Below are 57671 nucleotides of genomic sequence, written 5' to 3'. Positions count from 1 at the left end.
TCCTGCCAGCAGCAGCATCAAGCCACCGAGCAGGAACGGTGTGGTTCCTGCTCCGGTGCTGGCCAGACCATCACCACCGGGGTTGGCAGCGGCGGAGGTGCTGCCAGCAGCCTTGGTGGTCGGTGCGGTGCTTGCGGCTGCAGCCACGGTCAGCTTGATGCTGACTTCGGCGGCTTCACCGTTGACACCGGTACCTGTAATGATCACGCTGTGGACGCCAGCGGGAACTGTTGCCGGCAACGTGGCCGTCAGTGAAACAGTTCCGTTGGCTGCCACCACTGCCGTGCCCAGGACAACGGGGTCCGAGTGCAGCGTAAAGGTGGCCGTGGTGCCGGGTTTGAAGTTGCTGCCCGTCACGGTCAGCTTCCCGCCTGCGGCCACGGATGCGTTGCTCAGGGATACTGAGGGTTCGCCGGCGGCCGGAGTTGTCGGCGCCGTTGTGGGGGCAACCGTCGGAGCAACGGTGGGTGCAACGGTCGGCGCCGTTGTGGGGGCAACTGTGGGAGCTACAGTGGGTGCAACTGTGGGCGCCACGGTGGGTGCAACGGTCGGTGCAACCGTGGGTGCCACGGTCGGTGCCACGGTCGGTGCAACTGTGGGAGCTACAGTGGGCGCCACGGTGGGTGCCACGGTGGGTGCAACGGTCGGTGCCACGGTGGGTGCAACTGTGGGAGCTACAGTGGGCGCAACGGTCGGTGCAACCGTGGGTTCAACGATTCCGGGAACTTTGCCGCCAATGTTGACCTCGGCGCCACCGGCAAAGGCGTTGCCTGCGATGGAGTTCAAGGCAACCAGCTTGACGTACCGGCCAGCCTTTCCGCCTGCAATACCAATCACCTGGGGGCGGCTCAGGTCCAGGAATGAACCTGAGGCAACCTTGGTGCCGAACTCGGTGGGGCTGTCGGAGACAAAGAGCTCGTAGTCCTTGATCTTGCCGTTGGAGTTGGACTGGCGCTGCGTGTATTCAAACGATGTGACGTTGTAGCTCTTGCCGAGATTGAACACCACCGAATGCGGGAAGTTGTCTGTTCCGCCGGAGTACTTGGTATGCCAGAACGAATCCAGCTTGCCATCCAGAAGAGCCGTTGCAGGTCCACTGGGAGCAGTCTCGCTGACAGTTTCCTGCGATGTTACAGACTGAATGCTGATCCCGGCTTGCGGGATCTTGTTTTCCATGGGAACCACCATTGAATTGACGGTGATGCTGTCAGTTGCCGTCCGAGCACCCTGGGTTGCCGTGAGCGTGAAAGTTCCGCTGTAGACGCTAGGGTACACAGGCAACTGGAAGGTCAGCTTGCCTGTTGAGTCAGGCAAAACTGAGCCCACACGACCGCCGTCGAGCGTCAAAACCACGTACTTGCCGGGCTCAAAGCCTGTCAGCGTGGTCTGCGCGCGGTAGCCGGCCTTGACGGGTGTGTCGACGGTGCTCAAAGTGGGGGTCTGTGAGGAGTCCCACACTGCGGGCCCGGCCGGATCAGCCGTACCAGCGGCAACTGCCACTGTGAACTTGGCGGTGCTGCCGTTGGAAGCCGTCAAGGTTCCCGTGTAGGTGCCAGCTGTTGCGTAGTTATGCGTGCCCTTCAGGGTGTAGATGCTTCCTGCAGCGAGTGAGTGGCGTGCCTCCTTGGCCACAAACGCGGCAGGGGTGGTGGCGCTGCCGTCGCCCCAGTTAACCGTGACGCCAAGGTTGCCGATGATGCTCGAGGCGCTGACGCCGTCGGCGTCGTCAACAATGTCCACGGAAATGGTGGAACCATCGGCCGAGGCCTTGGTGCCGGGGGCTGCAAACTGCCCAACGTTGAGGTTCAGGCTCTTGCCCGGTGCAACAGCAATGGGCAAACCGGCGATGGAGGAACGCCACTTGGCTTCATTGCCGTCATAGAAGTTGGTGCCAGTGGCTAGCAGGCGCTGGCCCATGGAGGACATGCGCACCTTGAAATCAGTCACATTTCGCTTGGCCTGCGGTGTCCAGCCAATCTCAGCAAAGGATACGACGCGCGGGAAGGCCAGGAATTCTGCCTGCTTGCCGCCGCGGATGGTCTCGGCCCACTGGGCTGCTTCCACACCGAGAATGCTGGAATCAGGGAGGTTGTTGGCCCCATCCTTGATGGTGGCCGCCGGATCCCAGTTGTAGTACTTCGGGAAATCGCCGGTGCCGGCCCAGGTCAACCCGATGGGTGTCCTGGAGTTGTACTTCATGTCGATGTAGGAGGTGGAGCCGTTGGACACCATCAACTTGGCACCCTTGTTCTTGATGGCGTCAAGCGTGTCGGCGGTGCCGCCGGTCCAGTACTGGATGCCGTCTCCTGGCTGGAGCCCACCAATGGCCGACTCGTTCCAGCCGATCGGCTTCTTGCCCAGATCGTGGATGATCTTAATCGTCTTGGTGATGAACTCAACGTAGTTGTCGTGGCCTGTCACGTGGGATTCGTCGCCACCGATGTGGACGTAGTCGCTGGTGGTGGTCATGCCGGCGATCTGGCCGAACACGTGTTCAAGGAACGTCCAGGTCACGGGTGAGGCGACGTCGAGGGTGGAGCCGCCCACATTGCCTGTGCCGTCGGCGGGCACAACGCCCCACTCGTCAACCCCGGGCTTGGTGCCGGCGGTGTTCAGCTGCGGGATGGCGTGCAGGATGGCCGAGGTGTGGCCCGGGACATCGATTTCCGGGATGATCTCAATATGGCGGGAGGCCGCGTAGGCCACGAGGTCCTTGTACTCATCCTGGGTGTAGAAGCCGGTGTGACCCAGTTCGTCCTGGAAGCTGAGGTTCTTGGTCACGGCCGTCTTGCCGGAGATGTCAGTCAGTAGACCGTAGTCAATCGTGTCGCCGGCCTTCTTGCCGTCGTTGGTGATCTGGATGCGCCAGCCCTGATCGTCTGCCAGGTGCATGTGCAAGGTGGAGATCTTGTAGGCAGCCAGGGAATCGATGATGTTCTTGACCTCATCGGGGCGCTTGAAGTCGCGGGCGACGTCGAGCATCATGCCACGCTTGTCGAAACGAGGCGCGTCGGATATTTCCACGGCCGGTGCGTTCCAGTCGGCGAAGACCTTCTGCTTGGATTCGATAAAAGCCGGGAACAGCTGGCGCAGGGTTTGGACACCGTTGAAAACACCGTCGCTGGTGGGGGACGTGACCTTTGCGCCCGTTAGCGCGTCAACACTGAGGGTGTAGGCCTCGGCCTGCATCTGAGTTTCCAGGTTGGGGATTACCCCGGGGGTCTGGACCAACACAATGTCGTCGGCGTCGCCCGTGCTGCCATCGGCTACCGGCAAGGCCAGGCCGGTAGAGGTGCGGAAGATATCTGCCAGGTAGTTGGCCGTCTTTTTGGTCTCAGCGTTGTTGGCCACAATTCGTGAGCCAGCGGCAAGCTTAAAGGGAGCCTCTGTGGGGGCCTCCATATTGACGGGAAGGGGGATCAAATTGATGCCCTCGGCGGGAGCTGCCGTGACCGCTTCCTCGCCGTCCCAAACCTGGAATTCCCACATGGACATGCCGTACTTGGTGCCACCGATGGGCGTGCGCTCAATGCCCTGCATGCGTACATACTGGTACGGTGTTGCGGCCACTGCTGCCTTGAGCTTTTGGGTGTCGCGCGTGGCGCAGGTGGGGGTGATGACGTCGGTGGCGTCGGTAAAGGCGATGCCGTCCGTGGATACCTGCAGCTTGTACGTCTTGGCGCAGGCGGCCTCCCACACGATGCTGACGTGGTCAATAACCGTCGGCGCTGCCAGCTTTACCGTGATCTGGGCATTATCGGCGGTGTTGGAGGACCAGCGGGACTGCTGTGCATTGGGCTTGGATGCGTCGGTGTCGCCGTCGATGACCAGTGCGGGGCCCCACTGGTTGGCAACTTCTTGCCCCGATGCGGTCACGGTGGCGCCGGCGGATGCCAAGGCTACGTTTTTCCCTGCTGCTGCCGGGATGCCCCAAACTTCCATTTCGAAGAGGGAGATGCCCCACTTGGTGCCGCCGATGGGTGTGCGTTCCACGCCCTGCATGCGAACGTACTGGTACTTGGTGGTGGCCAGGGCAGTCTTGACCGTCTGAGTGTCTAGAGTTGCCGGATCACAATTTGCGCGGGAAATGACGTCCGTGGCGTCAATGAAGGTGACACCGTCATTGGAGACCTGCAGCTTGTACTTGGCGGCACAAGCCGCTTCCCACTTAATGACTACTTTTTCAATGAGAGTGGGCTTTGCCAGCTTGACCGTCAACTGCGCATTGTCGGCGTGATTGGACGACCAGCGGGTGCTGGCGCTGCCGTCGGTGGCGAAGTCGGTGCCGTTGCTGCTGGCCGACTCGTCGCCGGACGAGGTTACAGTGCCGCCGGCAGAGGCCAGGGCTAGGTTCGCCGAAACGGGGTCACCAGGGGCTGCAACCACCGGCGGGGCCGCCATCGTTAGCAGCATCGCAGGGGTCACCACCGCCATTGCTAATGTCTTTTTCCACATGGAATGCACGTGTTCATCCTTTGCTGAAATGAGAGATACAGGTCACACAAACTTCATGTTATCCATATCAAAATTCCTTGGGAAGAGTGTTAATTCCAGGTTGGGGTCGCGGCCCGGCAGGCGGGATGCCGGTTCCGCACGCGTTTGGGGTGCCAAGGAGTGGCGAAGCTTGAAAAAGCGCTAGATGGTTCTTGCTCGTATTTGTTGCCCGTCCCGCAGTTCCGGGCTGGTGCACCAAAAAACGCGCTGTCACCCGTAAAAAACGAGGACAGCGCGCTAGTGGGTAATTTAGTTCAAAATTGTCCCGAAAGACTGAAAGAAATTTTTACAAGGTTACGGTGGCGAGGTCAAAATCCAGGCGGTGGAGGCGATCGCGATCGACGTCACCGCTGGGCTTGCCCATGTTGACCACCATGAAGGACTTGAAGTTCGAGTCACCGTTGAATTCGGCATCCACACCGGAGGGGTTGAAGCCTGTCATGGGGCCAACAGCCAAACCTGCAGCGCGGGCTGCAAGGATGAAATAGCCAGCCTGGACATGCGCGTTGTTGTTGCCTGCGGCAATGCGGGATTCAACATTGGCCTCGAACATTGGCATCAGCATGTCAGCCATGTGCGGTGCCGTTGTAGGCATGAGGGCGTGCCATTCCTGCGAGAAGCTCAGCACGGCCACCATGGGTGCCGTGAGGGTCTTGGCTTTGTTGCCGTCCATCATGTGCTCAACCAAACGCTCACGGGCCTCGGATGAACGGACCCAAGTAATGCGCAGAGGCTGGCCGTTGAAGGCGGTGGGTCCCATCTTGGTCAGTGCGTAGATGGCCTGAAGAGTTTCGTCGCTGACTTTTTCATCTGACCAGCTATTGGCTGTGCGGGCCTCCATGAAGAGTGCTGCTGCCGCGTCCGCGTCAAGGATGAGTTGGTTGTTCAGGTCCGGTTCTGATGCGATGTCGATGCTCATGGGGTCCAGCTTTCTTAGCGGTGAGGAATGTTCTCTGGGGTCTACAGCGCCGGAGAGGCCAGGATTGTTTCCAACGTGCCTGTGACTTTAGATACGCTGACGGTTTCCGTGCGGACCAAGCACTGTGCCATGATGGCGGCATTGGCTAACGCAAAGGAGCGGCAGTTACATGACGGCATGGACTATTCGTGATTTTCATTCACAAGATGTTGAAGGCATTCTTCAGTTGTGGCAGTCGCTGCGCGAGAACGGTGTGGACCCCGTCTACGACCTTTCAGAGGTGTTGGCATCCTGTGAAAAGGACCATGCAGTGGTGGCCGTCCAGGGTGAGCAAATTATTGGTGCGGCCGTGGGGCGGGCCGCCCACGATCAGGGCTGGATAGTTTTCCTGGCCACGTTGCCTGTTTTTCGTGGCCGCGGCATTGGCACCTTGCTGCTGGCTGCGGTTGAGAATCGCATGACCGCCCATGGCTTGAACAAGCTCTCAGCCCTCATGCCTGAAACGGAAACCCGGGTGGAAGCCTTTAGTAACAGGGGATTCGTGGTGAAAAAGAACCTGCGCTATTTTGAACGGCGCATCCCCGTCCAACGGGCCGAGCGTGGCGCCTTGGAGGAATTGGGTGGCAGGCTGTTGCCCCGTGACCTCTGGGACCGTGTAGCCGGCATGGTGGATGAAAAGGAGCTGCTGGAACGCCGCCTGGTGCTTCCGCTAGCGGAGTCGGAGCTGGCTGAGGAGTTTGGTGTGGTGCCGCCGCGGGCTGTGGTGCTTTTTGGTCCTCCCGGAACAGGTAAAACCACTTTCGCCAAGGCCATCGCCTCACGCCTGGAATGGCCCTTTGTGGAAGTCTTCCCATCCCGGCTAGCAGGTTCCCCGGACGGTTTGGCCGGTGCCTTGCGCCAGACGTTCTTGGAGATCGCCGAGTTGGAGCATGCCGTGGTCTTCATTGACGAGGTCGAGGAGATTGCCTCGCAGCGTTCGGGGGAGCCGCCGTCGCCCATGCAGGGTGTCACCAACGAGCTGCTGAAGATCATCCCAGCGTTCCGGGACCAGCCAGGCCGGTTGCTGGTGTGCGCCACGAACTTCATCCGCTCCCTGGATTCGGCATTTCTACGCCACGGACGCTTTGACTACGTCATCCCCATTGGGCTGCCCGACGCCCAAGCCCGAGCAGCCATGTGGAACCGTTTCATTCCCGGGCACCTGGTGGAACACATTGATGTGGCCGCTTTGGTAAGCGCCAGCGTTGGCTTCTCACCGGCGGATATTGAGTTTGCCGCCCGCAGCGCGTCGCAGCGTGCCTTGGAAAAGGCCGTGTTCGACGGCGTTGCGCCCGCCGAGCGCCGTGGTCCCGTGACAGCCGACTACCTGGACACCATTGCCGAGACCAAAGCCACCGTCAGTGATGCTGTGGCGGCCGATTTCCTGGAGGACATCGCCGCGCTGGCCCGCACCTAGTCCGCTGAGGTCAGAGCTAGAGCCAGGTCTTCTTCTTGAAGATGACGTACATGGTTAGGCCTACCAGAAGCATCAAGGCCAAGGCGAAGGGGTACCCCCATGCCCAATGGAGTTCGGGCATCACAGCAAAGTTCATGCCGTAAATGCCTGCCACAAAGGACGGAGCGAACAAGATCGCTGCCCAGGATGAAATTTTCTTGATTTCCTCATTTTGGGCGGCGCTGGCCTCGTTTTGGCGGTTGGTGGTCAGGGTGCCATCAACTGTCAGCGCGTTTTGCAGCAGCTGGCGGAAGGAATCAGCTTTCGCCGTGACTGATTCCACGTGGTCCTCCACATCGCGAAGGTACCGTTGCAGCTCAACGTTGATGTGGTACTTTTCAAAGCCGCCCTTGAGCCGGGTAAGCATGTCGCTCAAGGGGTGGATGGCCCGCTGGAATTGGATGACTTCACGGGAGAGCTGATAAATGCGTCGGGACACGGCTGGGTCGCCGGCAAACAACTGGTCCTCGATCTCATCAATGTCATTCTCCAAACCATTGATGACCGGCTGGTAGTCGTCAACCACCTGGTCCATGATGGCGTACAGCACAGCTTCCGGACCTAACGCCAGCAACTCGGGATCGGCCTCCAGCCGGGTGCGGGTGGAAGAAAGCCCTGGCGTCTCGGCATGGCGAATGGTCACCACAAAGTCTTTGCCAGTAAAGATGTGCAGTTCGCCAAACTCAACAGCTTCAGTTTCATCAATGTATTTGGCGGGTCGAAGCACGGTGAACAGGACGTCGTCGTACCTCTCCAGCTTGGGCCGCTGGTGGGCCATGATGGTGTCCTCAACGGCGAGTTCGTGAAGCGAAAACTCTGTGGCGAGGGATCTCATCTCCTCGGCATCGGGACGGTACATGCCAATCCATGCCATCCCATGGCAGGAGTCCATGAGCTCATACGTCTGATCAAGGCTGGTGGGGGCCGCGTAGCGCCGGCCGTTGACGTACACGGCGTTGTCAATGATGGTCACAAGCCCATTATGGGGGCGGATGGGGCAAAAGATTTGCAGCCGCCCCGGCAGGGCCTGGAATCCGGGGCGGAATGCTCAAACCACGACTAGTCCAGCGGACCCGTATGGCCTGGAATGTGCTTGAACACCAGGGTAGTTTCGGTGTGGCCCACCACAGGATCCGTGGTCAGGTTGTCCAGCACCCAGTCGCGCAGCGCGTCGGTGTCCCGCACAGCAATATGGAGCAGATAGTCAACGGAACCGGAGGTGTGGAACGTGGAAAGCACTTCAGGGAGCAGGGGGACCCTTGCCGTAAAGGTGTCAATCTCGTCCCTGTCGTGGGCGCGCAAGCGCACAGCGATGAGGGCTTGAACTGCGCGGCCAATGGAGGCCAGGTTCAGCTTGGCCTCGAAGCCTTCAATGGCGCCGCGTTCCATCAGGGCGCGGGTGCGCATCAACGCCGTTGACGGGGCAATCCCCACTGCGTCGGCCAGGTCCCTGTTGGTGATGCGGGCATCGGCCACCAGCGTGTCAATAATCTGACGGTCCACGGAGTCCAGCGGCTCGGCCCCGTAGTGCACCTGGGATTGATCTCGCCGAACGTTCTTCGGGACTGTTGCCATGGGGATTCTCCAAGAAGTTAGACAAGCACGGTGAAAAACTGCCGGGGTGCGGCGTTCGTTAGTTCGCTATTCTAACAAAATACCGAATAATTGATTCAATTCCCAGTAATTTCAAGAATTCAGTACGTAAACTGCCCGGGCTACAGTTCCGCCAGCAATGTCCTGACCACAGCGGCGGCCGGGCCTTCCTGCGCCGACTTCCAGCCCGTACCGGCCCACAGGTTCAGGGCTTGCGGGTCATTGGTGGCTGCTGCGCCCGCACGCAGCGAAGCTGTCAGGAAATGGACCTCGGGATAGGCGTTGGGCGCGGTCGCTGAATAGCTGCGAACAAAATCATTCACCAATGCACGTGCGGGCTTGCCGGTAAATGCGCGCGTTACTTCTGTGCTGGTGAAGCGCGGGTCAGCCAGTGCATCCTTGTGCACAGCCCTGGCGCCACTTTCATCAGTGCGCAATAAGGCCGTACCCACTGCAACAGCAACTGCCCCGGCGCGCAGAACTTCCTTTGCCGCCCGGGCATTGGAGATGCCCCCTGCGCCAACCAACGGCAGAGATACGGCAGCACGGACCTCAGTAATCAAATCAACAAGGGTGCCTTGGTAAACTTCCCCACCCGCCAAGAAGGCTGCTGTGTGACCGCCAGCATTTGCGTGTTGGACCACCAAGGCGTCCGCGCCGCTCTGCGCTGCAGCGAGCGCCTCGGCCACACTTGTCACTGAGGCAACCACCCTGGTACCAACATTGTGCAATGCGGACACCACGCGGGAGGGGGCCAAGCCAAAGGTAAAACTCACCACGGGTACGGGCTCAGCCAAGAGCAGAGCTACTTTCTCATCCCAATAATCCTGCCCCTGCGGGTTCGCCCAGGCGAGCGAAACCTCTGGAACCACTGCGCCGTAACGTTCTGCCGTTGGCCCCAGCATGGCCGCATAGCGTCTCAGTGCCGCCGCCTGTCCGCTTGCGAGTGCAGTGTTGCGCGGAACAAACAGATTGACGCCAAAATCAATGCCGGTGGCCCGCAACGGGGCTATCTGCGCGGCAAGCTGTTCCGCTGTTTTATAGCCACCGGCGGCGAACACAAATGCACCCGCACCTTGGGCGGCCAAGGCGAGCGACGTCGTCGTACTTCCACCGGCCATCGGGGCAGCTATCAGGGGCGAAGTGAACATGCCACTAGTCTAGGTGTGTGAATCACAACATACGGAACCTGAACAATGTCCCTGCCTGCCATGTGGGTCTGGACATTGGCGGCTCAAAGACCCGCGGCATCGCATGGATCGACGGCGAAGTTGTGGCTGATTTCAGTGTGGGTAGCACCAACGTCCAGAATGTGAGCCCCGAGACGGCCCGCGCCAACATGGCGGAGCTGTTTGGCCTGCTGGGCAGCATCGAGCCCACGGAAGTGCTGGCAGGTGCCGGGGGTGTTGACACGGACGACGACGCAGCAGCCCTTCGCGATCTGATCGCAGGATTTGTGCCGGGGGCGCAGGTGCGCGTTGTCCATGACACCCGCCTGTTGCTCGCCGCAGCCGGTGCAACCGAAGGGATCGCCGTCATTGCCGGGACAGGGTCGGCTGCCTGGGGGGTGAATGCGGCAGGGGAGCAGGCCCGCGCCGGTGGGTGGGGATACCTGCTGGGCGATGAGGGCAGCGGATATTGGTTGGGTCGCGAGGCCGTGCGCTACAGCCTGCACAGGATGGATTTGGGCGAGCCCGTGGACAGTTTGACAGCCGGTTTGCTGGATTACTGCAAGCTCACTGATCCGCAGGGCCTGATTGCCCATTTTCACCAGGGCACCACTCGTCGCTACTGGGCTGCAGCATCGCCGGTGATTTTTGCCGCGGCCGAACAGGGACATGCCCACGCACTGGGCCTGGTGGACCAGGTCGCCAAGGATTTGGCCGCCATGGCCAGCCAAGTTGCCCGGCAGCTATCGATTGCCGGTCCCATTGTACTTGGGAGCGGCTTGGGCACCAATGTCCCCGCCCTGCAAGTTGCGTTCAAGGCTCATTTGGCCGCGGCCGGACTGGACGACGTTGACGTCTTGGATCAGGACCCCATTTTTGGCATCCCGCTGCTGGTGGCAACCCGCACCTGAGGGCAGGCGCGGCTTTTCGAACCGCGAACGGGCAGTAGTTGTTGATGTTTTTCAGAAACATCAACAACTACTGCCCGTTCGGTCCATCGCTAATTGTCTGCGGGCGGGGGAGCGGTGCTGCCGCGAACAATAAGTGTTGGCGCCACCAGATCGGGAGTGTTCTCCAGGGCTGGGTTGGCAATTTGAGCCACCAGGCGCTGCACGGCACGGCGGCCGGTGTCCTCGAAGGACTGGCGGATGGTTGTGAGTGGCGGGTTGGAGAACGCGGCCAAATCGATGTCGTCAATGCCCACCACCGAGATATCTTCGGGGATGCGCCTGCCCAGTTCGGTGAGGGCTCGGATGACACCGAAGGCCATTTCATCACTGGCCACCAGAATGGCTGTGACCTCCGGCATGCGGCCCAAAATGAGCCCGTTGCGGTAACCGGATTCCGGGCTCCAGTCGCCGTGGAGTTCAGGGGGCACCTCGCAACCGGCTTCCTGCAGGGTCCGCCGCCAGCTGCCCAGGCGGCTCGCGGCATCAGACCACTCCACCGGTCCAGCAACATGCCACACGGTCTTGTGGCCAAGATCCAGCAGGTGCTTGGTGGCCAGAACGGCCGCAATGTCCTGGTCAACACCCACCATGCGATCTCCCATACTGGAGGACCCGTCAGTGTTGACGGTGGGAATGCGGGACGTAATTTTACTGACCTGCTCGGCCGCTTCCTGCAGAGGGGCGGCGATGATGATGCCGTCCACGCCTTGGTGCACCAACCTGCTCACAGCATCTGTGAGTGCCTGCGCGCTCAGGCTGGAGGTCACCGAGTTCACTGTGTACCCGGCCTCGCGTGCACCTAGTTCAACGCCCAACGCCAAGGAGGAGCGCGAGTAGTTGTTGGTGGCCAGAGTCAGCACACCAATGGTTTTGGACTGGCCTGTCACCAGCGCCCGGGCGGTGTTGTTCCGGCGGTATCCCAGCTCCTCCACCGCGGCCAAAACGCGTCGACGGGTGCTCTCCTGGACGTTTGGATGCTCATTGAGCACACGGGAGACGGTCTGTGCTGAAACGCCCGCTGCGGAGGCAACGTCGCGCATTGCTGGGCCACGGGTGAACTGGGGGGCCGTCATGAGGTTCCTTTGGCTGGTTCGGATTCATCCGTCAGGGCGGTGCATCCAAGATATGAGTCTGGGGCAAGTCTAATTTGTTTACTTGTAACACGCTGTGAATTCTTTCAATTCCGGCGGGTCATCAACATTTGACGGTATTGTTAGGGCAGCATTTGTTATCCATAACAGAATGTCCACGAGTGCGTCTGTGTGACTAGTACCAGGAGTTTAGTTGTCTACCATTGTGACCGCGTCGGGTGCCCCGGCCAGCAAATCGCTCGCGCCCGCCGAGCTGTCCGAAGAATTGGCGGTGGCCCCGGCCCTGAGCTACGAGGATCGTAAACTCTTCAAGAACGGCCAGCCGCACAGGATTATTGCCGGCGCCATCCACTACTTCCGGATTCATCCGGATCAGTGGCAGGACAGGATTGACCGTCTGGTCGCCATGGGCGTCAACACCCTTGATACCTACATTGCCTGGAATTTCCACCAGCCCAGAGCCGATGCTGCCCCGGATTTCACGGGTTGGAAGGACATTGCCCGGTTCGTCACCTTGGCTGGTGACGCCGGACTGGACGTCATTGTGCGCCCCGGGCCCTACATCTGTGCCGAGTGGGACAACGGCGGATTCCCGTCCTGGGCCATCTCCAACCCGGACATGGTGCTGCGTTCCTCCGACCCGCTCTTCACAGGTGTCGTGGAGGAATGGTTTGATGCGCTCCTGCCGGTAATTGCCCCGCTCCAGGCGTGCCATGGCGGCCCCGTGGTTGCCGTGCAGATCGAGAACGAATACGGCAGCTACGGCGACGACAAGGAATATCTGCGCTGGAACCGCAAGGCTTTGGTGGATCGCGGCATTACCGAGACTCTCTTTACGGCCGACGGCGGCACGGACTATTTCCTGGACGGCGGCGCCCTGCCGGATACTTGGGCGACGGCGACACTTGGCTCCCGCGGTGACGAGGCCGATGCGATCTGGGAACGCCGGCGCCCGGGCGAGCCGTTCTTCAATGTTGAGTTTTGGAATGGCTGGTTTGACCACTGGGGAGAACCCCACCACACGCGTGCCGCGGTTGACGCGGCGGACGAGGTCAAAAAGATTCTTGACCTTGACGGTTCCGTTTGCCTCTACATGGCCCACGGCGGCACCAATTTTGGTCTGAGTTCCGGGGCTAATCATGATGGAGCCATCCAGCCCACCATCACCAGCTACGACTCCGATGCCCCCATTGCCGAAGACGGGCGTCTCACCGAGAAATTCCACGCCATGCGCGAGGCGTTCTATGCATCCTCAGGCCGGGAACTGACACCCATCCCCGTCCACCTGAACACGCCCGCGGGCGTTGTTCCCGCCTGCACCTTCACTTTGACTCGCGGCACAGCATTGCTTGATTTTGTCAGGGCCATCAGGCCTGTTCACAGCATCAAGCCCCTGTCCTTTGAAAAGCTGGGACTTGACCGGGGGCTGGTTCACTACAGCGCCAAAGCTGTATTGCCCTCCGGCGAAGGCACCATCAAGGTCCGCGAACTCCATGACCGGGCGTACGTGTGGGTGGACGGCGCTTATGCGGGTGTCCTGACGGACGCCAACTGCGAGACCGGGCTCAAGGTCAACGGAGGCGGGGGGTTGGCTCAGTTGGAAATCCTGGTGGAGAACCAGGGACGTATCAACTACGGTCCGCGCTTTGGCGAGGGCAAGGGCATCTTGGACGGCGTCCTGATCAACCAGCGCTACGTTTTCCATTGGGAGCAGCGCCCCATCAACTTGGAGAAGCCGCTGGCTGAGCTCCTGCAGGTGGGCGTTGCCGAGGACTGCTCGGACAATCCTGAAAGCCCCACCTTTACCGGAGCTGCAGCGGCGCCTGCAGATGCGGAACTTGGTGCCGGTTACTTCCACGGTGAATTGCACATTGACGAACCAGCCGACACCTACTTGGCGCTGCCGGGCTTCGGCAAGGGCCTGGTCTGGATTAACGGCTTCCTGTTGGGCCGTTTCTGGGAAATTGGGCCGCAGGTAACCCTTTATGTGCCCGGCCCGCTGCTGAAAGCAGGAGTCAACAAGGTCACTGTGCTTGAACTGGAACACGGTGGAATACACGCCGAACTCCATGAGAATCCCATATTGGGTGCTGAGGGAGTAACGTATGTGGAAGATTTGAGCTAACTAGTAGAGATCGTTTTTAGGGGAGGGTATGGTGCTGCGTCAAGTTCTTTCTGGCGCATGCGCCGTGGCGTTGCTGTTGGGTGCGCTCACAGCATGTACGCCCGAACCCATTGTGGGCATACCCGCCGCCTCACCAGGGGCAGAGTCCCTGGTGGTGGGAACTCCCCAGGTGCCCGACGGCGTAAATCCGCTAGAAGGTGCCCTGCTGGCCAATGTATACGCCGCAGCCCTCAATGCCGCCGGGGTAAAGACAAGTGTTAAAACGGCGAACGAAACTCAAGGGTCCTTGGTATCCAATCTGCAACTGAGCAGCGTTGATATTGTCCCTGTCTACTCCCGCGTGGCCTTGGCTGACGTGGCGCCCGCTCTCACGGCTGAGGCCACCGCTGAAGTTTTGGAAGCCCTGAAAACTTCGCTCCCGGATGAGGTGGGCATCTTGGATGCTACCAAGGCCGAAGTCAGCGACGCCATGGTGGTCACAGCTGTTACTGCGCAGAAGCATCAACTTAAGAGCCTCAGTGATCTGGGAAAAATCTGCGACAAGCTGTCCATGGGCGGATCGGCAGCCTTCGAGAGCGCGGATCGCGGCTTGGCCGGCTTGGGCAGCGACTACAACTGTGTACCCAAGACGTACCTCCCCTTGGCCCCCAACGAGCAACCCAACAAGGACTCCGTGGTGTGGTCGCTTCTGCGTGACAGCATTCAAGTGGCCGAACTTCACCGCTCTTCCCCGGCCATTGAGGACAACTCACTGGTGGTGCTCACAGACCCCAAGCAACTGTTCCTCACCCAGAATGTTGTGCCGTTGGTAGCCTCAAAGAAGGTCCCTGCCGAGGTGCAAGAGGTCATGAACAAGGTCAGTGCTGCCCTCACATCCCAGGAATTGACCAACCTCAACCGCTTGTCGCAGGACACCCAATTTGGTGGTTTGGCCAACGTTGCCAAAGCCTGGCTTGTTCAGCAAGGACTCATCAAGGCCAGTTCTTAGCCATTGGCCTGTGCCGTTGGGCACGTCTTGGAAACAAACCCCGGGCCCCGTGTGCCATATTTGTCTCATGGCAGAATTTACGCAATCCACCAAGCTTCACAATGTGCTCTACGACATCCGCGGTCCGCTGCTGCAAAAGGCGCAGCAGATGGAGGCCGAAGGCCACCGCATCTTGAAGTTGAACATTGGTAATCCAGCTCCCTTCGGCTTCGAAGCTCCGGACGCCATCTTGGTGGACATGATCCGCCACCTGCCCCACGCCCAGGGCTACACGGACTCCCGCGGCATCTTCTCGGCACGCACAGCAGTGGTCCAGTACTACCAGACCCGCGGCATCCAAAACATCCACGTCGATGATGTTTATCTGGGCAACGGCGTCAGCGAGCTCATCACCTTGTCCTTGATGGCCTTGCTCAACAATGGCGATGAGGTCCTGATCCCCACCCCCGACTACCCGCTGTGGACGGCATCTGTCAGCCTCGCCGGTGGGCGTCCCGTGCACTACTTGTGCGATGAGGACAACGAGTGGTGGCCCGACCTGGAGGACATTGCGGCGAAGATTACGCCCAAAACCAAGGGCATAGTCATCATCAACCCCAACAACCCCACGGGTGCCGTCTACCCCAAGCACATTGTGCAGGGCATGGTTGATTTGGCCCGCAAGCATGACCTGGTGGTGTTCTCCGATGAGATTTACGAGAAGATCCTCTACGACGATGCCGAGCACATCAACACGGCCACCATCACCGGGGAGGACGTGTTGTGCATGACCTTCAGCGGACTGTCCAAGGCGTACAGGATTTGCGGCTACCGCTCCGGCTGGTTGGCCATTTCAGGGCCCAAGGCCGATGCCGCCGACTATTTAGAGGGCATCAACCTGCTCGCCAATATGCGACTGTGTGCCAATGCCCCAGGCCAGCACGCCATCCAAACGGCCTTGGGCGGGCACCAGAGCATCGAGGACCTGATCCTGCCCGGCGGGCGGCTGCGCGAGCAGCGCGACGTGGCCTACAAGCTGCTCAATGAAATTCCCGGTGTGAGCACCAACCAGGCCAAGGGCGCACTGTACTTGTTTCCCAAGTTGGACCCTGAGGTGTATCCCATCAAGAGCGACGAGAAATTCGCCTTGGATTTGCTGGAATCACAAAAAATCCTCATTTCCCACGGCACTGCCTTCAACTGGGTTCGCCCCGATCATTTCCGCCTTGTTACCTTGCCCAATGTCCTTGATCTCGAGGAAGCCATTGGGCGCATTGCAGATTTCCTGAGCACGTACAAACCCTAGGGAAAGGCTCCACCGTGTCACTTCCGCTTGGATTCACCTCTCAACTGTCCGATCTTCTGCGCGTGGGCAAGGGCTTTTCCTTGGCTGCACAACCCACCGATGCGGCGTCTGGTTTTGATGGCAAGAAGGTCGACGGCGTAGCCACCTTGGCTGCCCGGGCGCCAGTTCTGGCCGGACTTCAGGAACAGCTTTTTGCTGAGAGCCGCTATGGCGGCAAGAAGTCGGTGCTGTTGGTGTTGCAGGCCATGGACACCGCCGGCAAAGGCGGCATCGTGAGCCGTGTTGTGGGGGCGGTGGACCCGCAGGGCGTGAAACTGAAAACCTTCAAGGCGCCAACGGATGAGGAAAAGGAGCACGACTTTTTGTGGCGCGTGCGCCCCGCGGCGCCCGGGCCGGGCATGCTGGGTGTGTTCGACAGGTCCCACTATGAGGACGTGCTGATCCACCGGGTTCACGGGTGGGCCGATGAGGCTGAAATTGAGCGGCGCTACGCAGCCATCAACGACTTTGAAGCGGAACTCGCAGACGGAGGCACCACCATTGTCAAGGTCATGCTGAATCTGGGCCCCGATGAGCAGTTGGCCCGGCTTTCAGCCCGCCTGCACGATCCCACCAAGTATTGGAAGTACAGCCCCACGGACCTGGATGAGCGCGAGTTTTGGCCCGACTACATGAACGCATACCAGCGGGCCTTTGAACACACCAGCACTGAGCGCGCACCGTGGTACGTGGTTCCGGCGGACAAAAAGTGGTACGCCCGCATGGCTGTTCAGGAAATTCTCATCGAGGCGATGCGCGGGATGAACCTGCATTGGCCGGCGGGGGACTACGACCTGGCCCATGAAAGGTCCCGCCTGGTCGGCGCCTAGCCTCTCGGTTGTTGACGCAGGGCGGGGAAGAACTCCGCCAACGCCGCAACGGCGCTGATGTCCTGGGTGGTTCTGCCCGCAACAATGACGGCCTTTCGCTGACGGTTGGGCACCACATGCCCACCGCCACACACCGTGTACAGTGCCACAGACGCCAGACCCGGCTGCTCGTAGCGGGTGAGTGTCACGGCGGTTCGTCCGCTTTCGGGCCGATGTGGCAGCACCGTGGTCTTTGGTGCTGCTGTGATCCCGTTCCTGGCTGCAAAGTACGCGGCCGTCTCCGGCGCTGACGGTCCGCGCGGCCTGCCCAAAAGGCTACCAAACCAGCCCTCACCCCCATAGGGCACCACTGGGTCATGGGTCCCGTGGATCAGCATCACAGGCACCGGCTGGTACTGGTCTGTAAAGGCCAGCCCGCCGGGCCGCGGCAAGGTGGCTCCCACAATGGCAGCTCCGTAGAGTTTCTGCGGGATCTCATGGATAAGCCGGATGGCCAACTGCCCGCCGTTGGAAAAGCCAACAACTATTACCGGAACCTGACCGAGGAGGGCATTAAAGTGCCCGGCCAGCGCATCCATGAAGGCAACGTCATTGGTGGCTTCGCGGGCGGACTTGTTGTGGTTCCACCGCTTCTTCAGCCCGTCAGGATAAACAACCGCCACACGGCCCTCCGCCGCCAAGAAGTCAAAACTGTTGCCGCTAAAGGAGCGCACCGCCTGCCCTGTCTGGCTCGAGCCGTGCAACACGATGAGGACGGCGGCGGGCTGGCTGTAGCGGCGTGCATCAGGTGGTGGTCCAACCAACAGGTACCGCCGTCTCCTGCCGGCAACCATGAGCGTTTCGCTGCGGCTGGAGACTCTTGGCGCGGCGGGAGCTCGGGTGGGTCCCGGCAAGAGGGACTTTAGCCACGCCTGTGCCATCACGGCTCCTGTCCGTTGGGTGCTGATCGCAGGTGAGGTTACTGCCCGGGCTGTGCGTCGCCATCAGTTGCTCGGGCGGCGTCAAGGCGAGCCTTGGCGCCCTCGAGCCATTCTTCGCAGCGCTTGGCCAACGTTTCGCCCCGCTCCCAGAGGGCCAGGGAGTCCTCCAGGCTGGAACTTCCAGCCTCAAGCTGATTGACAACGTTCATCAACTGTTCCCGGGCTTGCTCATAGCTGAGGGCTGCAACGTCGCCGTTGGGGGTGGCGGCTGTGGTGGGGCTCATGCGGATTCCTTTGCTGTGGTGTCGGTGCGCTCTAGAGTCTCTATTGCGCCTGAGGGCTTTTCGCCGCTGGAGGCCGTGGCCGTAAAGGTGCCGCCCGCCACCCGGATGCGCAGAGGCGAACCTGTGTGGACCTGTTCGGGCAGCCGGACAATGCTGCTGTCCTCCAACTGCACCACAGCGTAACCGCGGTCAAGTGTTTTCTGCGGCGACAGGGCACGTACTTGGGCCTGCAAGTGTGTCAACTGATCGGCATGGCGCCCCACCTGGGTACGCACCGCGGTGCGGGCCCGCCCCCTCAGGGCCGAGACGTCGTCGTACTTGGTGGAAAGCATCATGGCAGGGTTGGCCAGCACCGGGCGGGAACGCAAATAGGCAAGCCGCTCGGTCTCACGGTCCAAGAGGTCATGGATTCGGCGGTTGAGCTGCGTGCGGGCCTGATCCACCCGCCGTAATTCCTCGCCAACATCGGGAACTATGCGCTTGGCCGCGTCGGTGGGGGTGGAGGCGCGGAGATCGGCCACCTCGTCAAGCAGCGGCCGGTCGGCCTCATGGCCAATGGCACTGACCACGGGGGTTTGTGCGGCAGACACGGCGCGCACCAACGATTCATGGCTGAACGGCAGCAAATCCTCCAAAGACCCGCCACCCCGGGCAATGACAATCAGGTCAACGCGGGGATCGGCGTCGAGTTCGGCCAGGGCGCCAATGACGGCCGTGACGGCATTGACGCCCTGGACAGCCACCTCACGGATTTCAAACTCCACGGCAGGCCAACGCAGTGAAGCATTCCGCACCACGTCCTTCATGGCATCGGAGTTGCGGCCCGTAATGAGGCCGATCCTGTGCGGCAGCAAGGGCAAGGGCTTTTTGCGGCGCGCATCGAAGAGTCCCTCGGCGGCCAGTGCCTGGCGGAGTTGCTCAATACGTGCCAGCAGATCGCCCAAACCGACGGGGCGGATGTCCTGTCCCTGCATGGACAAACGGCCTGTTTTAAGCCAAAAGTCGGGTTTGAGCTGTGCCACCACCCGGGATCCACGTTCCAGCGGGGCCTCCAGGCGGCTCAACACAGAACCCCAGATGGTTACGCTCAGGGAGACTTCGGCATCAATGTCACGCAGCGTCAGGTAGCTGACATTTGCGCGCTGATTCAATTCAATGACTTGCGCCTCAACCCATGCCGGCGGGGCCTTTTCAATATGGGCCTTGAGCTTTTGGCTGAGCAGCTGCAGCGGCCAGGGATTGTCCGGGGAGGTCTCCGCAGCCGTGGGTGCAATGACCTTACGTTCAGGGGTTTCTGCCATGGCTTAAGCTCACCGTCCTTCACAAGGGTGTCCAGCGTGGCCGTCCAGTACAGCCTATGAAGTAACTCTAGCTTTCCTCACTGACATTCAAACCGCGCTATCCACAGGCATGTACTAGTGTGGAAATCCATTATTGGATTCTTTTTTGGTTTATGAGGATGGCACATGCGCACCGCAGGCTCGGCAATTTTGATCATTGTGGCCCTATTGCTGGCATCAGTGGCAGGGCCCGCAGTGTGGTTGCAGCGCAACGTGGTTGAGCAGAACGGCTTTGTGGCTTTGGCCGGACCGTTGGGCAGCAACAAGGAATTCCAGGATGGCTTGTCCACCATGGTGGCCACTCAAACCACTGCCTCCTTGGATCTGCCGCCCCAATTGAAGGAGCTGGCCGCTGCCATTGTCAACTCCACTGCGCGCAGCCTTTACACGGATCCGGGTTACCCACAGGCCTGGACTGAGACCCTGGCCCGCAGTCACGCACTGTCCTTCGCAGCAGCTGGCAACAAGGAGATTCAGGGCGATCTGCAATTGGACATTGCGCCCCTCGTGGCAATGGTTGCCGCCCGTGTCAGCGAGGATGTGGGCGTCACCTTGCCTACGCCCAAGGACGTGGTGGTGAGCCTGGAACAGCCGCAGGTCGCGCGTCTTTTGCCGCTGGCCACAACGCTGGGCGGCTGGTCGGTATGGCTGGCTGTCATCGCCGTGGGCCTTCTGGTGCTGGGTGTTTTTGTTGCCCGACGTCGATCGCTGGCACTCATCTTCGTCGGTGTTGGCTTGGCACTTGTTGCCTTGTTGTGGTTCCTGGCCTCCGGCATGGTGGAGACCGTCCTGGCTAATTTGGCTGTGGGGCCGGCTGCTGCCAGCCAGATGGGTGCGCAACTGGCTGTGCTGGCGCAGGACAGCTGGCAGGGCGGCATTACTGCCACGTTTATTGTTGCGGCCGTGGTGGCGGCAGTTGGTGGCACATCTCTCATCGTGGCGCGCAGGCGCACCACGTAAGATGGTAGCTATGAGCGCCACTGCTGTTTCCGTCCCCATGCCCGCCGTTCCGCGTCGTCGCAGGTCGCCCGAAGAGGTGGCTGCCGCCGCTCCCGTGACTGCCCCGAAGCGGGTGCTGCTGGCGGCCCCGCGTGGCTATTGTGCTGGTGTTGACCGCGCAGTGATCGCCGTGGAGAAGGCCTTGGAGCATTACGGTGCCCCGGTCTATGTGCGCAAGCAAATCGTGCACAACGTTCACGTGGTCTCCTCTTTGGAAGCCCGTGGCGCCATTTTCGTTGAAGAGAATGAGGAAGTGCCCGCAGGGGAGCTGGTGGTCTTTTCAGCCCACGGTGTCTCACCCGCCGTGGTGCAATCGGCTGCGGACCGTGGCCTGCGCACCATCGACGCCACGTGCCCGCTTGTCACCAAGGTGCACAAGGAAGCTGTCCGATTCGCCGAGGACAATCACATCTTGTTGATCGGCCACGAAGGCCACGAGGAAGTTGAAGGCACCTACGGCGAGGCGCCCGAGAGCACCACGATCGTGAACAACCCCGAAGAGGCGCGCACCGTCCAGGTTGATGACCCTGACCATTTGATCTGGCTTTCCCAGACCACCCTGTCAGTTGATGAGACCATGGAGATCGTCGACATCTTGCGCGAGCGTTTCCCCAACCTGCAGAACCCTCCCAGCGACGATATCTGCTATGCCACCACCAACCGCCAGGTGGCCATCAAGAAGATCGCCCCCCAGGCTGAACTGGTCATTGTGGTGGGCTCCGCCAACTCCTCAAACTCCGTGCGCCTTGTTGAAGTTGCGCTGGAATACGGGGCCAAGGCCTCCTACCGTGTTGACTTCGCCAACGAGATCGACGAGGCCTGGTTTGTTGGTGTGGCCAGTGTTGGCGTCACGAGCGGGGCCTCAGTGCCGGAAGTTCTTGTCCAGGACGTGCTGCGCCTGCTGGCCGAGTACGGTTACGGCTCCGTTGAAGAGGTTGTCACGGCCGAGGAAGACATTTTGTTCTCCCTGCCCAAGGAACTCCGCGCCACCATGAAGGCCGCCGGCGATCCCACGTACAAGATGGGCGCCAAGAGCAACAGCTAGCCTTACAGTTCCAACTGACTGGAGCCGGCATTTTTTGTAGGCGACGTAAAGGAGACGCCAAAGGCCGCCCGCGGCCGACGCGTCGGATAGGCCCCAAGCGCTCCCACCGCTCGCAAGCTCGCGCCGGGTCCTTCGCGCTCGTGGGCCCAGCCGGAAAAATGACGACTCAAGTCAGCTGGCTACATCGAATTCCGGAGCTGTGAGCATTCGTGGCGTGACCTCCACTTGGGCGGGGGATTCGAGCGTCTTCGGGTCCATGGCATTGAGTTTGCGGGCGGTGGGAAGAACTCTGGCCTCCAGCGTGCCCACCAACTTGTTGTACCTGTCCACGCTGGTCTTGAGCGAAACACCCACGGCGGAAACAGCCTCACCCATGGTGCCCAGACGGGAATACAGCTGGGCTGAGAGTTCAAAAAGTTCCTTGGCGCTTTCGGTGAGCACATCCTGGCGCCAGGTGAAGGCCACGGACTTCAAGATGGCCAGCAGCGAGATGGGCGATGCCAGCACCACATTCTTGCTCATGGCGTAGTCCAGGAGCTCGGGGTCGGCCATCAGGGCTGCGGACAGGATCGACTCCACGGGGACAAAACAAATCACCAGTTCGGGGGAGTTTTTGGCCGAGGTCCAGTACTGCTTGTTGCCTAGGGCATCAATGTGGACCTTGACAGCCTTGGCATGGCGGGCCAAGTGTTGCTGGGTTTCGGCAGTGTCTGTAGTTCCGGCGTCGTGGGCGTTAAGGAATGAGGTCAGCGGAACCTTGGCATCCAGGACCAGCTCCTTGCCGCCGGGGAGTCGCACCACCATGTCGGGGCGGTGAACGCCGTCGTCCGTATTGGTGTGGACTTGTTCCTGAAAATCAACGTGTGCCAGCATGCCAGCGGCCTCCACCACGCGGCGCAACTGCACCTCACCCCACTTGCCGCGTGCGCTGTTGGAACGCAGGGCAGCGGCGAGCGACGAGGTGGTGGCCAGCAACTTGGCGTCGGCATCCTTGGCGTCGCGCAGTTGCTCGGCGAGCTGGCCGTACTGTTCAACACGGTCGCGTTCCAGGAGGGCCACTTGGCGCTGCACGGCATTGAGCTTCTCCGAAACCGGTCCCAGGGCCTGCAACACGTTGGAGTTAGAGCCCTGCTGCGCCGCCAGGGCGTGGTTCTGGGTGGCCAACAGTCGGCGTTCGGCATCGGCGGCAGCGAAATTCGCGTTGAGCTCGGCCGCGCGGTTGTGTGCCGCATCCGCTTCCTCCGTGGCACCGCGCAGCCTGCCCAGCAGCAGCCACGCCACCACGGCTGCGCCTAGCGCAACGCCTGCCAACAACATCAAGATGGCTACAAGCCAAGCGATTCCAGTCATGGAACCACTTTCGCATGAGCCACTGACATTGGTGTTTTCTGGCCCGATTTCGCAGCAGGGGGCCGTTGCAACGGGCACAAGTCCGCCCCGATTTCGCACACGCAAGCATAAATCCAGCCCGACCGGTAGAATCACTTACCGTGGCTCTTACTATTGGCATCGTCGGACTGCCCAACGTCGGCAAATCAACCCTTTTCAACGCACTGACACGCAACAACGTGCTCGCAGCGAACTACCCGTTCGCCACGATCGAGCCCAACGTTGGCATCGTCAGCCTGCCCGATCCCCGCTTGGCAAAGCTCGCCGAGATCTTCGGATCCCAGCGCATCCTGCCCGCAGTGGTGTCCTTCGTGGACATTGCCGGCATCGTCAAGGGTGCCTCGGAAGGTGAAGGCTTGGGCAACAAGTTCCTCGCCAATATCCGCGAGGCTGAGGCCATCGCCCAGGTCATCCGCGTCTTTGATGACCCGGATGTTATCCACGTTGACGGCAAGGTTGATCCCAGCTCCGACATGGAGACCATCAACACCGAGCTGATCCTGGCCGACATGCAGACGGTTGAAAAGGCCATCCCGCGCATCGAAAAGGCTGTCAAGCTCAAGCAGCGCGAAGCGGCTGAACTGAGTGCCATCCTGGCGGCCCAGAAGGTTCTGGAACGCGGCGACACCATTTTCTCCTCCGTCAAGAGCGACAAGCTGGAGATGGAACACCTGAAGGAATTGGCGCTGCTCACGGCCAAGCCTTTCATCTACGTGTTCAACGTTGATGACGCAGTGCTGGGCAACCCGGAACGCCAGGAAGAACTGCGCGCGCTGGTGGCCCCGGCCGACGCCATCTTCCTGGATGCCAAGCTGGAAGCTGACCTCGTTGAACTCGACGAGGAGGAAGCCCGCGAAATGCTGGAGATGAGTGGCCAGTCAGAGTCAGGCATGGACCAGCTGGCCCGCGTTGGTTTCCACACCCTCGGCCTGCAGACTTACCTCACGGCAGGCCCCAAGGAAACCCGCGCCTGGACCATCCACCAGGGCGATACCGCCCCGCAGGCTGCCGGCGTCATCCACACCGACTTCCAGCGCGGCTTCATCAAGGCTGAGGTTGTCCACTTCGAGGACCTGATTGAGGCCGGTTCCATGCACGAGGCCAAGGCCAAGGGCAAGGTTCGCATTGAAGGCAAGGAATACGTCATGCACGACGGCGACGTGGTGGAATTTAGATTTAATGTCTAAATTCTTCGCCTAATTCAGTGGAAATGCCGCCCTCCGTGAAAACGTTCTAGGGCGGCATTTCTTGTGGGTGGACCGAGGGCTGTATCGTCACCAGCCCTTGGGTCTTCGAAAAGGAACGGTCAACACAAGCCACGATTTAGTTCGGGAGCCGGTTCGATCTATACAGCGGGATTCTGCGGACCGTCCGATGCTCTCACGACGATAGCTGCTACAGCTTTCGATGCTCGTCGTATTTACACCCAGAGCTATGTAAGCGCCATATCGATAATATTCCTGCGGTGATTTCGCCGTTGAAGACCTGTCTTTTTGCCTGAACGGATAAACGTCGGTTGTGGCCTAGATTTGCCTGAACAACTTTATGGGACAGCGTCGATGCGTTGGGTCTGAATCCGAATTGGGAGCATGTTTATGGCAGTTTCTGGCCAGCTTAGAGGAATCCAGCGAATCTTGGCTCGTGAGGTTCATGTGTCTGACCTCTTACAGCATTTGACGGACTTGGATCCCAATCCCTGGGAATCGTTGGTGGGTTTCGTTCCTGAGACCGCGGTCAGAGAGCGGTTGTTGGCGAAGCTGAGCACCGGCCGAAAGGTAAAAGGAACTGTCGATCTCGTGTTGGGCAGCAAAAGCCAGCAGGAAGTGGCAATCGAGGTTAAGGTTGGCCATCGATTCTCGGCGGACCAACAGGATCGTTATGAAAAGTCAACGGATGGCCGCCTGATATTGGCCGGTCTTCAATCAGACGGGACGCTCGTGCGTTCGGCTGAGAGATGGGAATTCCTGGCCTTGCACGACGTCTTTGAAGCTTGGGTCGACTCGCAGAGCGAGGAGGCATCAACGCTGGCTAGAGCCGCGGCGACGGTCATGCATGAGTGGGATGCCGCGATCGACGCAGTGTTCTCTCCCAGGGAGGACGGGCGTCCCCTCATATCGATCAGCCTAAAGTTTCTCGCCGTGGTGATTACCCGTCGTATCGCTGCCGAACTCGAGCAGCGTGGCTTGGTCACGTGGGCTGGTGTTACCAGTGGGTCTGGCGGCTTGGCGATTGTCCAAGCTTGGGCCCTATCCAGGACGATCTGAACCGCTGTCTTATCGCCGAAGTGAGATGGCACGAGGGCATGCAGGCCGGTGAAATCCGTTTAGGTATCGATTACTCTCTACCCGAAACGCGTGAAGCCCGCGCCGAAGTGTGGGTGATGGCGAAAGCTATGGAAAGCTCGATCAGGATTGACGCCTTGCACGCATACCTGGATGGGAAACATCCTCAACTCGGAGACCTCTTGTTGAAGATTAGTCCAGGTCGTAAACCAGCAAATGACAGTGCATGGGGCCCGGTCATAGATCGTGGGTTCAAGACCACAGGCAACCCTGACGGAGTCATAGGTGGCCGGCTGCAAAACAATCCGGGATTTGTAGGAGACGAAACTCAGCGATTCGAAGCTGTTAGCAAACTCGACTATTCGAGGGCTACGGCGAAGGATCTCATCGAACTTATCGAAGCAAGCCTCGGATTTCTGCAGAGTCAGATGGCCAGCCTAGGCAAGTAATTGGCAAAGAAGCCACCGCAGTGAGCCTGCTCCGAGAGGCCCCACTCTGCCCACGCTCCCGACTGCCCTGTCGAAAGCCGCCTAGGTCGATTGTTGACGGAGCGGCTGGCACCTGACCGGTTCCAGCCGCCAGGAGATTATTTAGCAACGGAACGTGGTGGAGTTTCGTCTCGGAACATGCCCTGCCTCTCAAGTTAAGGACGATGCGTGCTGTGAGCGATGGAAATCGTGAAGGCATAGATTTCAGCTGCGGTCGAGGATTTTGAGTTAGCCGTAGACAGCGTCTCTCAGGGACGGGCCGCTAATGTCTGTGCCGTAGTGCAGACTTGAGAAATGGGAACCCTGGACATTATCAACTCCGTCGGCGCGAGCGTCGGAGCAGTAGCAGCAGTAAGCGCGGCAATATTCGCCGGATGGGGCATTCGCCGGACAACCAACGACAACCGCGCCAGAGCCCAACCGGTCCTGGTCGCCGAGTTTGGACCGTCCGAATTCAGTTCAGACACCATTCGATTGATTGTCAAAAACATGGGGGCGACTCCTGCCCGGGATATACAGGTAGTCTTCGAACCGCCGATACCCGAGGGTGCAAAGGGCTCCCACGCATGGGTGCTGCACGAGAGATACGACAAGGCCATCCCCACCCTCGCTCCCGGACAGCAACTCGGCAACTCTTGGTGGCTTTCAGATTTCAGCCTCGATGACCCGTCTTCACGCAATGTCCGCGGCCTCCCTAACGAGGTTAAGGTAACCTTCACCTACACCGGACTGGACGGCGTGGAGCTGAGCGATTTCTACAATCTCAATGTGCGGGTAGCCCTGTTGGAGGGAAATGCTGTGTCATCATCTTCAGTCCCCGGTCGACTGGAGATGATCGCAACGTCGACGAAGGTAATTGCGGACAGCGTCAAGTCCACCATCCCGCGCATTGCGGAGGCAATGGAAGAACGGAAAGCACCCGCGCACTCCGAGAATGTGGCCGATCTCCATGCGTGATTCGTTCCATGAGATCCCTTCGGATGAGGAAGCACTTGGGTCTGCCCAAGATTTAGTTGATATGGGCAGCGAACCAGCTGCAACGCATAACAACACGCCGTCTACCGAGCCCGTTGTAGGCCTCCGCTAGTCTTAATGGATTATGGCGGTCATAAGGACATCAAACCCCTGAATCTCGGGTCTTGTTCGCCCTGGAGTAGTCATGAACGAAGCTGTTTGAGATTCACTTATTGTATTCAAATACTGACAAAGGGGAGCTGTGTACAGGGCACAAGTGGTCTGCAAGGGTTGCGCGGTTACATTTGAGTCTCATCAAAGAGCCAGAATCTTCTGCTGTTCTAGCTGTAATTTCACCTTCAGACTCGCGCGGCTCGGGAGATGTAGATATTGCAAGGCTGAGGTTCCATTTGAGTACAAGATTGGCCTGGGCCGCAATGAGTCAGGTACGCCGTTGGGTGATTTCCCGGCAGAGCACCAGACGTGCCGGGCACAGTATCTCGAAGAAGTAGGACGCGACGACGATTGTCTATGCGTGGAGTGCAAGGTGCGAAAGGGCATCACCAAATCGATTCCCCATTCGATGGCGCAGCGCCGTCCAACTACCCACGGCAAGCACCGCCAGGCTGTGCTCGAACGGGATGACTTCATCTGTCTGATCTGCGATTTGCTAACCGATCCCGATGTCGGCACGACTGCGGACCAGTATCCAACTCTGGATCACATTATTCGTGTTGTCGATGGAGGAGGCGATGATCTGGACAACCTGAGGACTGCTCACAAGTGGTGCAATTCTGCCCTCAACGTGAGCCTTTTCGGCGAAGGATGGGTACGAGCCCGTGCTCAGGATAGGTTCAGACAGAGCTAACCCTTGGTCTCACTGGGTCATCTTTATGAATCGAATGGTCCGAAGTCCTCTTTGTGGCACCCTGCAGGTAGCATGTGATTTACTGCACATTCCAGCTAGGGGAGCGACATGAGCGACGACGTATCAGAAATCATTATCCAACTTGAAGAAGCAGGCAAATTATTTGAAGTTCACGAGGTGCGCACTTTTGGCGGGTACCTGGACGAGACCAATGAGGAAGTCCGTATATCTGTAATAGACATGGGCGACTCAAGGCACGCCACGCGCTATAGCGCCTCGGCTGTCGTAGTTGACGATCCTTCCCGCCACGCAGCCGGTAATGCAGAGGCTTCCCTTGATATGGCTATTCATGTTGTTCACTGGAATGACTTGAAGAAGCGCAGCTAGCCAGATTCGGACAGGGGAGTGTCTCGCATCCGGGCACTCCCCGTCTTTTTTGTTCGTGATGATGGACAGGGCGCGTGCATACGTTATCTAAGTGAACTTGTGCCAGCCCCCTAGTCTGCCAGTTTCGGGCATTTTCAATCGCACGGATCGTGTTAGAGGTTGCTACGTACCGGAACTCGATGGAATATGGGTTCAACGCGGAAGAAACCTCTGGCCTGCAAGTTCTAAGAAAGTGGCGATCGGTCGAGTCCCGTTTAACGTCGGCCGTTGTGACCCCCTAGCTACCTAGTGTGCTCTTCTTCGAGCGCGAGGGCCAGAGGTTTTGCAGGCTACGTGGATGCTAAGGGGCATTACGGCCGTCTGCTCACGCGTCGACGAAGTCGTCCAATTGCCCGGTGAGGTTGGAGTGCGTTCCTGCGTCCCGTGGGTTATGTCAACATGGACACGTGGGCGGGGTGCAAGTAGGGACGCACGCCGAGCATTAACGTCACAGCCTGCAACAGCGTAGTGGAGAGGTCGACTTATGCCCTTGTGGGATCACCAGAGGAAAGCCGTCGTTGTGCTGCGGAGATACTTGCGCGGCTGGAACTCCGGAGACGGCGCGGCGCTCATCACGATGCCGACGGGGACAGGCAAGTCTGCAGTAATTGCTCAGATTCTTGCCAATGTTCCTACGGCCAGACGCTTGAAACACATGATGGTGGTGACGCCATGGTTGGGCCTCGCGCAACAGATTGCTGAGGACATCGACGAGCGTGTCTGGCTGAACCTCGGACTTCCTAGGCCCATGAATCTTGGAGGCGTCAAGATCGTCAGAAGCGCGAAGTCCTTTCTTGAAGAGGTCTCAAAGCCAGCAACCCAGCCCACCGTGTTCGTCGCGACATTTGCGATGGCGCTCGAGATCCTCAACCAGGAGGACGTCGGGATTGAGGGCATGGCGAGAAGATTCGTCGAGTTTGGCGGGGTCATCGTGGATGAATGTCACTATGAGCCAGCGCCAAGCTGGTCGCAGGCAATCCGAGCGATGGGGCTACCAATCTGCCTCTTCACCGCGACGCCATTTCGCAACGACAATCGAATGTTCAAACTGGACGAGTCCTCGAAGTATCGGTACTCGCACAGTCAAGCGCAAGAAGACGCCGTGCTTCGAACGCCTGTGTTTCACACTTTGGCGCGACAATCGAGTCCGGGTGCATATGTTGCCGAACTCCTTGACGTGCTGGATCAGCAGGGCCTGTTAGCGGCAGGGGAGCGAGTCCTTATCCGATGCGCAACTCGCGCCGATGTCGTGGCCATCGCGGGAGTCTTAAACGAGTGCGACAAGCGCCTCATCGCCGTCCACGAGGCATTCGATCAGAATGATTCGTCAGGGTATCTACGTCGAAGACTGCCCGCGCCCGCTCGTCGGCCGGATGTCGATTTCTACGTTCACCAACATAAGCTTACCGAGGGCTTCGACGACCCAAAGATCCGTGTGCTTGCGATCTATGGTGACTTTGGAAATGACCGAGCGCGGGTTCAGCAGATCGGGCGCATTCTTCGCAATCCTCAGCGTCAGGCTGGCGATACCGCGCACGTTCTCTCGGTCGATGATCAGATTGCCACTACCTGGGACCGGTATCTGCGCTTTGATCAAAACCTCGGCGCGCGCGCGGTGGCAACAGATCCGGTGGATCTCGGTTCCCTGCTCCAAGGCCAGCCTGATTTGTTCTACTGGGACCGCCTGTTCAGAGAAAAATTCAAGTTCGACGCTGACGACGCTTGGACCAAGATCCGATTCTCCTACAGTGCAAACGTAAGGCGAGTACCCGTCGGGTTCGATCTCGGGGAGGCGCTTCTCGATGTCGAACGAGATCTCAGGGCGGTCGATCGGAATGTCATTGCGCAGTTCAGTCCTGTCGAAGATGTCCGGGTCTTTCTATACATCACAGTGCGCAACTCGCCGATCCTTCGAGATGGCGCATTTGTCGAGACGGAGCTTGGCTACGCAGTGTTGCACTGGGATGATGATTTGCTCCTGTATTCGTCACCTGACGGCATCGTTGAGAGCCTGCGAGAGGATACGTTTCCCGTTGACGCGATAAAGCTTGCGGCTCTCATGCACGAGAGTGCGACCGTGACATCTATTTCATTGACGAACAATGACCTCAGTGATTGGGCTGTGCGTTCACGTTCGTTAAGTGCCCGCGATTTAGCCGAAATCGCTGCGGAGGTAGGGGATTCGACCTTTGGGTTCGCTACGGCGTACGGCCACATGCGCGTAGACGGCAAGCTGGTGCAGCGCTATACCGGAGTCAAAAACGGTCGAGTAAGTGATCGCCGGGGCGGTCAGGGTACATTCGCTGAGCTATATGCCTGGTATGGGGACATTAAGAGTTCGCTCAGAGCGACCGTGATACCCTCCGCGGCCCTCGACCGATACTCGCTTCCCGTAGTCCCGACCGAAACGCCCATCGCGGCTCACGTGCTATTGGATGTTGCCGGCGATAGCTTTCGACCTGAGGACGATGGTGCGGCCCCGCTTGATGTTGAATGGTCAGGAGGCAGGGTCGCAGATGGCCAGTTCAAGGTGACAGTCAATGGTCAGCGGGTCAAAGCCAAGATCCGTTGGGACGAGTCGACGAAGCGCTACATCGTCAAGTCTCGCTCGCAGATCCCGTATCGAGCCGTTGAGGCACCTGATCTTGACTTCTGGGGTTACATAAACCGCAAGCAGCTGCTACGAGTCGCCACAGCAGACGGACTCGTATACTCCAATCGGAGTTTTTGGAACCCAAAGATCCGTAGCCGTGGCGCTCAACGTGGTTTGCTCTCCGTTCTGACGCCCGTGCCCGCGCTTGACCTCGCTGTGCAGGAGAAGGGGCATACAGACGGGCGGCGACCGTGGCCAGCGGACACAGTGTTTGGAATCCTCGAATCGGTCCTTCTGCCGGCGGAATTGAACGACGATGCGACGATTCTTTGCACTGACATGGGCGCAGAGATTGCAGATTTCGTTGGGTTTGACTCCCGCAAAGCAATTTTTGCCCACGCGAAGGGAAAATCGGGAGGGAAGCGCTCCAAGGTCTCAGCTTCCGCGCTGCACGATGTTGTTTCACAGGCGATGAAGAGTCTTCGCTACATGACGATTGGCAATGAAGACGCGCCAGATACCGGCTACTGGGGGTCCGAATGGAGTACCGGCAAGTACGGTCCTGCCTCGAGACTCCGTCGAGGCGATGCCCTCGCCAGTGGTGCTGATTACTGGGCCGCTACCGACAGCGTGATTCAATCTCATGCGGCGACTCGCGAGGTGTGGCTCGTGCTAGGGCGGAGCATGTCGAAGGCGGCGTTGACAGCCGAGCTGCAAAAACCTAATCCGCGCGCCTCCGCACTGCAATGTCACGCGCTCCTCACTAGCGCTTGGAGTGCGTCGCAGCAGTGTGGGGTGCGCCTGCGTGTTTTCTGTTCGGAGTAGTCCTTCGTGCGCGACGCGTCAGGAAAGGTCTAGGCGGGTCATTCGGGAGTATCAGTGTGGCGGCCCGTACAAATGAATGTACTACCCCGCTGAAACGGGGACGCCCCGACGCCGATCTGTCCGCAGCCCCCGCCGCGATCCACCGACTGGAGCGTGAACGATACCCGCGAGGCCAAGTCGACCTGTGCGGGTTGTGATGGCTACTTGAGACCTCCGGAAGAGCGTTGAGGTTTCGCATGCCCAGAGTGAGATGATGGTCCATCGGTCCCTGACAGCACAGACCGTTCACCTGAGGTATTCCGATGCGAGGACTGGTCTGAAGAGCTTGGTCGATTCGGCGGGTGGCACCACCGCGCAGGTCCCCATGCGTGCGACTGGACGAACCACTACGACGAGTGCCCGTACTCGGCGAGCGTCGGTGGGCGACCGGACTCCTGGCCTCCTCCTGGCGTTGACTAATATTCCTTGACCATCGGAACGTGGTTGAATTTAGGTTCTACGTCTAGTGGAGCTCCGGTTCAACCTCTCGATTGCATGGCCTAAAGCACTCTGTAGGCTGTGAATTGATGCGGGTGGACGTGGGCCAGTAGATTCAACCGGTTTGGATGCGCGAGGCGAAGGACGAGTTATGAGTTGGAAGGGGCCGACTGCACTTTTTGCGGCGTGGATAATCCACGACATTGAGGAGGCATTCGCGTTTCCTGCATCCTGCGATCGTCTCGTGGATCGCACTGGTGTAGAACAACTCAGGATCACGCCGAAGCAATCGTGGATCGCCGTGGGGCTGATGGGAATTCTGGTGGCGGTGGCTTGAGGCCGCGGCGTGCACTCTGCCGGTAAGTCGGCGACGTATAGGGCAGTCGTTGCCGGGCTGGAAGCCCACGTCGTGACTCACCTCGGCGCTTCAGTTGCGCAGCGTGGTTACACGGCCGGTGTTGCGACGGCTTTGCCGATCATGCTTCCCGGGGCACTCATGGCCCGTCGAGAACTCCAGCGGGACGGCTGCGGACTGCGGTTCCGGGATACTGTTAACGGCGTCACGTTGCTCCTGCCCGCCGCCCTGGTATGCCAGGGGGCTGCACGACTGATCCGTCGGGTGTCCGCGGCCAAGCGCTGACCGGAACAGCAAAAAACGGCATGGCGCGTGAGGTTGCTACGTACCGGAACTCGGTGGAGGTCCGCTTCAACGTCTAGGTCCTGACATTCATGCAATCTTTTGGGATGGCCGCCGAAAACACTTGTTCTTGGCGGCCATGTGCTTTTTCTACGGGGTACCAAATGGAAATGATGTCGTCCGCCGAGGACGACTCAACGTGACGCAGACTGCGAAGCCAGTAGCCGTAATTCCTTAGAACAGCGGCCAGGGCACCGCCGACATTTCACCGCTCGGAGCCGGAAACTGCCCTGCCAAGCGCAACCGGGCGCAGCGCGCGGCGAGCGATGCGATTTCTTCGGCGCTGAGCAAGTCCGCCAGGTTTCGGCCCAGCTCACCATGCAGTCCTTCGCTGACACGATCTATGCCGTCCAGTTCCTCGGAAGTTAGGTCCTCTCCCAACCAGCCCCACAGCACCGTGCGCAGCTTGTGGTCACGGTGAAAGGTGAGCCCGTGGTCCACACCGTGCCGGTGTCCGTCAGCCATGGCAAGGATGTGGTCGCCTTTGCGGTCGGCGTTGTTGACGATGACGTCGAACACCGCCATGCGTCTGAGTGCAGGCGAGTCTTCGTGAACGAGAGCGACCATCCGTCCGTTCTCATCTTGTCCCTGGAGAACTTGTTTCCAACCCGTCTCCGGCACGTGGTCGGCCGCGATCAGGTTCACGGCGTCTTGGGCGGGATCCTGCTCCTGCCAGAGCTGCACCATTCCTTCGCCCATCGGACCATCGCGCAGCCAGGTGGGGGGCACGACGCCCCAGCCGAGGGCCTGCGAAACCAGATAGGCGGCCACCTCCCGGTGGGCCAGCGTTCCCTGGGGAAAATCCCACAGCGGACTTTCGCCGGCTATCGGCTTGTAGACGACCACCACGTCGCCGATGCTGCCAAGAAATGTGGCGTTTGACGCCGTCGTGATGCGGCCGGTGAGCGTTAGCTCGGCGGTCTCTAGGTCCGGCGTTGGCATCAGAGCTCGGGAAGGGTGCAGATGTGTCCGTCAGCGTCCACGGGATAACCGCAGAGCGGGCACAGGGGACGCCCAGCACCCACGATCTCGCGGGTGCGCTTGGCGAATGCGCGGGCGGTGCCGACCGGGATTCGCACCAGCAACATTTCGGACTCGATAGCGCCGTCCTCATCAGACGATTCGTCGTTGTCATCATCGTCATCATCGGAATCGGGGATGGGGTACGCCTCAATGACGATCTGGGCCGTGGTTGGGTCCCACCCCAAGCTCATGGCCCCGGCGCGAAACTGCTCTTGGACGGCCTCGAGCGGGTCATTGTCGACAAGTTCAATGGGAGTACCCGTGGGAATGCTGAAGGGGTTGCTTTCGACGGTGAGGAGCTGATCGAGAATATCGTCGATATTCTCGGCGAGCAGAGCCGACTGCTGCTTCTCCAGGGCAATACTAACGATCTGCTTCCCTGCGCGCACCTGCAGGTAGAACGTGCGTGCCCCCGGAAGGCCGATGGTGCCAACGACGACCCGATCAGGCCAGGAAAACTCGTGAACAAGTGTAGGCATGTCAATATTCTAGGCGCATGATCTTCATGGCGCCTTTGTCCCTGCACCGCCGCCCACCGGCGCATCGCCAGAGTGGATGTGGTTCGACAGCCACGATAGATCACCCGCGTCGGTGTTCGTCGCATAGACGCTCGGCCGACTGGGGCCGTAGCGCACGATCGATACGGAGGCGGGGCCCACGTTGATTCGCTGGAACAGGTCAAGGTGCATGCCGAGCGCGTCGGCGAGGATTGACTTGATGATGTCACCGTGACTCACCGCCACCCATACGGCCCCTGGCCCGTACTCGGCTTCGAAGGCTGCATCGTGGCGGCGAATTGCTGCCACTGACCGAGCCTGCATCGCTGCCATGGATTCACCTCCGGGAAAGACGACGGCGGACGGTTGCGACTGGACAACCGGCCACAGATCCTCGGTGGTGAGCTCACTGAGCATGCGGCCCTGCCACTGGCCGTAATCGCATTCGGTGAGATCGAGGTCAACGGGCGCGTACGGCGCGCCAGTCTGGCGATCGAGGATGAACTGGGCGGTCTGCTGACAGCGCTCAAGGGGGCTCGACACCACTCCGACTAAGGGCACGGGCGCGAGTCGGTCTCCGGTCAGAGCCGCTTGGTCCCGCCCGATCTGGTCCAGGCTGACGCCGACAGCCCGACCGGCCAGCAGTCCAGTGGCATTGGCTGTGGTGCGGCCGTGCCGCACGAGAATAACTGTTGCCATCCACCTAGCCTAGCCACCCGCCGTCGACGAACCCAGCCCAGAAGCCGAGTGTCACCAACTTGATGGACAATCAGAGCAAGCCGGTACAGGTGTAGCCCCTTGATCTCATCACGCGTTCGCGCGCGGTCACCTCGAGTTCGGCTCGTTCGAAGACGTCGACTACGTCTCTTTCGTTTTCCATTTCATGTCGACCGGAATGTGCCTGCGTTCGAACTCGGTGCCAACCCAGTCGTATAGGGGCTTGTAGTCGAGGGCAGGATAACGAAACAGTTTGATCTTCAGCTGCGGTATGCCGGCCTTCGTTTTGAGTCTCGGAATGCCCAAGGGCTCCTTGAGATGGACTACGAAAGCGGAATTCAGATCAGCCCGATCCCAAATGGCCTGGATTGCGGCATGGTTGTGATACTGGATGCTGGTGACATGGGAAATGGAATCCCAGGGGATCTCGTGGCCTCCCCTCACAGTGAGCCCTTTTGCAGAAATCTTCAGGTCAATGGCGTTCTCTCGCTTACGGAATGTCCCCATCACGCCAGTCGCGAACCCGATGCAGCCGAAGATGACGCAGATTCCGCCAACTGCCATCGGCAGACCGCCGACCCTGATCTGTGCAAGATAACTCGGCGTGCCGGGAAGGTCAATGGTCGCCAAGTACAGGCCCGGAAAGAACATGAGAAAGCCGAAGAAGAGGTTTTTGAAGCTCCTGTCCAGCATGGGCCAGTAGTGCGGACTCGAACTGACGAAGTCTCTGATGGCGTATTTGCCCGATCTTGCGTTCTTCAAGGAGTAAATTTCTCGCTTTCCTGGTATCAGCTGCCGGTCACGAGATCGTCAGCGACGGCCGAACAAAGACGTGGCTACGTCTCTTTCGTTTTCCGCTTCTCGTCGATCGGAATGCCTCGGCGCTCGAACTCGGCGATGAACGCTTCGTGGAGGAGTGTGTAGTCGACGGCGGGATAACGGACCACGTTGACCTTCAGGTAAGGAACACCGTCTTTCGTCCTGAGCCGAGGAATGTCCATGGGCCCGTTGAAGTGGACCTCGAAAGCGCGATTCAGATCAGCTCGGTCCCACAAGAGCTGGATTTTGGCAGTGTTGTCATACTGGATGCTGGTGACGCGGGAAATGGATTTCCAGGGGATCTTGTGACCACCCCTCACGGTGATTCCGCTCGATGCGATCTTCAGATCGATCGCATCGCTGCCTTTGCGTGCCATGCCCGACCACGCAGTCAACACCCCGACACAGCCGTAGATGAGAGCCAGCCCGCCAACCATCGTAGGCGTCCCATTGACGATGATCCGTGCGCGACTGCTCGACGTGTCGGGAAGGCCGTTGAGGATCAAGTACAGGCCCAGCGGTAGCATGATCGCGGCCACGAACAACAGTTTTGTGCTCTTCTCCATCCTGGGGGCATGGTGCGAAACCGAACTGATGAACGCTTTGAAAGGCTGCTTGTGCCATGGTGGATTCCTCATGGGAGTGCTGTCTTGGCTCTCGTCCAATAGTTCAATTCCCATCTTCGCGGTTGTGCTTTAGGCGACTGCTTGGCGCGACGGTCCCAGCGTAGGCGCCGCCGTCTCAATTATTTATTATTGCAGGCCCCGCCAGTGCAGCCCTGCCCCGAAGTCGTCGGGCAGTGCCGCGAACTTAACCGTGCGGTCATGCCCGCGGGTCGCCGAACCGATCCCGGCGAGGCAGTTTTCCGGCCACCTGACCTCCAAAATGATTGCAGTTCAAAATCACTCTGGGCTAGGGTTCAAGCGTTTCCAGAAAACAATTACTCAGGGAGATGTCATGGCTCGGACGAGGGTACACAGCCTGTTCGTTTCTTTAGACGGATATGCCGCTGGTGATTACGTGACGCTCGAAAAGCCGATCGGTGATGCCGGGGCGCTCTTCGGTAAGTTCGACGGACGCGTCATCCACGGCATCCATGGCATGGACGACTCTGTGACAGTGGATCGGGCCATGTTCAGCATGTGGGGCCAAGGCATAGGGGCGGAGATCATGGGCCGCCGAAAATTCGGTCCGCAGTCGGGCGAATGGCCCGACGACGGCTGGAAAGGATGGTGGGGAGACGCACCGCCCTTCCTCACTCCGGTCTTCATTCTGACTCACTATCCTCGCAAGTCACTCGAGTTCGCAAACGGCACCAGCTTCCACTTCGTAGATGCGTCTCCCGAGAAAGCGCTTCGTCTGGCGCAGGAAGCGGCCGGCGGTTTGGACGTTCGGATCGGAGGCGGGCCGTCGACAGTGAACGAATTCCTGCAGGCTGATCTCATCGACTTCCTGCATGTGGTGATCGTTCCGATCGTGCTCGGCTCCGGTGTTCGGATCTGGGATCACTTGGCTGACTTGGAAGGCCGGTTCAGCGTCGAATCCATCAGCACGTCCAGCGGGCTGACGCATCAGCTGTGGAATCGGAAGGACCGCGCGTGAATGACGACCGTGCGGCAGTTGAGCCCATCATCAGCCTCAAAGGCGACAGCTACCGACTACGAAAACACCAAACCACCGACACCAAGGCGCAATAGAAAAACACAACCTATGGCCCTGTTTTCAAATTGCCCTACTGGCCCTATTTTCGGTTGGCGGTTTGTGTTGCGTCTGAGCTGTTCCTCGACGTGGTTCAGGATCGCGTGATGGTTCGTTTGAATGCCTAAAGTGTCTCCTTGGAGCCACTCCGAGTACTGAGAGCATCAAGGTAGCTTCTAGACACAAGAGAAGCCCGGCATCTATAACGATGCCGGGCTTCTAGCGTTTAAATGGTTTTTGAGACTGAGCTGATCCGGCCATGGGACGAGAAATCACCTATGCTGATACTAGATACAACATTCGATGGAGTAATTAACTTGAAGGGTAGGAATCATGAGTGCGACGAATCAGCTAGGAAAACCGACAGGTGCTTTTGTAGGGGCTTCCTGGATTGCTTTGGGGTTAGGAATGGGGGTCTACTTCATAGGCCTCTGGAACGCGAAGATGGAGCTGAATGAGAAGGGTTTCTATCTCACTGTGTTTCTATTCGGGCTTTTTGCGGCGGTGTCCCTCCAGAAAGCGGTCCGCGATAAGTCCGAGGAAATCCCCGTGACATCCATTTACCTCGGGATCGCCTGGTTTGCGCTGCTGGCGTCACTGTTGTTGCTGGCGATAGGTCTCTGGAATGCAGAGTTGCTGTTGAGCGAGAAGGGTTTCTACGGCATCGGTTTCGCCATGAGCTTGTTCGCCGTCGTTGCGGTGCAGAAGAACATCAGGGATCTTGCAGCCCACAAGGCTGTCTACCCTGATCTACACGTACAGGCCAGGCCCAGTTTTCTGGACAAACCAGAGCTGTAAGAGGTCCAATTGCAAAGAAGCCGCAGAGCCCACCTCTGCGGCTTCTTCTGTGGGTCGGATCATTAGCCTCTTAGGCTAACCAGTGCGAACTCATCGGCTGCTCAGGCTGAGCGCACTGCCGTGAGTGGAATCATTATCCAGAATTTCGAGCATGCATGCCGCGAGGTCACCACGTGGAATCGAACCGTAGGGCTTCCCTTCTCCGGTTGCCCCGAGCGCAGTCCAGGTGCCGCTGGGGACCTTGTTGGTGAGGCCGGCTGGTCGGACCACTGTCCAGTCAAGACCAGAGGTGGTGACGGCCAACTCCTGCTCGTTGTGGTCAGCCAAGGCCCGTCCGAGCACGAGCTGAGTAATCAGCCGAATAGGAGCCGGTAGCGCCGACGCCGAATCACCTGCCCCCAGTGAGGATTGCACAACGAGCCTGCGCACGCCTGCCGCCTGCATGGCCGCAATGATTGTCCGTGTGACAGCAGCACGTTGATGGTTGACGCCCTTAGCCCCACCTACGGTGACAACTACGACGTCGGCTCCGGCCACGGCTTCGGCGGCTGCTACAGGATCCGTCGCATTGCCGGTGATCGCCCGAGTCCCGGCCGGCGCGTTGCCGCTCCGGGAGAGGACTGTGACCGAATGCCCTGCCTGAAGGGCAAGGGAAGCCAGCTGAGCTCCGGTGCCTTTCGAGCCGCCAATAATCGTGATCTTCACGAATTCCTCTTTCGTCGTCGACGCCGTTGATGTCTTCGAGAAGCTTACCGGCGTCCGCAAGGCCGAGAGTTCTGTAGTGGCAAGTGCCCCGGGCGCAACGGCGGGCGCAAAAATACCGTCCGGATTCGCTGGTTCGGTCTAAGATGTTCTCTGCCCGGCTTTTTCTCCGGAGTGTCAGAGAATCAATGCATTTCTGCTCTCAGGCGTCATGACTACACCAACCGCAAGACCCAAGGAGTGCACCATGTCTGTTGGCTTGCTCGCCATCGTTGACGACATTCTGACCGCCGCTTTGAAGGCGTCTGCTAAATCGGCTGGCGTGGTGATTGATGACGCCGCCGTCACCCCGCAGTATGTTGCCGGCCTGACGCCCGCCCGCGAACTGCCGGTTGTGGCCAAGATAGCCCGCGGCTCGCTCATCAACAAATTCGTTTTCATCATTCCATTGGCCCTGCTGCTGACGGCCTTTGCGCCGTGGGTGCTGCCGTACCTGCTGATTATCGGCGGTGTTTACCTCTGCTACGAGGGTGCCGAAAAGGTGACCGAATGGTTTGGTCACGTTCATGCCCACAAGGAAGAGGGGGCACGCGATGAGAAGGCGCTCATTGCTGGTGCGGTGCGCACGGACCTGATTCTTTCCACCGAGATCATGCTCATCTCGCTGTCCAATCTTGACCCGGAGATGGGCTTCTGGATGCGGCTCGGTGCCCTCGTGGTGATTGCGTTGGTGATGACGGGGCTGGTCTATGGTGCGGTTGCGCTGCTGGTGAAGCTCGACGACGTCGGCATCAAGATGGAGGCCAGCGAGAACAGCGGCACGCGCAGGATAGGCGCCGGAATTGTGCGTTCCATGCCAGCCGTGTTCCGCGTCATCAGCATCATTGGCGCCGTGGCCATGCTCTGGGTGGGCGGTCACTTGGCCATCCTCAACGTGGGCGAGGTGGGCTGGCACTGGCCCATAGACCTGCTGCACAAAGTTGAGCATGCCTTGGAGCCGCTCGGCGCCGTTGTGACCTGGTTCGGCGACACCTTGGTGTCCGCGTTGGCCGGACTGCTGATTGGCCTGATCGCCGTCGGCGTCATGTTGCTTGTCCAAAAGCTGCTGCCCAAGCGCCACCACGCGGAAGCCTAATCTCACCCGGCTCAACTGAATAAAGCTCGACGGCGGCACCCACCTTGGGTGCCGCCGTCGAGCTTTATCTGGCTACAGTTCGGTGACAACTTCCCACGAGGAGTGGATGGCGCCGTGAATATAGTTGACGGCGCCGGCATCGCCAACCACGTCAAAACTGATTCCGGCGTCCTGCAGCTTGTCCGCTAGGGGAGCGGCCGCCGTCGTGCCATCCGCGTAGACCACCATGGCCGCCGGGGCACTGAAGGATTCCTCGCCCTCGGTCCACTCGACAGTCTTGGGCGTGATGCGGTCTATCGTGACGTTACGGTGAATTTTCACGCCGTGGTCAAGGGAATCCTTCACAGCAGTCCAGCGCCGCGGCATGGCCAAGGGCAAGCCCAGCTGCTGCTTCTCATGCAGGAGAGTGACATTGCGGCCACGCTCGGCGAGGAATTCGGCAAGCTCCAAGCCAACGAGCGAGCCGCCAATGACCACCACGTTTTTACCCATGGGCAGCCAGTACTTGGTGAACTGACGCACGAACTCGGGGCTCTTGGTCAGGCCAGAGAGGCGTCCCATTTTGCCAAGGTTGCTGAGGACGAAACCAGCCTCCTGTGCCGTCGCGGTCCCGAGCATCATGGCACGCAGCGTGTCGCCTGTCTGTACGTTCGGCAAGTCGCCGCCGGGGAAGTCCGGCTTGGGGCGGACAGCGCCGGTCGCCACGATCACATGATCGGCGTTCAGCGCCCGGATCGTCTCGACGGTGGCCGGTGTGTTGAGCTTGACCGCGATGCGCAGGCGCTTGATCTCGGCCTTGAACCAGCGCAGCAGGCGTTCGTTGTCAGGGGTGGTCATCGTGGAGAACCACATCGTGCCACCAAGGCGATCTGACTTATCGAGCACGGTGACGCGATGTCCGCGCTCGGTAAGGACACGGGCGCTCTCCAGGCCTGCAGGGCCGGCCCCCACCACCACCACATGCTTGCTCGCCGAGGCGGGCTTGAGCGGCAGCAGCGCCTCGTTTCCAAGTGCAGGGTTAACTGCACAGAAGGGGGTGTCGTCGAAGAAGTTCTCGGCAACGCACAGGTAGCAGTTAATGCAGGGGCGGACCTGGTCGAACTTGCCGTCGCGCAGCTTGTTCGGCAAGTCCGGGTCGGCCAGCAGCTGGCGTCCCATGGCGGCAAAGTCGACCTGGCCGGCCGCAATGGCCTTTTCGGAGATCTCCGGCAGCATCCGGCCCACGGCGATGACCGGGATCGTGAGGTGTTTTTTGATCTCGGCAGCGTTCTTCAGGTAGGCGCCAACCTTGCTGGGCAAGGGGCCATCGGTGAAATTATCGAAGGGGTTCCGCCCCCATCCGGTCACGTGGATTGCGTCCGCGCCAGCCTGCTCGAACAGTTGCGAGGCCTCAATCGCTTCCGGTGGCGTCAGGCCACCTTCTTGCCCGTACTCCTCGCCGGAAACTCGAACGAGGATGGCCAGCTTGTCGCCGACCCTCTCCTTGACGGCCTTGATGACCTCGCATGCAAGACGGGCCCGGTTGGCCAGCGGGCCGCCGTACTCGTCAGTGCGCTTGTTATCCCGCTGGTTCAGGAACACTCCGAGGATGTAGCCGTGCGCCACATGGATTTCGATAGCGTCGCAGTCAGCCTTGGCGATGCGTTCGGCGGCGTCGGCCCAGTCGGAGATGAGCCCGGAAATATCATCGTCGGTCATTTCCTTGTACGTTGCCTGCTTCCCGGCGGTGGCTGCACCCATCCGACGCAGTTCATCCGCGGTGCTATCTGCCAGTGCCGACATGTTGTAGCTGTAGTCAGGCTTGTTGGGTGCAAGGACCGGGCGATCGTTGGCGACGTCAACGCGGGCAACCTTGCCGTGATGTGTGGACTGAATACACAGCTTGCTGCCAGCTGCGTGGACAGCGTCAGCCAGCGCTTTCAGGCCCGGGATGAACTTGTCATCCGAGAGGCCCGGCTCCTTCATCGAGGCCGCGCCAAAGGGGAAGGCAATGGCGCAGGCGCCGGTGATGATGAGGCCGGCTCCTCCGGCGGCGCGAGCCACGTAGTGGTCGATCTCGGTCTGTTCGATCTCGCCGTGCTCGGAGACGTTCATGTCCATCGCCGGGAGGACAATGCGGTTGGGTGTTTGCATGGGGCCGATGCGTCCGGCGGCCATCAGGTGCGGGAATGTCTTGGTGTTCATGACTCAATAATACTGTCCTATGGACACTATAGTTTACTGGTCATCGTCAAAATCGGCTGCATCTGGTGTGTGATGCGACGCAACTCCTACATCAGGGCGTCGCGCAGCCGAATGATGCAGTGAGTGCGCAGCTGATGCGACTTCCGGCGCTGGAAGTCACATCAGCTGCGCACTCACGGAAGGCAGGCGAAGGCGCTGGGGTCCCGTAAGGGTCTAGCCCTTAGAAGGGGTCCAGCCCAGGGCCGGGCCCAATTTTATGGAAATGTCGGTGAGGATCTGCACGTAGTCTTCATGGTCGAAGCTGAAGGGCAGCGCGAACGCCACTTCATCCACCTCCTGGAATCCCGCGTGTGCGTACAACTGCTCCGCGATCTGTTCGCTGGTGCCGATGAGATCCGGGGCAAACAGCATCCGTTTTGGCCCCTGCGGCGCTTTGGTGCGGGGAGTGCGCTCGTCGACGTACCGCTGGTACTTTTCCCGCTGTTTTACCGAGGCTGAATCCGTCGGGATCACCACCAGCCCTTGGGAGACCCGGGCTGGCCCGCGCGTCTGAGCTGATGCCTCGGCTGCTGCACGGTAGGCGCGGATTTGTGATTGCTGGATTTGGGCAAACACCGGTTCTTGATGCTCTTCGGGGAAGACCACACTACTGGTGAGCAGATTGAATCCATTTTCTCCGGCCCAGATGGCCGATTTCTTGCTTGCCGCCCCATACCAAAGACGTTCACTCAGCCCCGAAGAGTGCGGCTCAACACGATTGGAGAATTCTTCCACAACGCCCTGCTTGCCGGAAAATTCCCGAACCGGTTCTCCTGCAACCAAACGGGCAAGCCGATCTACCCGTGCGTAGCTGAAGTCCTCCAGCTCGGCGGAATCGGGATAAAGTTCGTGTTTCACCGTGTCGTAGTGCATCGGTTCACCCACACTCAGGCCCGGATTGATCCGTCCGCCGGAGAGCAGATCCACGGTGGCAAGGTCCTCGGCCAGGCGCAAGGGGTTTTCCCAGCCCATGGGGGTCACAGCGGTGCCCAGCTCGATCCGGGACGTGCGCTGGCTGGCCGCAGCCATGATCGCAATGGGGGAGGAGATGCCGAACTGCAGATGGCGGTGTCGAAGCCAGGCGCTGTCGAATCCGAGTCGCTCGCCCAATTCGATGACCTGCAACGTTGATTCGTGACCCGAGGCAGGGTCCGCCGGATCGAACAATCCGATGGTGAGGAAACCAAGCTTGCGCAGCGGACGTGAGGAGTCGGTCATGGCTTCCTTCATGGATCGGAGTACGGCTGATTCTCATGATAGGTGGGGGATCGGGCGCGGAAGTCGGGACGTTACCCCGAAAGTCGTTGACACCGAAAAGTGAGTTGTTGAGTTAGAGCGTGGGAGGGCCAGGACCATGGTGGCCTTAGCCGATCGAGTAAATCAAACCGAGTCCTAGGCTGGCCAGTTGTGCCGTGAATTTTCTTGCTGCCTCCAGGTAGGACTCCACATAGTCGCGCCTGTAGTCCATGATCGCCGCCCAGTCTGGGGATTCCTGCGGCAGACGGCGCTGGTAGAGCTCGCGCAAGTCGACCAATGTCAGGTCTGTGGCCACGCTTCGGACCTGTTCGGCAGACAGCACCCGGTCAAAGGGAATCCACCCGCAGCTGGTCATTTCCACGTCACCGCTGACCAGTTCATATGAGGCCCGGGGTGGCTCCGGTTCACCCAGTAGCCACTGCAGGTCCCGCCAAGCCTTGTCGAGATACAGCCCTTCGGGCCGATCCGGTGGATCGGACCAGGACGCCCAAAAGTGGTGGTCGGACAGGAACGCCCGTGGATTAATGCGGGCAATGTTGACCATTGGTGCTGGCATCGGAAGTGCAAAGTATCTGATTCCCATGCAGCAATTTTTCCAGTGATCAGGATTTCCCGCTTGAGGTTATCCACAGGGCGCACATCCACAAATTACTGCGCGGCACGCTCCGCCTCTGTCAGCGTTCGCAGCACACAGAATTCGTTGCCCTCGGGATCAGCCATGACCACCCAGGTGACGTCGGTTCCCTGGCCAATATCGACCCGCCTGGCACCCAGTGCCTCCAGCCGGGCCACCTCGGCCGCCTGGTCATCCGGGCGCAGATCTAGGTGCAACCGGTTCTTGACGGCCTTTGTCTCGGGTACGCGCAGGAACAGAATGTCCGGGAGGGCTCCCGCTTCGGGGCTGCCGGCATGAGGTTGCAGGGCCACCTCGTCGTCATCGCTATCTTCGACGACTATCCGCCAGCCAAGGGCCTCCGCCCAGAACTGCGCAGTTTCGCGGGGTGTTGTTGAGTCAATGGAGAAGTTTTCGATTCGTGATCCCATGCCGCCATTGTGCCTTCCCCGACAGCTCTTGGCCAGAGCTGGCCCCTGGTCTCCGCCGAATAGCCCGTAGCGGCCACAAGCTCCCGCCAATCGGTCCAATGTGTGGAAAAGTTAAGCCATGGACACACCTGAGGAACGCACACCGGAACTGCCCGACACCCGAACAGGTCCGCCGTTCATGGCAGGGGAGCGGGAGTCCCTTGAGGCGTGGCTGGAGTTCTACCGGGCGACCCTGCCCATCAAGGTGGGCGGACTGACGGCGAGCCAACTGTGCCAAGCCGCCGTCCCGCCGTCGAGCATGACCATAGTCGGCATAGTCCGCCACCTGAGCGATGTGGAGCGCTACTGGTTTTCCAATGTGGCGGCCGGAAGCGCAGAAGTTGCCCGCTACAAGGCCGAGAACTCCGACGCCGACTTCAACGACTACTCCGAAGCGCAGGCACTGGCCGACGTGGCCGCCTACACGGAGGAACTCGCCAGCGTCCGGGAGCTGGCCGCCGCCGTCACGGACCTCGACGCACCCCTGCCCGCGCTCCGGCACGGCCAGCAGCTGAACCTGCGCTGGGTATACACCCACATGATTGAGGAGTACGCCCGCCACTTGGGGCACGTGGACCTGCTGCGCGAATGTGTTGACGGCCGAACAGGGTATTGATGTACGACGTCGGATGCTGGACTGGGCGCCTGCACCGGCCGTGAGTCGATGCTCACATTCATCCGTTGAGCTAGGACATTCCACAGCTCCTGTTCAGAACGCTGCGGTACGCTGAAAAGCAGGATTGTTCCAAGGGACTGGCGAGTCGCCGTTGAATTCCCGTAAAGCCCATTTTGAAGCGAAGAACTTGGAGGTGGAATGCGGCCCGGACGCATTTCCAAAGTACTGGCCACGGCCGCGGCACTTGCATTGGCCCTGGCGGCATGCACGGGCACACCCCCGGCCCCCAACCAGACCACAACGTCCGCCACGCCAACGGCCGGCGGGAATGTCACTGTTCTTGAGGGTTCCCCCTTCAGCTCGTTCAACGCCACAAGCGTCACAGGCAACACCCTGACCAACGCCCGCATTGCTTCTGCCACCCACTCCGGGTTCAACTCCGTGGGCAGCGACCTGAAGATCATCAAGAACGACAAGTTTGGCAAGTATGAGATGGTCAAGGACAAACCCCTCACCATCAAATACACCATCAACAGCGGTGTCCAATGGTCCGACGGCGCCCCGGTGACGGCCGATGACTTGTTCCTGCAGTGGGCTTCGGCGTCGGGATATTTCAACGATGCCACCTTGGACAAGAATTTCGCCGTAACGGCAGGAACGGCCTACTTCCACGCCGCCGGTGACAACACGGGCCTGGCCAAGACGGAGCTTCCCGTCATCGGTGACGACGGACTGTCGCTGACCCTGACCTACACCACCCCGTTCTCCGACTGGGAAACAGCCCTCGGATCCTCCGTGGACGTGCCGGCCCACATTGTGGCCGTCCGAACAGGGCTTAAGGATGCGCAGGCATTGACTGCCCTGCTGCAGTCCGTGCCCAAGGGAGATCCTGCGAAACCCGTCCCCGCCAATCCGGCCCTGCGCAAGGTTGCGGATTTCTGGAACACAGGTTTTGACAGCAAGACCATGCCTGATCCGACCTTGGCGCTGTCCAACGGGCCTTACCTGGTCAAGGGAGTTACCGCGGACCAAGAACTGATCCTGACCCGAAACGCGGACTACACGTGGGGGGATGTGCCCAAGCTGGACACCTTGACCGTCCACTATGAAAGCGACCCCGACAAGCAGATAAAAGCGCTTGAAGCTGGAACTGCCGATGTGGCCACACCTGCGGCTAGTGCAGAACGGATCAGTGCGCTGGCAGCGCTGAAGTCTGCCGGGGTGCAAGTCCAGCAAGGATTGGGATTGGGCTTTGACCAGTTGGTGCTGAACTTCAAGGGTGTTTTGTCGCCACCAGATTTGCGCAGTGCATTCCTGCACACAGTCCCGCGCCAGGAGATCGTGAACCAGATTGCCAAGCCCCTTGACTCCAATGCTGAGGTACTGAACTCATTTGTGTTCAACCCCGTACACGTTCCTTACAAGGAATCCGCACGCAGCAACGGCACCACGGATATGGCTGCAGTGGACTTGGTAGCCGCCAAGGAACTCCTGGCCGGCGCTAGCCCCACTGTGCGCATCTTGTACAACAAGGACGATCCCGACCGCGCCAAGGAATATTCCCTGATCGCCGCCTCGGCCACGCTGGCAGGATTTAGTGTCACCGATGCGGGCAAAGACTCCAAGCAATGGCTCTCTGCGTTGAAGGAAGGGGCCTTCGATGCGGCCCTCTATGGTTGGACCAGCAACCCCACGGGTTCTGTTCAGGTGCCTCAGGTCTTCACAACGGGAGCCGTCTCCAACCTCAACAATTTTTCCAACACAGTGGTGGATCAACTGACCGAACAGCTTGCTGTCAACCCTGACGATGCCAAACAAAATGCTTTGAAAATGCAGATCGACCAGCTGGTTGTGGAAGCTGCCTACGGCCTGCCCCTGTTCCAGCGCACGGCCCTCAGCGCCACAGGCAAGCACGTTTCAGGCGTGCAGTTCTCTCCACTGGATGTTGGTCCGTGGCAGAGCGTCGCCCAGTGGGCATACGTTAACTAGCTCGTTGTGCACATCCGCATGCCAGCAGTGAGCGCTGCCCGGAAGCGCCAAGGAAAGAAGAGTTCATGAACGCCGAAGCAATCCCCAACAGTGCCCTCCGCGTCACCAGCCACGAAGTACTGGCCTTGCTTTCCTTCGGCCCCGGGCCCGGGGCCGATTTGAGCCGCAAGGTTCTGGTCCTTGCCGATTTGCCCGAAGTCAGCGACCTAGTCCGCGCCGGGTTGGCAACCCTGCACGTTCGGGATATGGCCGAGGCCGACGGGGAGGGCATCCACCTGCGCGACGGCGCGCTTGTCCTCTCAGTCATTCTCTCGACAGCCACGGGATGGTTTGAGGCCACGCGCTACGGTGCCACTTCTTCATTGCCCGCCTATATAGTCAGCTCTCCCCACGGCAAGGCCGCAATCTTCCTCAGGCCGTTGAGCCAGTACCTGTGCCTGCCACTGCGTGCCGACATGGACATCAAAGATTTTCTTGAGCAAACGGTGAACGGTCTGGTTGCCGAGGCCCATGCCATGGACGGCGGCCTGGTCACAGTGCGCCGCCACCGGCTGGGTGCAGAAACAGCCGTGGCCAATGTGAAAGTCAACGCCGACGGCTCAAGGCAGCTGGCAGCCCTGCCCCTGCAAGACGACGGCCAGCTGACGCTCACCGCCCTTGACGAAAGCCAAGATGCGGGGGCGTGCGTGAGCTCGGCTTTCCGTGACTGAGCAATCCACTTTGCAGCCTGGGTGAGTTTCATCACTCACTGAAGTGTCCGGCGTCGAACTTTTAAGGCGTGAATGCGCGGTTAATTAGCAGTTGGGGAGTGATCCATGGCTACGCGATGGAAAAAATGCGCCCAAGATGGGATAAAGTGACTAGGCCGTATTTGTCAGTACGACTAGAATGGTGTTATCTGCCGATTCTTCACGGCCAACCATCAATGTGACTTTCTGCTTTAGCCCTTCCGGGCCTGCAGCCGGGCCCAACTGAAACGAGTCTTAACGCATGAACGACACTTCTCTGAACACTGCTTCGCGCACTGACCTGCGCAATGTCGCCATTGTGGCCCACGTTGACCACGGCAAGACCACCTTGGTTGACGCCATGCTCAAGCAGACGCACTCCTTTGCCGATCACGGTGTCGTTGCAGAGCGTGTCATGGACTCCGGTGACCTGGAGCGCGAAAAGGGCATCACCATTTTGGCCAAGAACACCACGGTTGCCTACAACGGTCCTTCCGCTGGCGGCCAGGTCATGACCATCAACGTCATCGACACCCCCGGCCACGCTGACTTCGGTGGCGAGGTTGAGCGCGGTTTGTCCATGGTTGACGGCGTTGTACTCCTCGTTGACGCTTCCGAAGGCCCGCTTCCGCAGACCCGCTTTGTGCTGCGTAAGGCACTCGCCGCAAAGCTCCCTGTCATCTTGTTGGTCAACAAGACCGACCGCCCCGATGCTCGCATCGACGAGGTCGTTGCCGAGTCCATGGACCTGCTCCTGGGCCTGGCCTCCGACATGGCCGACGAAGTTCCGGATTTGGACCTCGACGCCGTTCTGAACGTTCCCGTTGTTTACGCGTCCGGCAAGTTGGGCCGCGCCTCCACCATTCAGCCCGATAACGGCACGGCACCGGACAACGAGGACCTTGAGCCGCTGTTCAAGACCATCATCGATCACATTCCGGCCCCGACCTACAACCCGGAAGGTGTCCTGCAGGCGCACGTCACCAACTTGGACGCTTCCCCGTTCCTGGGCCGTTTGGCTCTGCTGCGTATCTTCAACGGCACCCTGCGCAAGGGCCAGACCGTTGCCTGGTGCCGCGCTGATGGCACCGTCAAGCCTGTCAAGATCACCGAACTGCTGGCTACCCAGGCTCTGACCCGTGTTCCGGCCGAGTCCGCTGGCCCCGGCGAAATTGTTGCTGTTGCCGGTATCGAGGACATCACCATTGGTGAGACCCTGACCGACTTGGAAAACCCGCAGCCGCTGCCGCTGATCACCGTTGACCCGCCGGCCATCTCCATGACCATCGGTATCAACACCTCGCCGATCGCCGGCCGCGTCAAGGGCCACAAGGTCACCGCACGCCAGGTCAAGGATCGTCTGGACAAGGAACTCGTCGGTAACGTTTCCTTGAACGTTCTCCCCACCGAGCGTCCCGACGCTTGGGAAGTTCAGGGCCGTGGCGAATTGGCTCTGTCCATCCTCGTTGAGCAGATGCGTCGCGAAGGCTTCGAGCTGACCGTTGGCAAGCCGCAGGTTGTGACCAGGCAGGTCGACGGCAAGACCCACGAGCCGATGGAACACATGACCATCGACGTACCCGAGGAATACTTGGGCTCCGTGACTCAGTTGATGGCTGCCCGTAAGGGCCGCATGACCAACATGGCCAACCACGGCACCGGCTGGTGCCGCATGGAATTCATCGTTCCGGCCCGTGGCCTGATCGGTTTCCGCACCCGCTTCATGACCGACACCCGCGGTGCCGGTATTGCGGCGTCCATCTCCGAAGGCTACGAGCCGTGGGCCGGCCCGATCGAATACCGCACCAACGGTTCCATCGTGGCTGACCGCTCTGGCGTGGTCACCCCGTTCGCGATGATCAAGCTCCAGGAACGCATGAACTTCTTCGTGCAGCCCACCTCGGAGGTCTACGAGGGCATGATTGTTGGCGAGAACTCACGCGCCGATGACATGGACGTAAACATCACCAGGGAAAAGCAGCTCACCAACATGCGTGCAGCTTCCTCGGACACCTTCGAGAACATGACCCCGCCGCGCAACCTGACTCTGGAAGAGTCCTTGGAATTCGCTCGCGAAGACGAGTGCGTTGAGGTTACCCCGGAGTCGGTTCGCATCCGCAAGCTGATCCTGGACGCTTCCGAGCGCGCCAAGGCCGCCCGTAGCCGCGCAAAGAACTAACGCTTCAAGCTTTCGGTAGCGCCTGGCGCTATTCATTGCCGTAACACAACAGCCCGCCCCAGTTGCTACTGGGGCGGGCTTTTGTGTTTAAGGTCTCATCTTGATCAAGATATGCTCAGAATGTGGTCGCGTTTACTTGCTAGTAACATTTTGTGGCTAGGCTCATAGGGTATGAGTTGGAACACTATCCGGGTCAACGGCGATCCCGGTTACCTTGCAACACGGATGTTTCTTCTCGCAACCATTAAAAAAATCAAGGAGGCGGAATGCGTTTCTCACGCACTTCCAAGGCATTGGGTCTGGCAGCAGTCGTTGCTATGTCCCTGTCAGCATGCGGTGGCGGCACGGACAGCGGCAACACCGCAACCGGCGACACCAGCAAGGTCATCACAGCCAACAACACCGAACCGGAAAATGGGCTGCTGCCCGCCAACACCAATGAAGTTGGCGGCGGCAAGGTCATGGACCTCATCTTCACCGGCCTCGTCAGCTATGACGTCACCGGCAGGACCGTCAACGAATTGGCGGAATCCATCGAGACCAAGGATTCCCAGACCTACACCATCAAGATTAGGTCCGGGCAAACCTTCAGCGATGGCACACCCGTCACGGCCAAAAGCTTCGTTGACGCCTGGAACTTTGGTGCGGCAGCCAAGAACAAGCAGCTGAACAGCTACTTCTTCGACTCCATCAAGGGCTATGACACGGTTTCCGCCGAGGGCGCCACCGTGGACACCATGGAAGGCCTGAAGGTTGTCGATGACACCACCTTCACGGTTGAACTGGCTCAGGCCGAGTCCGACTTCCCGCTGCGCCTGGGCTACACGGCGTTCTACCCGCTGCCCGAGTCCGCCTACGCGGATACGCAGGCATTCGGCCAGAACCCCATCGGCAACGGCCCGTACAAGTTGGCAGCAGACGGCTGGAAGCATGATGTTTCCATTGAGCTGGTGCCCAATGACAAGTACAACGGACCGCGCAAGGCCATGAATGGTGGCGTGACCTTCACTATCTTCACCAGCCTGGATGCGGCCTACACCAGCGTGCAGGCGGACACCCTTGACGTCTTGAGGGATGTGCCGCCGAGCGGCTTGCAGAACTTCACGACCGACTTTGAGGGCCGCAACGTGAACCAGCCCTACGCCGGTAACGCCACAATGACCATTCCGAGCTACCTGCCGGAGTTCCAAGGCGAAGCCGGAATGATGCGCCGCCAGGCCATCTCCATGGCGATTGACCGCCAGCAGATCATCGACAAGATCTTCTACGGCACCAAGAAGCCCGCCGTGGAGTTCACCTCACCCGTCTTGGACGGCTTCAGCGACGCCCTCCCGGGCAACGAGGTGCTGAAGTTCGACGCCGCCAAGGCCAAGGACCTTTGGACAAAGGCTGAAGCAATCAGCCCGTGGCCGGCAGGCAAGGTCTTCACCGTCACCTCCAACATTGATGGTGCCGGCAACAAGGAATACATCACTGCCATGGCCAACCAGATTTCCACCAATCTGGGCATCAAGGCAGAGCTGAACCCGGTCACGTCGTTCAAGGAAATGCGCGCCCTGGTCAACAAGAAGGAGCTCACCGGTGCCTCACGCGCTGGCTGGCAGGCCGACTACCCGTCGCTGTACAACTTCCTCGGTCCGCTGTACGCAACCGGGGCTGGTTCCAATGACGGCAACTACTCCAACCCCGCCTTCGATGCAAAGCTGAATGAAGGTTTGGGAGCCACCAGCGTTGAAGCAGGCAACAAGCTCTTCAACGAAGCCCAGGAAATCCTGCTCAAGGACTTGCCCGTAGTTCCGTTGTGGTACCAGGCAGTCCAGGGTGTGTGGAGCAACAACGTCAACACGGTGCAGTTCGGCTGGGACGGCCAACCGCTGTACTACGCAGTTACCGCAAAGTAAGTCTTTTACTTCCGCGGCAGTAAAGGGGGACCCGGCACTGGGGGCCGGGTCCCCCTTTACTGCCGCAAGGACACACATATGTGTTATTTTCCGTACAGCAGCTTTCGCGTGATCCGCGGAAGGCTGACCTGTACCGTCAACTAGAACAGGTAATTTCATGAATGCTTTGCGATTGGGAACCCGGGGAGTGGTGGTGCCGTAATGGTCATGTTTACAATCCGTCGTTTCCTGCAGCTGATTCCCGTCTTCTTCGGGGCCACGCTGCTGGTCTATTTCCTCGTCTTCGCCACTCCCGGAGATCCCATTGCCGCCCTTTCCGGCGGCAAGCCGATGGCGCCAGCGGTTGAAGCCGCACTGAGGGCGCAGTACAACCTGGACCAGCCCTTTTGGGTGCAGTATTTCCTGTACTTGAAAAACCTTGTCACTTTGAACCTTGGGCAGACCTTCTCAGGCCAGGAAGTCGCAGACGTCATTGCCCGCGCCTACCCCGTCACAGCCCGCCTGGCCATTCTGGCACTCGCCTTTGAAACCATATTCGGAGTGCTCTTCGGCGTTATTGCCGGCCTGCGCAAGGGCAAGCTGTTTGACAGCACCATTTTGGTGGCGTCTCTGATCGTCATCGCAGTCCCCACCTTCGTCCTGGGCTTCGTGCTCCAGCTGGTGATTGGCGTGCAGCTTGGTTGGGCCCGGCCCACCGTCAGTGGCACCGCACCGTGGAATGAGTTGATCCTCCCTGCGCTGGTTCTGGGGCTTGTGTCCCTGGCCTACGTGATCCGGCTGACCCGTGCGTCCATCAGCGAGAACATGAACGCCGACTACGTCCGCACGGCCACGGCCAAGGGCCTGAGTCGCCGCCGAGTCGTCGTCGTCCATATATTGCGCAACTCCCTGATCCCGGTGGTGACCTTTCTGGGTGCCGACTTGGGCGGGCTTATGGGTGGCGCGATTGTCACCGAAGGCATTTTCAACGTCCCCGGCGTTGGTAATCTGCTGTACCAAGCGATCCTCAAGGGCGAAAGTGCCACAGTTGTGGCCGTTGTCAGCATCTTGGTCATTGTATTTGTGGTGGCCAACCTAGCTGTGGACCTCTTGTACGCCTGGCTCGACCCAAGGATTCGCTATGTCTGAGAACCTGACACCCGAAAATGACCCGACCGCCCGGGTAATCCCCGTGACACGGCAGGGAAAAACTTCCACCCGCTTCATTGAACACTTCGTGGCGCCGCTGGAGGAAACCCCCCTGGCAGCCGTGGACAAGGTCGACGAGACGGCAGTACCGTTGAGTCTCTGGGCCGAAGCCTGGCACAACCTCCGCAAGCAGCCGCTATTCCTCATTTCCGCGCTGTTGATCGTCTTGGTTGCGGTGGTGGCAATCTTCCCGCAATGGTTCGCCAGCGTCGATCCCACCAGCTGCACACTTGACGACTCAGCCGAGGGTGCCCGATCCGGACACCCGCTCGGCTTCACCCTGCAGGGCTGCGATGTGTATTCGCGCATGATCTACGGCACGCGTGCCTCGCTCTTGGTGGGTATCCTGACCACCATCGGCGTGCTGGTGATTGGCGGAATCATGGGGGCCCTGGCCGGTTACTACGGTGGCTGGCTTGATGCCATCCTGGCCCGACTCGGAGACATCTTCTTTGCCCTGCCACTGATCCTTGGTGCCATCGTCATCAACCAGCTGCCCTTCTTCCGCGACAACAGGAGCGTCTGGACCGTGGTAGTGGCCCTGGTGGCCTTTGGCTGGCCGCAGATTGCCCGCATCACCCGCGGTGCAGTCCTTGAGAACCGCAATGCCGACTTTGTCACGGCGTCCAAGGCGCTTGGCCTGACCCCGTTCCGGGCATTGGTCAAACACGTGGTCCCGAACTCATTGGCACCGGTGATTGTTGTAGCCAGCATCTCCCTGGGCACGTTCATCGTTGCTGAGGCGACGCTGTCCTTCCTGGGCCTTGGCTTGCCGCCCTCGGTGATGTCGTGGGGCAATGACATCGCTGCAGCTCAACCACAGGTCCGCAACAACCCCGGAGTGCTCCTTTGGCCCGCCGTGGCCCTGTCCATCACCGTCTTGAGCTTCATCATGCTCGGTGACGCGTTGCGCGATGCGCTGGACCCCAAAGCAAGGAAGAGGTGACATCATGTCCAACCACACGAATGGCAACGCCGTGAATTCCGGCGCCAAACGCAATGACGATGCGCCGCTTCTTGAAATACGGGACCTGGCCATCACTTTTGACACACAGAATGGCCCCGTCAACGCGGTGCGCAATGCACACCTGACCATCATGCCCGGCGAGACAGTGGCCATTGTGGGGGAGTCCGGTTCGGGCAAGACCACTGTGGCGCTTTCGGCCATCGGCTTGTTGCCGGGCAACGGGCGGGTCAGTGGCGGGCAGATCATTTTCGATGGTGAGGACATCACCAACGTCAGTGACAAGCGCATCATTGAACTCCGTGGCAACTCCATCGGCATGGTTCCCCAGGACCCCATGTCGAACCTGAACCCGGTCTGGAAGATTGGTTTCCAGGTCAAGGAGACGCTGAAGGCCAACGGGCTCGACGACGGCAACTCCAAGGCCCGAGTGGCGGAAGTTCTCTCCGAGGCCGGCTTGCCGGATGCTGAGGCCCGTGCAAAGCAGTACCCGCACGAGTTCTCCGGCGGCATGCGCCAACGGGCGCTCATTGCCATTGGTCTGGCCTGCCGACCCCGTTTGCTGATTGCCGATGAGCCCACTTCTGCTCTGGATGTGACAGTGCAGCGCCAAATTCTGGACCACCTGGACCGGATGACCACGGAATTGGGCACGGCAGTGCTGCTCATTACCCACGATCTTGGCCTTGCGGCCGAGCGGGCGGAAAAAGTAGTGGTCATGTACAAGGGGCAGGTGGTTGAATCGGGTCCCGCACTGGAGATCTTGCGCAACCCGAAGCACCCGTACACGCAGCGACTGGTCAACTCAGCCCCGTCCTTGTCATCACGGCGCCTGCAGTCGCAGAAAGCCAAGGATGTGCTGGCCGCTGCCGTGGAAGACATCGAGGAGTCGACTCCCGACGTGGGGGACGGGGCACACCCGGCTCCCGTACACGTCAGCCACGCCACGCCGTCGTCCGAAGCACGCAAGCCCGCGGGCAAGGGCGACACCATCTTGGAGGTCAAGAACCTTACCAAGGAGTTCAAGCTCCGCGGCGCGCTGGGCAAGTCCTCGCAGTTCAAGGCTGTTGATGATGTTTCCTTCACCGTCAAGCGTGGCAGCACCATGGCCATCGTCGGTGAGTCTGGATCGGGCAAGTCCACTGTGGCACAGATGGCGTTGAGCCTGCTGGCGCCCACCGAGGGCAGTATTCTCTTTGACGGTGTCGAGGTGAATACGCTCAAGGGCAAGGCGCTTTTTGATTTCCGCCGGCGGGTGCAGCCCATCTTCCAGGACCCCTACGGTTCCTTGGACCCGATGTTTAACATCTACCGGACCATTGAGGAGCCGCTGAAGATTCACAAGATCGGTGACTCCAAGTCGCGGGAGAAGAAGGTCCGCGAGTTGTTGGATCAGGTGTCCATGCCTGCGGCCACCATGCACCGATACCCCAATGAGCTTTCCGGCGGCCAGCGCCAGCGCATCGCCATTGCGCGCGCCCTGGCGTTGAACCCGGACGTCATTATTTGTGACGAGGCGGTCTCGGCACTCGATGTGTTGGTGCAGGCGCAGGTGCTGAACCTGCTCAACGAGCTCCAGGAAGATCTGGGCTTGACGTACCTGTTCATCACCCACGACCTGGCCGTGGTTCGCCAGATTGCTGATCAGGTGTGTGTCATGCAAAATGGCCGGATTGTGGAAGCAGCCTCCACCGATGAGGTATTCAACAACCCGAAACAGACGTACACGCAAGATCTGCTCAATGCCATTCCGGGAGCCACGCTCTTGGTCTAGCACCAGCAACGAAGCCGGCACACCCGTGGCCTTGCCCGGGTGTGCCGGCTTTTTGCGTCCCGGCGCCAGCATTTGTCGCGCACCGGCATTGGGGCAGCGCTGCTGCCAGCGAGTAGATTGGTGGATATGGAGAACAACGCCGCCACTGCTTTCGAGCACCTTCTGCCCGGTATGGGCCCGGATGTCACTGCCTTGTTTGTGCACGCCCATCCGGATGACGAAACCATTGTTACGGGAGCCACCATGGCAGCTGCAGCCGCTGCCGGGACCCGTGTGGTTCTCGTGACCTGCACGCGCGGGGAGCTCGGTGAAGTGATTCCACCGGAGTTGGCCCACCTGGAAGTGAAGGCAGCCGACATTGCAGCGGGCGCTCACGACGTCGGACACACCAGCAGCGCTCCAGCGGCGGACGGCACGGGGTTGGCGTTGGAACGTGAACGCGAACTGGCCGCGGCCCTCGATGCCCTGGGCGTCAGAGAACATATTTGGCTGGGCCAGGGCCTCACGGCGCCCAGCGGCGGACCGGTGGTCTTCCGGGATTCGGGCATGCAATGGGGGTCCGATGGCAGAGCCGCGGCCGCGTCAACGGTATTGCCGGGTTCATTCTCCAAGGCGCCCCTTGCGGAGACGGCGGATCTGCTGGCCACAGCCATCCGGGCCTTGCGTCCTGCACTGGTTGTCACTTACGCTGCCGACGGCGGTTACGGCCACCCCGATCACGTGCGCACGCATGAACTGACCATGGCAGCCCTGCAGGCGGCTGCAACGCCATCGACTGAACCTTCCGGCTGGGTGGTGCCGGCCATCTACGCCATTGTCAGCGACCGCCCGGAGCGCGAACTGCCAGCTGACGTGGCCCGGCTTGCCGTCCAGGGCGATCTGGCCGCCAAAAAAGCGGCCATGCAGGCCCACAGAACCCAAATCACTGTGCAGGGGGAGCGCTTTGCCCTCTCCGATAACGTGTGGCGAGACATCACGGCCGTGGAAGAGTTTGTTGCCGTGGATCCGGCCTTGATTTATGGGGCGCAGACACCATGACCGAACCGTTGGAAGCACGCACTCAAGGACCTGAGACAGGGGCCGGGCAGCCCGGACCCGCCCGGGCCCAAAAGTCCCGGTTCGTTCTTCCGCCGCCGCGCCGGTGGGCAGTTCTGGCCGCAGCTGCTGGTGCTGGTGTGGGCAGCGGGCTGCTGGGCACCTCCCTGCACGGCCACCTCTGGCATCTCGACGGCGGGGCGCTGATTCCCATTGGCGCGGCACTGGCCTTGCTATTACTTGCCGCCGTGAGCTTGTTTGTTGGACTGTGGAGCAAGAGTTCCTGGGTTGTGGTGCTCTGCGGGGCCGCCGCCTACCTCACCGCCGGGCTGCTCTCCATGCAGGGGGGCTCCTTCGGCATGATCATCGACAACCTGCAGGGCCGTGTGTGGCTCTACGGCATTGCCTTCACCACACCCCTGGTGGCACTGGTTGTCTGGCGACTTCTGATCCCCAAGAAGTAGCCCTCCCTCAACCCCAACGCTCCTTCAGTTATGGGGTGTTTTTCCCCAACGCTCCTGCAGCAGTGGGTGCCGGATACCGGATTCCGTCGGCACATGGCTGTGAGGCCGGAATCTCGTGGGCACTGAGTGAGCGGGCGTCGCCCAATTACTTGTCGTAACTGCGCGAGCGTTGGGGAAAAACACCCCGTATCCCCTACGTGCCAGCCTTGAGTGAGAGAGTTTTTCTCATTCATGTTTGGTGGGGCAGGAGGAGATAATTATTCATGGATATTCCCCAGAGGCCTTCCCGTCATGCGCATTTCTTGCCGGCGGAGCG

Annotated in this window: 50 protein-coding genes (1 of these 50 running past the window's edge); 30 read left to right on the top strand and 20 right to left on the bottom strand. The window is 59.9% G+C overall.

Going from position 1 to position 57671, the window contains the following annotated elements; genetic code table 11:
• Both CVS28_RS20010 and CVS28_RS18145 read right to left on the bottom strand, forming a co-directional pair.
• Window positions 1–4455 carry the 5' portion of a family 20 glycosylhydrolase gene (locus tag CVS28_RS20010; RefSeq protein WP_243399971.1) on the bottom strand. Its footprint begins 48 nt before the window's first position, so the window shows 4455 of its 4503 coding nt (coding positions 1–4455); it begins with the start codon at window positions 4453–4455; the stop codon falls past the left edge of the window.
• Between the two features lie 325 nt (window positions 4456–4780).
• Window positions 4781–5413, bottom strand: a complete 633-nt coding sequence (locus CVS28_RS18145) for a malonic semialdehyde reductase (RefSeq protein ID WP_103467204.1) — start codon at window positions 5411–5413, stop codon at window positions 4781–4783.
• 169 nt (window positions 5414–5582) lie between these two features.
• On the opposite strand from CVS28_RS18145, the gene CVS28_RS18140 reads away from it, so the two are divergent.
• Window positions 5583–6869, top strand: coding sequence for an ATP-binding protein (locus CVS28_RS18140; RefSeq protein WP_103467203.1), 1287 nt, complete (start codon window positions 5583–5585; stop codon window positions 6867–6869).
• Between the two features lie 16 nt (window positions 6870–6885).
• Here CVS28_RS18140 and corA read toward each other — a convergent pair whose 3' ends face one another.
• The 3 genes from corA to CVS28_RS18125 form a co-directional block, all read right to left on the bottom strand.
• Window positions 6886–7881, bottom strand: a complete 996-nt coding sequence (corA, locus tag CVS28_RS18135; RefSeq protein ID WP_103467202.1) for a magnesium/cobalt transporter CorA — start codon at window positions 7879–7881, stop codon at window positions 6886–6888.
• An 86-nt stretch (window positions 7882–7967) separates the two neighbouring features.
• Window positions 7968–8483: an Lrp/AsnC family transcriptional regulator gene (locus tag CVS28_RS18130; protein WP_103467201.1), complete on the bottom strand. Its 516-nt coding sequence runs from the start codon at window positions 8481–8483 to the stop codon at window positions 7968–7970.
• A 140-nt stretch (window positions 8484–8623) separates the two neighbouring features.
• A complete protein-coding gene (locus CVS28_RS18125) occupies window positions 8624–9652 on the bottom strand; it encodes a nitronate monooxygenase (RefSeq protein WP_103467200.1) in 1029 nt (342 codons plus the stop codon).
• Window positions 9653–9669: 17 nt separating this feature from the next.
• Between CVS28_RS18125 and CVS28_RS18120 the strand changes: the two genes are divergently transcribed.
• Entirely contained in the window at window positions 9670–10581 is a 912-nt protein-coding gene (locus CVS28_RS18120; protein WP_103482388.1) for an N-acetylglucosamine kinase, read from the top strand.
• An 89-nt stretch (window positions 10582–10670) separates the two neighbouring features.
• Here CVS28_RS18120 and CVS28_RS18115 read toward each other — a convergent pair whose 3' ends face one another.
• Window positions 10671–11693 carry a LacI family DNA-binding transcriptional regulator gene (locus tag CVS28_RS18115; protein ID WP_103467198.1) on the bottom strand — a complete coding sequence of 341 codons (1023 nt, stop codon included), beginning with the start codon at window positions 11691–11693 and terminating at the stop codon, window positions 10671–10673.
• Window positions 11694–11904: 211 nt separating this feature from the next.
• Here CVS28_RS18115 and CVS28_RS18110 point away from each other — a divergent pair, with 211 nt between their 5' ends.
• From CVS28_RS18110 to CVS28_RS18095, 4 genes are all read left to right on the top strand, one after another.
• A complete protein-coding gene (locus CVS28_RS18110) occupies window positions 11905–13836 on the top strand; it encodes a glycoside hydrolase family 35 protein (protein ID WP_243399968.1) in 1932 nt (643 codons plus the stop codon).
• Between the two features lie 28 nt (window positions 13837–13864).
• Window positions 13865–14824 carry an ABC transporter substrate-binding protein gene (locus CVS28_RS18105; protein ID WP_103482387.1) on the top strand — a complete coding sequence of 320 codons (960 nt, stop codon included), beginning with the start codon at window positions 13865–13867 and terminating at the stop codon, window positions 14822–14824.
• A 67-nt stretch (window positions 14825–14891) separates the two neighbouring features.
• A complete protein-coding gene (locus CVS28_RS18100; protein WP_103467196.1) occupies window positions 14892–16109 on the top strand; it encodes a pyridoxal phosphate-dependent aminotransferase in 1218 nt (405 codons plus the stop codon).
• A gap of 14 nt (window positions 16110–16123) precedes the next feature.
• Window positions 16124–16978 (top strand): polyphosphate kinase 2 family protein, encoded by an 855-nt coding sequence (locus CVS28_RS18095; protein ID WP_103467195.1) that lies wholly within the window; start codon window positions 16124–16126, stop codon window positions 16976–16978.
• On the opposite strand, the gene CVS28_RS18090 is transcribed toward CVS28_RS18095, so the two are convergent.
• The 3 genes from CVS28_RS18090 to xseA are packed head-to-tail and all read right to left on the bottom strand — an operon-like array spanning window position 16975 to window position 19483.
• Window positions 16975–17898 carry a CE1 family esterase gene (locus CVS28_RS18090; RefSeq protein WP_103482386.1) on the bottom strand — a complete coding sequence of 308 codons (924 nt, stop codon included), beginning with the start codon at window positions 17896–17898 and terminating at the stop codon, window positions 16975–16977. The two genes, CVS28_RS18095 and CVS28_RS18090, sit on opposite strands and share 4 nt — an antisense overlap.
• A 38-nt stretch (window positions 17899–17936) precedes the next feature.
• On the bottom strand, window positions 17937–18182 hold the full coding sequence (locus tag CVS28_RS18085; protein WP_103482385.1) for an exodeoxyribonuclease VII small subunit: 246 nt from the start codon (window positions 18180–18182) through the stop codon (window positions 17937–17939).
• The gene (gene xseA / locus CVS28_RS18080) at window positions 18179–19483 is read right to left on the bottom strand and encodes an exodeoxyribonuclease VII large subunit (protein WP_103482384.1); all 1305 of its coding nucleotides are present in this window, start codon (window positions 19481–19483) and stop codon (window positions 18179–18181) included. Before xseA ends, CVS28_RS18085 begins: the two co-directional genes overlap by 4 nt.
• A gap of 165 nt (window positions 19484–19648) precedes the next feature.
• On the opposite strand from xseA, the gene CVS28_RS18075 reads away from it, so the two are divergent.
• Window positions 19649–20482 (top strand): hypothetical protein, encoded by an 834-nt coding sequence (locus CVS28_RS18075; RefSeq protein ID WP_103467191.1) that lies wholly within the window; start codon window positions 19649–19651, stop codon window positions 20480–20482.
• Window positions 20483–20492: 10 nt separating this feature from the next.
• Window positions 20493–21566 (top strand): 4-hydroxy-3-methylbut-2-enyl diphosphate reductase, encoded by a 1074-nt coding sequence (locus CVS28_RS18070; RefSeq protein ID WP_103467190.1) that lies wholly within the window; start codon window positions 20493–20495, stop codon window positions 21564–21566.
• A 171-nt stretch (window positions 21567–21737) separates the two neighbouring features.
• Here the strand turns inward: CVS28_RS18070 and CVS28_RS18065 are convergent, their stop codons facing one another.
• Window positions 21738–22916, bottom strand: coding sequence for a DNA recombination protein RmuC (locus CVS28_RS18065; protein WP_103482383.1), 1179 nt, complete (start codon window positions 22914–22916; stop codon window positions 21738–21740).
• A gap of 140 nt (window positions 22917–23056) precedes the next feature.
• On the opposite strand from CVS28_RS18065, the gene ychF reads away from it, so the two are divergent.
• From ychF to CVS28_RS18020, 9 genes are all read left to right on the top strand, one after another.
• Window positions 23057–24142, top strand: coding sequence for a redox-regulated ATPase YchF (gene ychF / locus CVS28_RS18060; RefSeq protein WP_103467189.1), 1086 nt, complete (start codon window positions 23057–23059; stop codon window positions 24140–24142).
• 402 nt (window positions 24143–24544) lie between these two features.
• Complete coding sequence (locus tag CVS28_RS18055) at window positions 24545–25219, top strand: hypothetical protein (RefSeq protein WP_103482382.1); 675 nt, start codon at window positions 24545–24547, stop codon at window positions 25217–25219.
• Window positions 25195–25686: a hypothetical protein gene (locus CVS28_RS18050; RefSeq protein WP_133159195.1), complete on the top strand. Its 492-nt coding sequence runs from the start codon at window positions 25195–25197 to the stop codon at window positions 25684–25686. The genes CVS28_RS18055 and CVS28_RS18050 overlap by 25 nt, the downstream gene beginning before the upstream one ends.
• Before the next feature lie 333 nt (window positions 25687–26019).
• The gene (locus tag CVS28_RS18045; RefSeq protein ID WP_103482380.1) at window positions 26020–26682 is read left to right on the top strand and encodes a hypothetical protein; all 663 of its coding nucleotides are present in this window, start codon (window positions 26020–26022) and stop codon (window positions 26680–26682) included.
• 544 nt (window positions 26683–27226) lie between these two features.
• Window positions 27227–27547 carry an HNH endonuclease gene (locus tag CVS28_RS18040; RefSeq protein ID WP_133159194.1) on the top strand — a complete coding sequence of 107 codons (321 nt, stop codon included), beginning with the start codon at window positions 27227–27229 and terminating at the stop codon, window positions 27545–27547.
• 108 nt (window positions 27548–27655) lie between these two features.
• Complete coding sequence (locus CVS28_RS18035; RefSeq protein ID WP_103482378.1) at window positions 27656–27934, top strand: hypothetical protein; 279 nt, start codon at window positions 27656–27658, stop codon at window positions 27932–27934.
• A gap of 523 nt (window positions 27935–28457) precedes the next feature.
• The gene (locus tag CVS28_RS18030; protein WP_103482377.1) at window positions 28458–31391 is read left to right on the top strand and encodes a DEAD/DEAH box helicase; all 2934 of its coding nucleotides are present in this window, start codon (window positions 28458–28460) and stop codon (window positions 31389–31391) included.
• A gap of 628 nt (window positions 31392–32019) precedes the next feature.
• Window positions 32020–32205, top strand: coding sequence for a hypothetical protein (locus tag CVS28_RS18025; RefSeq protein ID WP_103482376.1), 186 nt, complete (start codon window positions 32020–32022; stop codon window positions 32203–32205).
• Between the two features lie 9 nt (window positions 32206–32214).
• On the top strand, window positions 32215–32508 hold the full coding sequence (locus tag CVS28_RS18020; protein WP_103482375.1) for an HXXEE domain-containing protein: 294 nt from the start codon (window positions 32215–32217) through the stop codon (window positions 32506–32508).
• Between the two features lie 231 nt (window positions 32509–32739).
• Here the strand turns inward: CVS28_RS18020 and CVS28_RS18015 are convergent, their stop codons facing one another.
• From CVS28_RS18015 to CVS28_RS17995, 5 genes are all read right to left on the bottom strand, one after another.
• Window positions 32740–33507 (bottom strand): SCO1664 family protein, encoded by a 768-nt coding sequence (locus CVS28_RS18015; RefSeq protein WP_103482374.1) that lies wholly within the window; start codon window positions 33505–33507, stop codon window positions 32740–32742.
• Window positions 33507–34067 (bottom strand): DUF3090 domain-containing protein, encoded by a 561-nt coding sequence (locus CVS28_RS18010; RefSeq protein WP_103482373.1) that lies wholly within the window; start codon window positions 34065–34067, stop codon window positions 33507–33509. The genes CVS28_RS18015 and CVS28_RS18010 overlap by 1 nt, the downstream gene beginning before the upstream one ends.
• Window positions 34068–34091: 24 nt before the next feature.
• Window positions 34092–34784 (bottom strand): histidine phosphatase family protein, encoded by a 693-nt coding sequence (locus CVS28_RS18005; protein ID WP_103482372.1) that lies wholly within the window; start codon window positions 34782–34784, stop codon window positions 34092–34094.
• A 159-nt stretch (window positions 34785–34943) separates the two neighbouring features.
• Window positions 34944–35564, bottom strand: a complete 621-nt coding sequence (locus CVS28_RS18000; protein ID WP_103467182.1) for a hypothetical protein — start codon at window positions 35562–35564, stop codon at window positions 34944–34946.
• 74 nt (window positions 35565–35638) lie between these two features.
• A complete protein-coding gene (locus CVS28_RS17995; RefSeq protein WP_133159193.1) occupies window positions 35639–36187 on the bottom strand; it encodes a hypothetical protein in 549 nt (182 codons plus the stop codon).
• Between the two features lie 391 nt (window positions 36188–36578).
• Between CVS28_RS17995 and CVS28_RS17990 the strand changes: the two genes are divergently transcribed.
• Both CVS28_RS17990 and yiaA read left to right on the top strand, forming a co-directional pair.
• The gene (locus CVS28_RS17990; protein WP_103482408.1) at window positions 36579–37223 is read left to right on the top strand and encodes a dihydrofolate reductase family protein; all 645 of its coding nucleotides are present in this window, start codon (window positions 36579–36581) and stop codon (window positions 37221–37223) included.
• 429 nt (window positions 37224–37652) lie between these two features.
• Window positions 37653–38117 (top strand): inner membrane protein YiaA, encoded by a 465-nt coding sequence (gene yiaA / locus CVS28_RS17985; protein WP_103482370.1) that lies wholly within the window; start codon window positions 37653–37655, stop codon window positions 38115–38117.
• A 90-nt stretch (window positions 38118–38207) separates the two neighbouring features.
• On the opposite strand, the gene CVS28_RS17980 is transcribed toward yiaA, so the two are convergent.
• A complete protein-coding gene (locus CVS28_RS17980) occupies window positions 38208–38822 on the bottom strand; it encodes an NAD(P)-dependent oxidoreductase (RefSeq protein WP_165788200.1) in 615 nt (204 codons plus the stop codon).
• A gap of 244 nt (window positions 38823–39066) precedes the next feature.
• Between CVS28_RS17980 and CVS28_RS17975 the strand changes: the two genes are divergently transcribed.
• Entirely contained in the window at window positions 39067–39954 is an 888-nt protein-coding gene (locus tag CVS28_RS17975) for a DUF808 domain-containing protein (RefSeq protein WP_103482368.1), read from the top strand.
• 72 nt (window positions 39955–40026) lie between these two features.
• On the opposite strand, the gene CVS28_RS17970 is transcribed toward CVS28_RS17975, so the two are convergent.
• The 4 genes from CVS28_RS17970 to CVS28_RS17955 form a co-directional block, all read right to left on the bottom strand.
• The gene (locus tag CVS28_RS17970) at window positions 40027–42138 is read right to left on the bottom strand and encodes an FAD-dependent oxidoreductase (protein WP_207797256.1); all 2112 of its coding nucleotides are present in this window, start codon (window positions 42136–42138) and stop codon (window positions 40027–40029) included.
• 213 nt (window positions 42139–42351) lie between these two features.
• Entirely contained in the window at window positions 42352–43395 is a 1044-nt protein-coding gene (locus CVS28_RS17965; protein WP_103482367.1) for an LLM class flavin-dependent oxidoreductase, read from the bottom strand.
• A gap of 145 nt (window positions 43396–43540) precedes the next feature.
• Window positions 43541–44017 carry a DUF1877 family protein gene (locus CVS28_RS17960; RefSeq protein ID WP_133159192.1) on the bottom strand — a complete coding sequence of 159 codons (477 nt, stop codon included), beginning with the start codon at window positions 44015–44017 and terminating at the stop codon, window positions 43541–43543.
• A 65-nt stretch (window positions 44018–44082) separates the two neighbouring features.
• The gene (locus tag CVS28_RS17955; protein WP_103467174.1) at window positions 44083–44478 is read right to left on the bottom strand and encodes a VOC family protein; all 396 of its coding nucleotides are present in this window, start codon (window positions 44476–44478) and stop codon (window positions 44083–44085) included.
• 118 nt (window positions 44479–44596) lie between these two features.
• Between CVS28_RS17955 and CVS28_RS17950 the strand changes: the two genes are divergently transcribed.
• The 10 genes from CVS28_RS17950 to CVS28_RS17905 all read left to right on the top strand — a co-directional run bounded on the left by CVS28_RS17950 (window position 44597) and on the right by CVS28_RS17905 (window position 57355).
• Complete coding sequence (locus CVS28_RS17950; protein WP_103482366.1) at window positions 44597–45133, top strand: DinB family protein; 537 nt, start codon at window positions 44597–44599, stop codon at window positions 45131–45133.
• Window positions 45134–45331: 198 nt separating this feature from the next.
• The gene (locus CVS28_RS17945; RefSeq protein ID WP_103482365.1) at window positions 45332–47122 is read left to right on the top strand and encodes an ABC transporter substrate-binding protein; all 1791 of its coding nucleotides are present in this window, start codon (window positions 45332–45334) and stop codon (window positions 47120–47122) included.
• A 65-nt stretch (window positions 47123–47187) separates the two neighbouring features.
• Entirely contained in the window at window positions 47188–47832 is a 645-nt protein-coding gene (locus CVS28_RS17940; protein WP_103482364.1) for a hypothetical protein, read from the top strand.
• Between the two features lie 280 nt (window positions 47833–48112).
• Window positions 48113–50029 (top strand): translational GTPase TypA, encoded by a 1917-nt coding sequence (gene typA / locus CVS28_RS17935; protein WP_103467170.1) that lies wholly within the window; start codon window positions 48113–48115, stop codon window positions 50027–50029.
• Between the two features lie 266 nt (window positions 50030–50295).
• Complete coding sequence (locus tag CVS28_RS17930) at window positions 50296–51930, top strand: peptide ABC transporter substrate-binding protein (RefSeq protein ID WP_103482363.1); 1635 nt, start codon at window positions 50296–50298, stop codon at window positions 51928–51930.
• Window positions 51931–52131: 201 nt separating this feature from the next.
• On the top strand, window positions 52132–53058 hold the full coding sequence (locus CVS28_RS17925; RefSeq protein ID WP_103482362.1) for an ABC transporter permease: 927 nt from the start codon (window positions 52132–52134) through the stop codon (window positions 53056–53058).
• A complete protein-coding gene (locus CVS28_RS17920) occupies window positions 53051–54064 on the top strand; it encodes an ABC transporter permease (RefSeq protein ID WP_103482361.1) in 1014 nt (337 codons plus the stop codon). Before CVS28_RS17925 ends, CVS28_RS17920 begins: the two co-directional genes overlap by 8 nt.
• Before the next feature lie 4 nt (window positions 54065–54068).
• Window positions 54069–55856, top strand: a complete 1788-nt coding sequence (locus CVS28_RS17915) for an ABC transporter ATP-binding protein (RefSeq protein ID WP_103482360.1) — start codon at window positions 54069–54071, stop codon at window positions 55854–55856.
• Window positions 55857–55982: 126 nt separating this feature from the next.
• A complete protein-coding gene (locus tag CVS28_RS17910; protein ID WP_103482359.1) occupies window positions 55983–56894 on the top strand; it encodes a PIG-L family deacetylase in 912 nt (303 codons plus the stop codon).
• Window positions 56891–57355: a hypothetical protein gene (locus CVS28_RS17905; protein WP_103467164.1), complete on the top strand. Its 465-nt coding sequence runs from the start codon at window positions 56891–56893 to the stop codon at window positions 57353–57355. Before CVS28_RS17910 ends, CVS28_RS17905 begins: the two co-directional genes overlap by 4 nt.
• The last annotated feature ends 316 nt before the right edge of the window (window positions 57356–57671 follow it).

The sequence above is a fragment of the Arthrobacter glacialis genome, from assembly GCF_002909415.1.
GTDB classification, from domain to species: domain Bacteria; phylum Actinomycetota; class Actinomycetes; order Actinomycetales; family Micrococcaceae; genus Specibacter; species Specibacter glacialis.
This window is presented reverse-complemented; position numbering and strand designations above follow the sequence as displayed.

Coding starts and splice junctions, on each gene's coding strand:
- CVS28_RS18145 (WP_103467204.1), bottom strand. CDS start 5,413: ATGAGCATCGACATCGCATCAGAACCGGACCTGAACAACCAACTCATC.
- CVS28_RS18140 (WP_103467203.1), top strand. CDS start 5,583: ATGACGGCATGGACTATTCGTGATTTTCATTCACAAGATGTTGAAGGC.
- CVS28_RS18130 (WP_103467201.1), bottom strand. CDS start 8,483: ATGGCAACAGTCCCGAAGAACGTTCGGCGAGATCAATCCCAGGTGCAC.
- CVS28_RS18125 (WP_103467200.1), bottom strand. CDS start 9,652: ATGTTCACTTCGCCCCTGATAGCTGCCCCGATGGCCGGTGGAAGTACG.
- CVS28_RS18115 (WP_103467198.1), bottom strand. CDS start 11,693: ATGACGGCCCCCCAGTTCACCCGTGGCCCAGCAATGCGCGACGTTGCC.
- CVS28_RS18105 (WP_103482387.1), top strand. CDS start 13,865: ATGGTGCTGCGTCAAGTTCTTTCTGGCGCATGCGCCGTGGCGTTGCTG.
- CVS28_RS18100 (WP_103467196.1), top strand. CDS start 14,892: ATGGCAGAATTTACGCAATCCACCAAGCTTCACAATGTGCTCTACGAC.
- CVS28_RS18090 (WP_103482386.1), bottom strand. CDS start 17,898: ATGGCACAGGCGTGGCTAAAGTCCCTCTTGCCGGGACCCACCCGAGCT.
- CVS28_RS18085 (WP_103482385.1), bottom strand. CDS start 18,182: ATGAGCCCCACCACAGCCGCCACCCCCAACGGCGACGTTGCAGCCCTC.
- xseA (WP_103482384.1), bottom strand. CDS start 19,483: ATGGCAGAAACCCCTGAACGTAAGGTCATTGCACCCACGGCTGCGGAG.
- CVS28_RS18075 (WP_103467191.1), top strand. CDS start 19,649: ATGCGCACCGCAGGCTCGGCAATTTTGATCATTGTGGCCCTATTGCTG.
- CVS28_RS18070 (WP_103467190.1), top strand. CDS start 20,493: ATGAGCGCCACTGCTGTTTCCGTCCCCATGCCCGCCGTTCCGCGTCGT.
- CVS28_RS18065 (WP_103482383.1), bottom strand. CDS start 22,916: ATGACTGGAATCGCTTGGCTTGTAGCCATCTTGATGTTGTTGGCAGGC.
- CVS28_RS18055 (WP_103482382.1), top strand. CDS start 24,545: ATGTTTATGGCAGTTTCTGGCCAGCTTAGAGGAATCCAGCGAATCTTG.
- CVS28_RS18045 (WP_103482380.1), top strand. CDS start 26,020: ATGGGAACCCTGGACATTATCAACTCCGTCGGCGCGAGCGTCGGAGCA.
- CVS28_RS18035 (WP_103482378.1), top strand. CDS start 27,656: ATGAGCGACGACGTATCAGAAATCATTATCCAACTTGAAGAAGCAGGC.
- CVS28_RS18030 (WP_103482377.1), top strand. CDS start 28,458: ATGCCCTTGTGGGATCACCAGAGGAAAGCCGTCGTTGTGCTGCGGAGA.
- CVS28_RS18025 (WP_103482376.1), top strand. CDS start 32,020: ATGAGTTGGAAGGGGCCGACTGCACTTTTTGCGGCGTGGATAATCCAC.
- CVS28_RS18015 (WP_103482374.1), bottom strand. CDS start 33,507: ATGCCAACGCCGGACCTAGAGACCGCCGAGCTAACGCTCACCGGCCGC.
- CVS28_RS18010 (WP_103482373.1), bottom strand. CDS start 34,067: ATGCCTACACTTGTTCACGAGTTTTCCTGGCCTGATCGGGTCGTCGTT.
- CVS28_RS18005 (WP_103482372.1), bottom strand. CDS start 34,784: ATGGCAACAGTTATTCTCGTGCGGCACGGCCGCACCACAGCCAATGCC.
- CVS28_RS17995 (WP_133159193.1), bottom strand. CDS start 36,187: ATGGAGAAGAGCACAAAACTGTTGTTCGTGGCCGCGATCATGCTACCG.
- CVS28_RS17990 (WP_103482408.1), top strand. CDS start 36,579: ATGGCTCGGACGAGGGTACACAGCCTGTTCGTTTCTTTAGACGGATAT.
- yiaA (WP_103482370.1), top strand. CDS start 37,653: ATGAGTGCGACGAATCAGCTAGGAAAACCGACAGGTGCTTTTGTAGGG.
- CVS28_RS17975 (WP_103482368.1), top strand. CDS start 39,067: ATGTCTGTTGGCTTGCTCGCCATCGTTGACGACATTCTGACCGCCGCT.
- CVS28_RS17970 (WP_207797256.1), bottom strand. CDS start 42,138: ATGAACACCAAGACATTCCCGCACCTGATGGCCGCCGGACGCATCGGC.
- CVS28_RS17965 (WP_103482367.1), bottom strand. CDS start 43,395: ATGACCGACTCCTCACGTCCGCTGCGCAAGCTTGGTTTCCTCACCATC.
- CVS28_RS17960 (WP_133159192.1), bottom strand. CDS start 44,017: ATGGGAATCAGATACTTTGCACTTCCGATGCCAGCACCAATGGTCAAC.
- CVS28_RS17955 (WP_103467174.1), bottom strand. CDS start 44,478: ATGGGATCACGAATCGAAAACTTCTCCATTGACTCAACAACACCCCGC.
- CVS28_RS17950 (WP_103482366.1), top strand. CDS start 44,597: ATGGACACACCTGAGGAACGCACACCGGAACTGCCCGACACCCGAACA.
- CVS28_RS17945 (WP_103482365.1), top strand. CDS start 45,332: ATGCGGCCCGGACGCATTTCCAAAGTACTGGCCACGGCCGCGGCACTT.
- CVS28_RS17940 (WP_103482364.1), top strand. CDS start 47,188: ATGAACGCCGAAGCAATCCCCAACAGTGCCCTCCGCGTCACCAGCCAC.
- typA (WP_103467170.1), top strand. CDS start 48,113: ATGAACGACACTTCTCTGAACACTGCTTCGCGCACTGACCTGCGCAAT.
- CVS28_RS17930 (WP_103482363.1), top strand. CDS start 50,296: ATGCGTTTCTCACGCACTTCCAAGGCATTGGGTCTGGCAGCAGTCGTT.
- CVS28_RS17925 (WP_103482362.1), top strand. CDS start 52,132: ATGGTCATGTTTACAATCCGTCGTTTCCTGCAGCTGATTCCCGTCTTC.
- CVS28_RS17920 (WP_103482361.1), top strand. CDS start 53,051: ATGTCTGAGAACCTGACACCCGAAAATGACCCGACCGCCCGGGTAATC.
- CVS28_RS17915 (WP_103482360.1), top strand. CDS start 54,069: ATGTCCAACCACACGAATGGCAACGCCGTGAATTCCGGCGCCAAACGC.
- CVS28_RS17910 (WP_103482359.1), top strand. CDS start 55,983: ATGGAGAACAACGCCGCCACTGCTTTCGAGCACCTTCTGCCCGGTATG.
- CVS28_RS17905 (WP_103467164.1), top strand. CDS start 56,891: ATGACCGAACCGTTGGAAGCACGCACTCAAGGACCTGAGACAGGGGCC.